Below are 57,081 nucleotides of genomic sequence, written 5' to 3' on the forward strand. Positions count from 1 at the left end.
ACACAGAACTTGGCAAAGCATTTTTAAATGGCCGCGGACAAAGCTTTCATGTGGCTGGCAATGTCAACATCAATTACTGGCGCGGTATGAAGCAAGTGCAAATCCGCGTGATGGATGCGGTGCGGGTGAGTTAGGTGTAGTTCAACGGTTTGAGCTAATTGTTTCAAAACAACCCCAAAAATGTCACATGGCTATATTACACACTAGATATGGGTTGGTTTTGGCTCTATATCCTCTCAATCTATCGTAATTGCCTGTCATGAAGGACAAAAGCCATGCATTTCGCAAATATCAATGACGTTAATCTGCATTATCAAGTGATTGGTGCGCCTGAAGGCAAGCCGACGATTGTGTTTGCAAACTCTCTGGGCACAGATTTTCGTATTTGGCGTGATGTGATTGTTCGCTTAGTTGGTGATTATTCAATCGTGACTTATGACAAGCGCGGCCATGGTTTGTCTGATCTGGGCGAAAGCCAAACTATGACGGATCATGTGGAAGATCTCGCTGGCCTTATGGATCACCTTGGCATTCAAAGCGCGATCATTTGCGGTGTGTCTGTTGGTGGATTAATCGCCCAAGGGCTTTATGCAACGCGTCCTGATCTCGTGGGTGCATTGATCTTGTGTAATACAGGCATGAAGATCGGCACAGACGAGCTTTGGAATATGCGTATTGAAATGGTCGAGACAAAAGGTATTTCTGAAATTGCTGATGGTGTGCTCGCGCGTTGGTTCACCAAAGGCTATCGTGAAGATAATCCTGCAGATGTTGCAGGTTATGCCAATATGCTCACGCGCACTCCGGCCAAGGGCTATACGGGAACATCAGCTGCCATTCGCGATACAGATTTTACCGAGCAAGCTGCTGAGATCAAAGTGCCAACAATTTGCATCGCAGGTGATCAAGATGGTGCCACACCGCCTGAACTTGTCAAAGCCATGGCCAAAACAATTCCCAATGCGTTTTACGAAGAGATAAAGGATTGCGGGCATATTCCATCCATTGAATGTGGCCAATATCTCACAGACGTTATGACAGCCTTTATGGCAAAATTAACCCGAGAATAGTCGGGTTTATTGCCTGTTCCGCATTCACAACAGGCAAAAAATATGCATAATAGCAAATCATGGGTCAAAAAGTCTCATTTATTGATATAAATACCCGTTTTGACCAATTTGCGGACCATAGCGAAGTATCGCCCTTAGGCTAGCCTTGATTGATCAGCTTGCAGCAATTGTTATTTGCTGCGATTGACATTCGAATTAATCGGCATATGAGAAGGGCGACACGTCACTATAATATGAAATTGAGATTGGATACGTAGATGGCTAAGTCGCTCCACGGCAAAGAAATGGGGGCGGTTATGAAAGAAATACGTTTGCTTTTTGGCACACCAGATTGGGTGTCGAAAGTGACGTGGTCTACGTTGCGCGACGACCTGTTTGCCGCTTTTACCGGCGCCACTATTGTTTTGCCTCAAGGCATCGCTTTTGCCGCGATTGCTGGTTTGCCACCTGAATATGGTTTTTATACCGCAATGATCACGCCGATTATCGCGGCGCTTTTTGGCTCTTCATGGCATACTGTATCGGGTCCGACAACTGCGATTTCAGCTTTGGTGTTTGCAGCTCTAGCAGGTGGGCACACACCTGGCAGTCCGGAATTTATACAAGCGGTGATTTTGCTGACCTTCTTAGTGGGTATGTTCCAGCTTATACTCGGTATTGCGCATTTGGGTGCATTGGTCGACTTTGTGTCTCATTCGGTTATGACAGGTTTCATCACCGGTGCTGCCTTGTTAATTGGTTTAAGTCAGGTGCGCCATGCACTCGGGCTGGATTTGCCTCGCCCCGAAGATTTAGTCGAATTTTCCACCAAACTTTGGGAAATATGGCCCCATGCTGATGCAGATAGTTTTATCATCGCCTTTACTTCATTGGCGGTGGGCGTTTTATCGAAAAAGTTCTTTCCGAAATTGCCGAACTACCTCATCGCACTAGGCGCAGGAACTCTGGTTTATTATTTCTTGGGATGGACGGAACTTGAAGTTAAAACGGTTGGTGTGATCCCATCGGTTGTTCCAAGTTTTGCAATGCCTGCATTTGATCTAAGCGATATGCGTGATCTAGCTTCTCCTGCATTTGCGGTTGCTGTGGTTGGTTTGCTGGAAGCAATGTCAATTTCGCGCGCTATTGGTTTGCGATCGGGTCAGGATATCGATGCGAACCGCGAATTTACCGGCCAAGGCCTGTCCAATGTCGCTGGAAGCTTCTTTAACTGCTATCCAGGTTCAGCTTCACTCACTCGTTCTGGCATTAATTATGAAGCGGGTGCGAAAACACCATTGTCTGCTGTATTCGCAGCGATCTTCCTGCTCGGTATTTTGCTATTCGTGGCTCAGTTCTTTGCGTTTGTGCCTATTCCGGCAATGGCGGGCGTGATCATTTTGGTCGCTTGGAAGCTGGTAGACGTGCGTGAAATCAAGCATTTGATCACCACAAGTAAAACCGAAACCTGGATTGCCGCCGTTACATTCTTCTCATCGCTGATCTTTGATCTTGAATTTGCGATTTATGCAGGCGTGCTTTTGTCACTTGCTTTGTTCTTAAACAAATCATCGCGTCCGCGCATTTCAGTAGGTGCACCGGATACCTCAACACCAAACCGCCGCTTTAGTAGTGTCGAGCGCCTCGACCTGCCAGAATGCCCGCAACTGGTTATGGCGCGAATTGATGGGCCTTTATATTTTGGTTCTGTGGAGTTTGTTCGCCGCAAATTACGCACGATTGAATATGATCAGCCTGAACAGCGCCATATGATGTTGATCGTGAAGGGGATTGGTGAGATTGATCTGCCGGGCGCGGAATTGCTGATTGAAGAAGCAACACGCCGTCATAAGCGCGGTGGATCCTTCCATTTGCAGACAACCACACCGCGGACAATTAACAAGCTTGGTCGCTTCCATGTGATGAAAGCACTCACGAAGCACCACATCCACTTAAGTAAGGGTGAGGCGATTGCTGAGATCGTGCCTATGCTGGATGAAGATATCTGCGCAAATTGTACAACGCGTATCTTCCACGAATGTTCAGGGCGTCCTAATAATGCGCTGAAAAAGGCAGTTGATGATGCATTAAACGAAGATCCTGCATCGGTGATTGATATTGCAGCAAACAGCGATGCAGATGCGCCTGAAACCCCGCAGGGCATGGACAAACCTAAATCATAGTCTCCACCACGCTGTAGTTCTCTTTCCTGCGCCTTGGCGCGCATGAAGACATAGTCTCCTAAAGCTGTTATATCGCCTCAGAATTCGATCTGGGTCTCATAAATCGTGATATCAGCTACCATGGTATTGTTTGGCATAAACAAGCCCTGATTAGCGCTTACGTGGCTATCAAGTATCTTTTAAGTCTGGGAGAAGTCTTTTGTGGTATGAAGCAAAAAGGGTTGCCGAAGTGATCGCACCCACATAGCTCTACGTTAGCTCAAACATATCTCATGCAACACTTGAGCTTTTCGCTCTAGTGTCTTCAAATCATGAGAATATTTGAGAAATATGAATGGTACGCCCAACGGGAATCGAACCCGTGTTTCCGCCGTGAAAGGGCGGCGTCCTAGACCGCTAGACGATGGGCGCACAAGACATGGGCGCGTTATAGTCAGAGGATGCAAATCCCGCAAGCAGTATTTTGCGTTTTTTCAAAAAAAAATGACAATTTTGCAAAACTTTGGATTTCATGCAGGTTTAACAAGGTTTTAGCCCGATCTGAACATTGCAAATATTTACAAAAATAAGCCTCGGCTAACTATGGTGCCAGCAATATAAGCTAAATTTGGAATGTAAGTGGGGTGATTTGAGGAATCGCTCAGATCAACGCTTGCGCTTACGGCAGCGCCAGTTCCAATCACGGACGGATCCGATATCAATATGGACAGATTGTGTATGGCAATAAGTGCCAACGCCACCGCGATCTGGCATGGAACGGACAAATTTTGCCAATTCCCACTTTGTAACGCCCTTGATTTGAACATCTGCTGCTTCGCACGTTGTGTGTCGTGATCCGTTGGCTCCACCGATTCGCTTGTTATGCTTAGGTGATCGATAGCCACTGGTAACAACAACAGACTTGCCGTAGTGTTTTTCAACTTTCTTTAAAAGACGAACCAATTCAGGCTTAAAGCAAGCCACATCCACACGTTCAGTTTGGCGTTGCAATGTAAGTGGTGAAAGCCGTGCTAAACCGGCTGCAGAAGCAACCTCAATGCGGTTTTTATCTCTGCTTTTGTTTTTGTCTTTAGATCCAAAGATCGAAGCGAAAATACCGCGTTTCTTTTCTTTGCCTGCAGAAGCGCGTTCAGATGCGACAGGTGTGGCAGATGCCAATGTCACTTTCTTGGCGCTGGTGATTTGAGGCTTTTTAACTTCTGCTTCTGTAGTTGGAGCGACCGCTGCGACTTGCTGAACACTTGGTTGTTGGGCAGGTGCGGTTGCCACTGTTCGCGCAGGTGTTGGTTTGGCTTGTCGTTTAAACAATGACGAGAAGAACGCATTTCCGTTCTTATTAGGACGCGCCAGGCTGGTTGATGCTGGAGTAGCCGTTGCTAACGAGGCGACTTGCGTATTCGCTGTTGCGGTATTTGGTGTTTGTGCAACATAAATCTGACCGTTTTTATCAAGAGCATTGATAGAAGGAGACGCTGTTGTTGCAGATTGAACCGCAGCAGTTGCAACATTTTGTTCAGGTACACTGTTATAAGAGCTTGCGAGCGCGGTTGAGTTATCTGGAACGGGAATAGACCCGTTGTAACCTAAGCTGGCTGTATCTTGCGGGGCGAGGGTGTCATCTAGCGGCTCTAGGCCAACTGTTGTTGGCGCCAATTGCGTGGTTAAAGATGCATCTGTGCTGACACAACCGCTAACGCCAATCCCGATAAAAATCGGAACAATCGCAATACGACTCAAATGAGTTGTGCGGTGTATATAGCCCCTAAACTGACGCAACTAATTCCCCTATTCATGCCGTCGCGACCGACGATTACTTGAGTGTTTACTCCAAAATGCCCGAATTTAAAAGCCCAAGCAAAAAGGCAAACCGCTCCGATGATGCCCAATACTGCCATAAATGAGGCGATATCGTGACGAAACTCCACCAAAATGCCAAAATTGAACTATTTGTAACAAGGTCAGTTGGAACTTTCACAAGCGATTCTATTCAACTAAGCTTACTCGTAGGTGGAGTAGCTGAATTTTTCGTAAATAGAATGCATTTTGCACCTCGATTGTTAAGCTTGCGGCGATGCGAGTTAACTTATTGAATTCAATGATTTTTCTAGTATTTATTAAACTTGATCGATGATTATTTGGTCTTGAAATCTGGGGATTGCCACGTGAATTTTACTAATCGGGTCTTGCCTAATGACACGATATAAATGTTAGTTTACAAATTAGAATCAATTTTAGTGATTTAATGTGTAGTGAGTGGGGTCACCAAGGATGGTGGATAAAACATCTACAGGAGGCGATGTCGAACAGGATGCTGTAACAGGCGATCCAGTTGATCTTATTGAGATTACCGGCGTCGTGAAATGGTTTGATGTTGCCAAGGGATTTGGCTTTATCATTCCCGATAACGGAATGGAAGACATCTTGCTGCATGTAAGCTGCTTGCGACGCGATGGTTATCAAACCATCATGGAAGGCACGCGCATTGTGTGTGAGATACAAAAACGTGACCGCGGATATCAAGCATTCCGAATTGTTTCTATGGACACATCTACCTCTGTTCATCCATCACAGCTTCCACCTGTTAAAACGCATGTGCAAGTTACCCCAACAAGCGGCTTGGAACGTGCACTAGTTAAATGGTTTAACCGTACAAAAGGTTTTGGCTTTTTAACGCGCGGTGAGGGGACTGAAGACATTTTCATTCATATGGAAACATTAAGGCGTTACGGCTTAACTGAATTACGTCCTGGTCAGGTTGTATTAGTACGCTATGGTGAAGGTGACAAAGGGCTTATGGTCGCCGAGATCCACCCAGATATCGGAGCCCCATTTAATCAATCTCATTAATAGAGAGATGAATCGCATAACAGAGCGTCCAATTCGGGCGCTTTTTTTATGCGTGGAAATCATGAAATAGATTTATTATGCAAAAGCCTAGGCTTTGACAGGCGCGAAATAGCGCTTAATATTGGTGCCAACTGAAAATAATTTAAAAAAATGAAAATAAGAGCAAACAAACGTCGATTTAATGTTGCACACTCGTTATGACTTGTGTACATGAGCGGTCGTTGCAGTCGTCGGAGCGTAGCGCAGCCTGGTAGCGCATCTGGTTTGGGACCAGAGGGTCGGAGGTTCGAATCCTCTCGCTCCGACCAGCAACATAGAATGATGTTGCTGGTCAGCTCCTATCAAGAAAGGTCTTTCAATATGCCATCTGATACTCAAAGCTCAGCACGGACAGCGAAAATCTACCAACCGACAAAAAATGCGATGCAGTCTGGTAAAGCCAAGACGCGCAAATGGTTGCTTGAATTTGATCGCACGTCAGCCAGAACAATCGACCCAATTATGGGCTATACAACCAGTTCTGATACCCAGACCCAAGTTGTCTTAAATTTCGACAGCAAGGAAGATGCAATTGCCTATGCAGAGCGCGAAGGCATTAAATATCGTGTGTTGACTGTCAACAAACCAAAACGTCGTCAAATGTCATATACTGATAATTTCAAATTTGACCGTCCGCAGCCTTGGACACACTAAGGCCAATGCTTAAAGTTTGGTCCCGTAGCTCAACTGGATAGAGCACCTGCCTTCTAAGCAGGTTGTTGCAGGTTCGAGTCCTGCCGGGATCGCCATTCCTTAAAACCCAAACGTCGTTGTGATGAGATCAAGCCTCATTGTAATCAGATTTTAGTTTCATTCCGTTTTGAATTGTACTAACTTTCTTACAGCGAGGCGTATCCATGAAGCACCAAAAGCCAGACTGTTTAGTCGATTTAGAACGAGCAATAAACAAGTTGGATTTCTATCGATTATTCAAGTGCTTATGCGTGAAATATGAGCTCGATTTACTCTCTGTTTTTGATTTGAATAACTGGCCAGAAGAGGCGTCAATCGAATCACTGATGGTTGTGGTAAATAATGATGATGCAAATTTTGTAGATCTGGACGTCATATCTATCGCTGACACCAATATCGTTTTCCAAAACATGCGTAACGAAATGCTGCATAATATATGGGATGACGAGAGTGTTCACACACATGTTGAATTTTGTGGTGAATTATCCAAGTCAACGGGGATATCTGTGCCATTGCACACGCCAAATGGTCGCCATTTTGGCTTGTGGTTGGTGTTACCTAAAACGGTGGCAGATAAGCTGGATATCGATCAGTTGGTTTACTCTTGTAAGCTTGTTTTTCAAAATTTCTTTAATGAAATTATCCTTCCCGACTCCATGCCAGTGATCTCTCCAAGGGAGCTTGAGGTCATAAGATGGAGCTCAGAGGGAAAAACCTCAGTAGAAATCGCCATAATTTTGGGATTATCTGAGCATACCATAAACTCATATACAACGAAGATATTGCAAAAGCTTCAGGTTGTTAATCGTGCCCAAATGGTCGCAAAAGCCATCAGAATGGGTCTGATAAAATAAGAACAAAATAATTTTGCGGGAGAAAAATTATGAACAGCACTTTGGAGGAACTTGAGACAGTCACCATTCTTTTCGTTGATGATAACCCAGATGAATTTGTCTTGATGGAATGGCTTGTTAAAGGTGGTGCTGACCAGAATACCGAACTTGTATGTGTGACCGACATCGAAAGTGCGTGCAAAGTTTTAGATGAGCAGAAGATTTCAATGATTCTTCTCGATAATAAACTGCATTTAAATGACGATTTTAGAACATCTGTTCCAGTGTTGCGTTCTAAAGCCTTTACAGGTCCAATAGGTATTGTCTCATCCAGTATTGAACCTGAATATTTTCAAGAGTTTGAGGAATATGGAGCCGATTTCCGCATCGGAAAAAATGAACTTGATCGCAATGCTATAAGTTTCATCATTGATGAATTCGCTAAGAAAAATACCCAGTTTTCTGATGATTAATTGCACGAAGTAGACGTGGCGTGCGCGATGGATAAGATACTTGATGAAACCAGTTTGTCTTTCTTCAATTCTGCACCCAATCCGGGGTTTTTAGTTGATAAAGACAATCACATATCACTTTTAAATCATTCCGCAGTTTCTGATTTAGGTTTTAAATCTAATGATGTGATTGGTAAGATTTTTTACGATCTGTTTCCGCTTTTAAGACACAAAAATACACATGACATTGAGGCCAAGTCTGCAATCATTCTTGAAAAGGATTTACCATCGGACGAAGAGCTCATTGAGGTAAGCCTGCCAAATGGTGGCAATTTCCAAACCAATGTCACAATAAGCAATCCCATCACGTGTGTAGATGGTATTGAGCGATCTATCATATATTTAAAGGATAATGGCCAGGTTCAAAAACTTAAGGATGGCTATGAAAATTCGCTCGATCTTCTCAATGCCGCTTTGTCAGCAATCCCTGAAGGATTTGCAATCTATGACAAGGAAGATCGACTACGTGTATTTAACCAGGGTTACTTGGATGTTTATCCTGATTCTGTGGATGCCATGAAAATCGGTACACGGTTTGAAGATATCTTAAAATATGGCTTAGAGCAGGGCCAGTATGAAGAAGCCGGTTTTACCGAAGAAAGTAGAGCTGCATGGCTGAAAGAGCGATTAAGGAATCACTTCAATCCGTCGGCGCCAATAATCCAGCACCTTAAAGACGGACGCTATATTCGAGTTGATGAACGTTTGCTGGACGATGGCCACATCGTCGGAATTCGAAGCAACATCACCGAATTGATGGAAACCAAAACGCTCGCAGAATCACTTGGTGATGCACTCGACAATATTGCAGCGCCCGTAGCATTTATTGACATCCAAACTCAGCGAATTTTATACGGCAACACCGCTTTTTTGAGCAATCTGCAATATACCGCAGATGAAATCACCCAACTGACTTTGATGGATATAAACCACAATGCTGATCCGAAAAACATTGATAGTTTCATTAAAAATATCATTGAAAACAGCGGTGTGGTGCAACAATCAAGATCACAACATGTGCGAAAAGATGGAACGGTTTATCCTTGTGTGGTCAATAGCATTTGCGAAAAAGGGGATGATCCAAAAAGAATTATAGCCTTTGTTGAAGACGAAAGTGTAGAGCGTGAAATTCGCGAGGAACTAGACTATCGTCGCGTACAGCAAGAAACGTTTATCGAAAATTTACCTGTTTTTATTACCAGATCAGATCTTGATACCACGATACACTACGCTAATGAGCTATATTGTGATTTTTTCGGCAGAAACCTATCCGAAGTCATTGGACTGAAGTTTTTACAGTTCATTCATAAAGACGAAATTATCAAGGAACTACAAGCTTGTTTGGCAAGTTTATCAAAAGACACACCCGTTCGAACTTATGAGCAGGAAATGTTGTCAAAAGACGGTGTCTATAGAACCGTTTTATGGACAAACCGACTGGTATTTAAAGATGATCAACCATATGAGGTTATATCTGTCGGCCGCGATATAACGGAATCAAAACTAGCCAAAGCGCAAATTGAAGAACAGGCGCATGCTCTGACACTGAGAAATCAGGCGCTCGAGCAATTTGCCGGTATCGTTTCTCATGATTTACGCTCACCACTGAGGCATATTCGTTTGTTTGGTGAGATGCTTATGGAAGAGTACGAAGGTGGTAATACTGATAATTTAGGGGATTACATCAATCGAATACGGTCAAGCATCTTTCGCATGGAGCGTTTAATCTCAAGTTTGCTTGAATTCTCACAAGTCGCATACAAACAAGTCAATCGCTCCTATTTTCTGCTTAGTACCGCAGTGGAAGAGGCAAAAGAAAACCTCTCACAAAACATCGAACAATCTGGCGCGCAAATTAAGCTTTTAAAAGATGTCGATCTTAATCTTGATTATGTTTTGTTTGTACGTTTGATGCAAAATCTCATCGATAACGCGGTTAAATATCATAAAGACGATACCACACCTCATATCGAAATTGACGTTGTAAAAACCACCAAAAGCGAGGTCAGTGTCAGCGTTGCTGATAACGGAATTGGGATCGCTAAAGAACAATCAAACCGAATTTTTAATGTGTTTCAGCGCCTTCACGCCGATGAAAAAAAGTATAAGGGAACTGGAATTGGTCTGGCATTGGCCAAAAGAATCGCTGAGGGACATAACGGAACCCTAGAATTGGACCCTTATTACAAGAATGGCTCGAAATTTATTCTAAAATTCCCTGTATAAACCCTTAAATAGCTGTCTCAGTTGGTGGTGAGTGCGACAAAAATCTTATAAAAACGTTTTTGCGGGTGAAAAATGCTAATAGGGGCGTATGGCTATGCAGGGTAAAAGCAATGCCAACAGATTAATTGTTATCGATGATGATAAAATTGACGTCGCGTTTTTGCAGCGTGCGATCAAGAAATTCGATGAAAATATTGAACTCGTGCATATTTCCGAAACCGATGACATAGAAAAAAAGCTCGAGCTTGAAAATGCTTCTTGTATCTTGCTGGATTTAAAAATGCCAAAAGAGGATGGATTTTCGGTGCTCCAACGCATTCGAAAAAATGCCCTTTTAAAACTCTGCCCTGTGGTTATATTTTCATCATCATCTAATCCAGATGACATTCGCAAATGTTATGAAACGGGTGCAAACGCATATACGGTCAAACCTTCAAGTATTGCCGATTATGAGAAATTTGCGCGAAAATTCTCTTGTTTTTGGCTAAATATAGCACGTTTGCCAATTTAGCGATTTGGTGCGGAGATAGATATTTTGCGCGCAAATTTCGCCAAACCAAATTGACCGAAAAATAGTCACCCTAGTATATTTATTAGCCATGTTCTGAGAGGGAAAAAACGACCCATTGAGGAAATATCATTTAGTATGAAAACTAGCTAAAATTTTATCGAAACGCCACAAAATCTCATAAAAAATACAAGCTTTTGGATATTTCGTAGAAGAAACGATCTTTTTCAAAAAAATACTTGACCATTTCAACAAATCGCGTTGGTATATGTCGCACATATATTGCGGCCCGTTGAGGGAGAATACTTCGGATCGCAGACAGTATGTGTGAGTACTCTCATCCTTGTGATGAGCTAACAAATTGCACATTGTAAGTGCAACAGGGCAAAGAAAGAAAAAATATGAAAAAGACACTATTAACTACGGTTATGGGAGCAGTAGCGGCGCTGGGCGTTTCTGCAGGCGCATCAAGCGCGGCAACATTGGATGACGTGAAAGCTAAAGGCTTCATCCAGTGTGGCGTTAGCCAGGGTCTACCAGGTTTCTCAAATCAGGATTCTGATGGTAACTGGAGTGGCTTGGATGTGGACCTATGTAAAGGTGTTGCAGCGGCTGTTTTCGGTGACGCGTCTGCGGTGAAATTTACGCCACTTTCAGCGAAAGAGCGTTTCACAGCGTTGCAGTCTGGCGAAATCGACATTCTATCACGTAACACTACATGGACAGCAAGCCGTGACACACAGCTTGGTTTGAACTTCGCTGGTGTAAACTACTATGATGGTCAAGGCTTCATGGTTCGTTCTGAATTGGGTGTAAACTCAGCTCTAGAGCTAAGCGGTGCTTCAATCTGTACAAACACTGGTACAACAACAGAGCTTAACGTTGCTGACTATTTCACTGCAAACAACATGCAGTATGAGCTAGTTGCGTTTGAAAAAGCTGACGAAGTGGTTGCAGCTTACGATGCAGGTCGTTGCGATGTTTACACAACAGATGCATCTGGCTTGTATGCTCAGCGTCTTAAGTTGACTGATCCTGCTGCACACACAGTGCTACCAGAAATCATCTCTAAAGAGCCTCTAGGTCCAGTTGTTCGTCAGGGTGATGATCAGTGGTTCAACATTGTTCGTTGGACACACATTGCGACTTTGAACGCTGAAGAGTTCGGCATCACATCAGCTAATGTTGGTGAAATGATGGGTAGTGAAAACCCAGGTATCAAGCGTTTGCTTGGTGGTGAGTTTGGTGAAGCAATGGGCATTCCAAACGATTGGGCAGCTCAAATCATCAAATCAGTTGGTAACTACGCTGAAATGTTCGACCGCAATGTTGGTCCAGACACTCCATTGGGCATCGCACGTGGCGTAAACGCTCTATGGACAGATGGTGGCCTACAATACGGTCCTCCAGTACGCTAATACTTAGCTAATACTTCGACACCCGGTCTTAATGGCCGGGTGTTTTATAAAACAAACAGGGCACGTTTTCACGATGGGACATATCCGCAATATTGTGGGTTAGCGTGTAAAACGTAAAAAAATAAATCAAAAATTACAATTCGCGCTTTGAGGCTATCAACTCTACAAGTGTAAGAATTGTTGGGGAATTCGCCATGGCGTCTGATGTTGCTGCTACACAGCAAACCAGTGAAGAGCCGCAGGTCGCGTTGTTAAACCGGCCCGAAGTTCGCAGCATGCTTTTTCAAGGCTTGCTCACTCTCGCAATCATTTATCTCATCTATAGTGGCATAACCAATATGTTTGACGCGCTTGATCGCGCCGGCATTGCTTCAGGTTTTGCATTCTTAAATTCAAGCGCTGGCTTTGCAATCAGCCAATCACTTATTGAATACAGCCAATCATCATCGACCTATTTTGATGTTTATGTTGTGGGTGTACTTAACACGCTCATCGTCGCAGCAATCGGTATTGTCCTTGCGACCATCCTTGGTTTTATGGTCGGTGTTGCAAGATTGTCTGACAACTGGATCATCGGAAAACTATCCAAGATCTATGTAGAAATTTTCCGAAATATTCCGCTGTTATTGCATATTTTCATTTGGTATTTCGGCGTTTTAAGATTGTTGCCGCAACCGCGCGACAGCGCTGATTTTGGCTTTATGGGCCTTTTGAATAACCGCGGGTATTTTGCACCAAAGCCAATCTGGGGCGAAGGGTCATACATGATCTTTATTGCGTTCTTGATAGGTATTGTAGCTGCTTTTGTAATCGGAAGCTGGGCAAAGAAACGCCAAATGGCAACAGGTCAACAATTCCCAACATTCTGGGCAGGTCTCGGCGTCATCATCGGTCTTCCGTTTATTGTCTTCCTGGCATTGGGTGCGCCGTTAACTTGGGATATCCCGGTTGCGGGTGGCTTTAGACCATCAGGTGGTATGACAATGATCCCTGAGTTCATTGCGCTACTTCTGGCTCTAACAACATATACAGCAGCCTTTATTGCTGAAATTGTTCGAGCGGGTATTTTGGCGGTGAACAAAGGTCAAACTGAAGCAGCACACGCTTTGGGTCTTCGTCAGAATAAAACGCTGAACCTTGTCATCATCCCGCAAGCTATGCGGATCATCATTCCACCTTTGACATCTCAATACTTGAACTTGACGAAAAACTCGTCACTTGCGGTTGCGATTGCTTATCCAGATCTCACATCAGTGTTTGCTGGAACAGCGTTGAACCAGCAGGGTCAGGCTGTTGAGTTTATTTCAATCACCATGCTGACGTATCTGACGATCTCGTTGATCACGTCAATGTTCATGAACTGGTACAATGCCCGCATGGCATTGGTCGAGCGATAGGAAAGGGGAACATCATGTCTGATAACAATATTTCCTACGTCCGCACAGAAATGCTGGAAGAGCAGCCAGCGCCACTATCTGAAAAAGGACCTGTGGCCTGGGTGAAGAACAATCTGTTCTCATCAGTACCAAACACAATCATGACTCTGATTGGTATCTGGATCCTGTACAAAATCATCCCGCCATTCCTCTCGTTTGTTTTCATCGATAGTGTTTGGTCAGGTGCTGATCGTTCAGTCTGTGCAACTGAAGCGCAGGGCGGTGTTCAAGGTAATGAATGGTTCGGTGGTTGCTGGGCTTATGTCGGCGCATATATGAAGCAATTCATCTATGGTCGTTATCCAGATGCTGAACTATGGCGGGTTAACCTTACAGGGATCCTATTCTTCGGATCATTGATCCCGTTGTTGATCCCAAGTGCACCATATAAGTCTGCAAACATCATCTTCACTGTGGTTATTTTCCCTGTGATTGCGATTGTTTTGCTAACAGGTGGCCATCTAGAGTTTAATGGCTTCCTGCTACCAGACAGCCTAATGGCGCCATCAACAGCAAAGTTTGCGGTCGATTTTATCATCATCTCGCTGGTCATTGCAGGTATTGCAGCCTTGATTGCGCGTGGGTCGGACAAAAATCCGATGCCGTCAATCATTGGTGTTTTATTGTTCATGGCAGCTGTGGCGGTGATCTTTATCATACTGGGTGTAAACTTCGGGCTTGAGCACGTTGAAACTCCAATTTGGGGTGGTCTTCTTGTCACATTGGTTATCGCCGTAACAGGTATCGCAGCTGCGTTACCATTGGGGATTTTGCTGGCACTTGGACGTCGTTCCAACATGGTCTTTGTTCGCTTGTTCTCAGTGATTTTCATTGAGTTCTGGCGCGGGGTTCCGTTGATTACGGTGTTGTTCATGTCATCGGTTATGCTTCCGCTCTTCCTTCCGGAAGGTGTGGAGTTTGATAAACTGTTGCGTGCGTTGATCGGTGTGGCACTCTTCTCAGCAGCTTATATGGCTGAGGTTGTTCGTGGTGGCCTTCAAGCACTACCAAAAGGTCAGTTTGAAGGGGCAATGGCACTTGGATTGAACTGGGGACAAATGATGCGTCTCATCATCCTGCCACAAGCGCTTAAGCTGGTTATCCCTGGTATCGTGAACACATTTATTGGTCTGTTTAAGGATACAACACTTGTGTTGATTATCGGTCTGTTTGATTTCCTAGGTACTATTCAGTTGTCATATTCTGATCCTACCTGGAGTTCTCCAGTTCAGAACATCACAGGCTATGCCTTTGCAGCCTTTATCTACTTCTTATTCTGCTACTTCATGTCGAGATATTCGACCTTCATGGAAGATAAGCTGAATACAGGGCATCGATAATATTGAAATATTCAGAGCCCTTTGGGAGAGGGGCTCTATAAACAAATTAACGCTTGTAAGCGAAGAATAAGAGAGAGAACAAAATGGCTGAAACCGCTAAAATGACAGTATCTGATACCGATGTCGCTATTGAGATCGTTGGTATGAATAAGTGGTATGGTGATTTTCACGTGCTGAAAGATATCAACCTTAAAGTTATGCAGGGCGAGCGTATCGTGATTGCAGGACCTTCAGGTTCGGGTAAATCTACAATGATCCGCTGCATCAACCGTTTGGAAGAGCACCAAAAAGGTCAAATCATAGTGGATGGCAATGAGCTAACCAATGATTTGAAAAAGATTGATGAAGTGCGCCGCGAAGTCGGTATGGTGTTCCAGCACTTCAATCTTTTCCCGCATCTATCGATTTTGGACAATTGTACACTTGCTCCAATTTGGGTTCGTAAAATGCCAAAGAAAGAAGCTGAAGAGATTGCGATGCACTATCTTGAGCGTGTTAAAATTCCGGAGCAGGCGCTTAAATATCCAGGCCAGTTGTCCGGTGGTCAGCAGCAACGTGTGGCGATCGCGCGTTCACTATGTATGAACCCACGCATTATGTTGTTTGATGAGCCGACATCAGCGCTTGATCCAGAGATGATTAAAGAGGTGCTTGATACAATGGTTGGTTTGGCCGAAGAAGGCATGACCATGTTGTGTGTGACCCACGAAATGGGCTTTGCGCGTCAGGTTGCAAACCGTGTGATCTTCATGGATGCAGGGCAGATCGTTGAACAGAACGAGCCAGGCGAATTCTTTGATAATCCGCAGCATGAGCGTACAAAAGAATTCCTAAGCCAGATCCTGCACTAGGTTTTGGATACTTAATTTTGAATCAATTAGGCGGCTTAACCAGCCGCCTTTTTTGTATCTATAATCGACAGTGCTACATCGCGTGCTTTTGAAAAATACTGGCGTCTTATTAAAACAAGCAGGATGAGGGTTGTGGTGATGATTAAAGTCTCCGCATTCACAAAACAACCCAAATAACCAACCGCAAAAAATATGCCGCGTTGACCTGCGTTAAAATGACGACCGGCAAGCACATTCATTTCACCGGCTTGTCGTGCATAAGCATCGATATGAGAATCTTTCTCATCGCGTAACGGCATTGCACCCAACAAAATTCCACAATAGTTGAAGAGACGGTAACTCCAACCAAACTTGAAGAATGTATATCCCAAAACAACGATTAAACCGGCCAATTTGGCTTCAATGATTAATATATCAGGTGTTTCTGTTATAGGGATCTCCGCAAAGACCATAGTGACTTTATCCGCTGCCCCTAGTGCTGCTAAACAACCACCTATTGCGATGATGGTGGAAGAGGCAAAGAAACCAACACCATTTTGCAGCCCTGAAACCACCCCGGTGTCTACCATCCGCAATTCACGCCGACTGGCTGTGAAAAACCAACCCCTGCGATGTTCATCCATCGCATCAGATAAGCTTCGTTTCTTGAAAAAACCACCAAGTTTTAAAACAATGGAGAAACCAAACCAGCAGAACAGAAAATATATAAATGCAATATAATCTAACTCGGTCATGATAAGCGGTCCCTCTGCCTTATTTGCTGCATCGCAACAATCATTCAGCTATGCTTTTATGTCATAGCACGTAGTCGATTTATGCACGAAAAAGAAAACTGGGGCAAATGACCTACAGGTATTTATCGTTAAGTATATGATATTTATGTATTAATTATGTTTTCCACAATTGTTAACAATTATTACCAAACATAAATATTTGTGTTTAAATTGTGGCGGTTTTGCGTTGCAAAAACATAAAGCTTTCGTTAAAAGTCACCCACCAAGCAATGGTCGACTTGGAAATTACAAATTGGAGTGAATATGGAAAATACTGCACATAAATCCTGCTGGGGTATTACTACTAAAGCGGTTTTGATTTTTTCAGCAGTTCTATTTATGGGATACCTTCTCGGAGGTTTCTAAGTCGGATTTGAAATTTTTTGTAGGCAGCGTCAAATCAAGTCGGTTTGGCGCTGTTTTCTTTTTTATACTGGATCTATAGTTGGCCAATGAAAGCACTAAAAGTGCTCACTTGTTTCCAGTGTAAAAGGTTATTAATCCATGTTCTTGTCGGTGTCAGATATATTTAAAGTAGGCATTGGACCATCGAGCTCCCACACAATGGGGCCAATGACGGCAGCTAACAGATTTTTAGATGAGATCTTAAACGGGGATTGGGTTCGTCCTCATGATGTTAATGTCGCACAAATTAAAGTTAGCCTGCACGGATCCTTAGCCTATACAGGAGTTGGGCATGGAACGGATCGCGCCGTATTTTTGGGACTTATGGGGCACGAGCCCAATACGATCGACCCCGATGTGATTGATGGTTTGCTAGATGATTTATCTAGAACGAAACAAGTCCAACCAGATGGACACCCCGTTTATCAATTTGATCCCAAAACGGACCTTGAATTTGATCGAAAAACGCCACTTCTTGGCCATGCCAACGGCATGATTATTTCAGGTTTTGATGCCAATGAGCGCTTGTTGATTAAACGCATTTATTATTCTATCGGCGGTGGCTTTGTGGTCACAGATACCGAGCTTGAAGCTCTTAAGGCTAATAAAGAACCCGAAGTTCAAAAAGATGTGCCATATCCGTTTGCAAATGCTGATCAAATGCTTGAAATGGCAGCGCAATCTGGTTTGTCCATTGCTCAAATGAAGCGTGCAAACGAAGAGAAAATTTCAGGCGCTGATGCGCTTAATCGCGAGCTTGCGCAAATCTGGGATGCAATGAATTCCTGCATAGAGCGTGGTTTGAAGCGTAAAGGCATTATGCCAGGTGGTTTAAAAGTCGAGCGGCGTGCTGCAAAGATATACAACCAGCTTGAGGATGAGTGGAAAAAAAACAAAGTCAATCCGATGCTCGCCAATGATTGGCTGTCTGTTTACGCAATGGCAGTGAATGAGGAAAATGCTTCAGGTGGCCGCGTGGTGACAGCGCCAACCAATGGTGCCGCAGGCGTGATCCCGGCTGTCATTGCCTATATGAAAGCCTTTCTCGAAGATATCGATGACAACGCCATCCATGAGTTTTTGCTCACAGCCGCAGCGATTGGTGGGTTGATTAAATCAAATGCATCCATTTCAGGCGCAGAAGTTGGATGCCAGGGTGAAGTAGGCTCAGCCTCTTCTATGGCAGCTGCTGGACTAGCCGCCGTTATGGGCGGCACACCCACACAGATTGAAAACGCGGCTGAAATTGCATTAGAGCACCATCTTGGCATGACATGTGATCCAATTGCTGGGCTTGTTCAGGTGCCGTGCATTGAACGTAATGGCGTGGGTGCAGTGAAAGCTGCAATGGCCGCATCTTTAGCGCTTAAAGGCGACGGCAAGCATTTCGTATCTTTAGATAACTGCATTGAAACTATGCGCCAAACAGGTCTTGATATGAATGCTAAATATAAAGAAACGTCCACAGGTGGCTTAGCCGTTAATGTCGTTGAGTGTTAGTTCGGTATTTATTGCAAAAATGATAAGTTGATTGCTGTGAACTGATGCCAACTTGCACTTGACCTTACAGGCAAACATAACCAATTTGCTGTGATGAGCCTAAATCTGATCAAATTATGTGTAGGTATTGAAAGTGCCGAAGAGCTGCAAAGCCATATCGAACGGCGACAAAAGCTCCACGATGCAGCTGGTGAACAATATGAGCCTATCCATACGACGCGCATGATCCCCAAACGCAAAGATGAATTGCTTGATGGTGGTTCTTTATACTGGGTGATTAAAGGACAAGTACGTGCGCGCCAACAGCTCGTTGACATCAGACCTTTTACCGATGGTGAGGGTATTTCTCGCTGTCACCTAGTAATGGACAAGAAACTTGTTTTCACGCAATGGCAGCCAAGACGCGCATTTCAAGGATGGCGTTATTTAAAGCCGGAAGATGCTCCGGCTGATTTAAATGAGGGCGAGGGTGCTGAAGATATGCCTTTGGAATTCAAGCAGGAGCTTGCAGATTTAGGCCTGCTCTAATACGCCTTAAACTTTAATACGGACGGCATTGTAGCCGGCTGAATTAATGCTTTTGATACTCACATTGCCACGTGGTTGGGACATGCGCCATGCACGCGCCCCGTGGCTTAGCAATGTAGTTACAAGATCCTTAGTGCTGTTTGATTTTGAAAATCTTTTTTCAGCTAACCATGATGCCGCATTTAAAAGCGGGTTATTAGAGACAGAACTTTGGTTCTTATAAGCGCCCCGAAATGGGGCATTTTTAATCGTTGGCATAAATAAAACCTCAATACGCAATACAAAAGAGAGGGTAACGGAGTGCCAAAAATACTATATTGGCACAATTTCTAATTCATAGTTATTGGGATGCAGCCCAGCACCCAACACCTTTTTTCTTCAAATATTTACATGCAGCTACTGCTTGGTTTTGACCACTAAAGCCACCAAATCGAGCGCGATAAAACTTCTGACCATCCTTTACAAAGGCCATTGTGAACGGTTGAGCACGTTGAATAGATGCACCGCCTACTTTTTTAGCTTTGTCTAACAGTGATAATGCTTCATTCTGGTTTGGGGATGCACCTACTTGCACAACCCAACCTGTTGGTAGCTTCGTTGAAGCTGTGTTCACCGGATCAACACCATCTGCAGGTGCTGGTAATTTTGATACAGCCTGTGCTGCAGGGGCCGGCACTTTCACAGGTGCATAGGCTGAAGCAACAACCGCATTGGAACCACTTGGACGAACGGCAGGTACCGGAACGTTTTTAGGTAAAGTCCCTTTGACCGACGGCACAAGACCGTTGATCCGAGTTTTTGCCATAAAGTTACCTTTACCGCGCTTTGAAGCTTTGCGCAGATATTGGCTGATGAGTTTCTGCATTTGTGCATTTCGGCTTGCACCTGAGCGGCCACCCATCACAACAGCAACGATGGAACGGCCATCTGCTTTAACTGAACTAACCAGATTAAAACCAGATGCACGTGTATAGCCTGTTTTAATGCCATCTACACCACGAACGCGGCCTAACAGGCGGTTGTGGTTGCCGTAAGTTGCTTTTCCATACTTAAATGAGCGTGTTTGGAAGTATTTGTAATATTGTGGGAAATGCTCTCGCAAGGCTAAACCAAGACGTGCCATATCACGAGCTGTTGTGACCTGACGTGAATTAGGAAGACCATGTGCATTTTTAAACGTTGTGCTCTTCATACGTAGCGAACGCGCTTTTTCCGTCATCAAACGCGCAAAATTGGCTTCACTACCACCCAAAAATTCACCCGTTGCCGTTGCAACATCATTGGCTGACTTTGTAACCAGCGCCAAGATAGCTTGTTCTACTGTGATCGTCTGTCCAGCACGAACACCAATTTTTGATGGCACCTCAGCAGCAGCGTTTTTAGAAACACGAATACGAGTGGATTTTTTAATCTTACCGCGTTCAAGTGCTTCGAACACCAAATACAATGTCATCATCTTAGTAAGTGATGCAGGGTAACGTTTGGAATCTGCATTATACTTATAAAGTGTGCGGCCCGTTTTCGCGTCAATCACAATGCCGGCATATTTCGAATTGGCTTGCGCTGTAACAGGTACACTCATCATCATAATGGCAGCAAGTACCAAAATAACAAATCGTTGTATGTTGAGTTTTAGAAAATGTGAGGCGTTGCAAACAAGGTTAGAACTGACGCTATTAATATCCACGATATTTACTCTTTACGCTAAAAATGATCCAAATCCACGCCACCCCCGTGGGTTACTTGATCGCGATAATAGCCTGTTAGGGTTACCAAGAAGTTTACCGCTTGCATAAAAAACACTTGTTTTTGCTGCAATGCAAAAACGTTTATGCTGCGTTGCACAAAAATACTTGACATTATTGTGCGGTGCACATATATCTGGTTTCAACACACTCACACATGAAGGTCAATTTACATGTTTAATTTCGATCAAGTTACAAAAATGAACCAAGACGTAATCAACGCTGTGACAGCTTCTTCAACAGTTGCTCAAAAAGGTCTTCAGCAGATTGCTTCTGAAACATCAGAATTCACAAAGAAAAACTACGAAGATTCAGCTGCTGTTGCTGAAAAACTAGTTGCTGCAAAATCTGTTGAGACAGCTTTTGAAATCCAGAGCGATTTCGCAAAATCTTCTTATGAAGCTCTTGTTGCTCAATCAACAAAACTAGGTGAACTATACACAAGCCTTGCAAAAGAAGCTTACGCTCCTTTTGAAGCTGTTGCTAAAGCTAAGTAATATCCTTAACTGCTTCCTCCTAGCAGCAGACATATAGTTCTTACGTTTAAACCCGGTTGGCCTCCCACAACTGGGTTTTTTCGTGTGCGCAGCAAAATCAACTAAATTACATGTTAGTTTCACAAAAGTTTTTCGCACTATTATGCTGTTTTTTCTGGTCTTGTTCAGACTAGGGGTTAAAATATGTTTAGCGAATACATAAGTTAAGGATCGACAAAGACCCATGTCTCAGTTTGGAGATAATTTGAAAGTGAATACAATGTCGGATGAGTTAAAAATTCTGACAATGCAGGATAATGATAAAGATCCTGACGGCAGCGGGCCGGATGATGATTTGTATGCGGTAACGGCAACTCGGCCAAAACCGAAAAAACCAAGTCTTTACCGAGTTTTGCTGTTAAATGACGATTACACGCCAATGGAATTTGTGATCCATGTATTGGAACACTTCTTCCAAAAAGACCGTGAAGCGGCAACGCGTATCATGTTGCATGTTCACAATCATGGCGCAGGTGAGTGCGGGGTCTTTACTTATGAGGTTGCAGAATCCAAAGTAACACAGGTCATGGACCTTGCTCAGGAGAATCAGCACCCTTTGCAATGTGTGATGGAAAAGAAATAAGGAACAAAAATTGCCTACATTTTCCAATTCTTTAGAACAATCGCTTCACAGAGCGCTCACGTTTGCGAACGAACGCAGACATGAATACGCGACTTTGGAGCATCTATTGCTTGCTTTAATCGAGGATGATGATGCAGCCGCAGTCATGCGCGCGTGCAATGTCGATCTTGATCAGCTTAAGCGAATTGTCACAGACTATGTTGATAAGGATCTCAACAATCTGGTGTCAGATTTTGGTGAAGATTCAAAACCAACGACAGGCTTTCAGCGTGTTATTCAGCGTGCGGTAATCCATGTTCAATCATCTGGTCGCGATGAAGTCACTGGCGCTAACGTGCTTGTAGCAATTTTTGCAGAGCGCGAAAGCCATGCAGCATATTTCCTTCAAGAACAGGAAATGACCCGTTTTGACGCCGTTAATTTCATCTCCCATGGCATTGGCAAACGTCCAGGGTCTGGTGAAGCGTCTTCGCGCGGATCAGATATGCCAGATAGTGGTGCTTCCAGCTCGCCTGAAGGCGATCAAGGTGATGAAGCAGGTGGTGCAAAGAAGAATCAGGATGCCCTAACTGCTTATTGTGTTGATCTAAATGCAAAGGCTGAAAAAGGTAAGATTGATCCGCTCATCGGTCGTAGCGATGAAGTTGACCGCACAATCCAAATCCTGTGTCGTCGGTCAAAAAACAATCCGCTTTACGTCGGTGACCCTGGTGTGGGTAAAACCGCGATTGCCGAAGGTTTGGCAAAACGCATCATTGAAAAAGATGTGCCTGAAGTCTTAGAAGGTTCAATCATCTATGCACTTGATATGGGTGCGCTTCTTGCTGGCACTCGTTATCGCGGCGACTTTGAAGAGCGCCTTAAACAGGTGATGAAAGAGCTTGAAGATAAACCAGAAGCGATATTGTTTATCGATGAGATCCACACCATCATTGGTGCAGGCGCGACATCAGGTGGTGCAATGGATGCGTCCAATTTGCTTAAGCCTGCTCTTGCTTCGGGTAATATTCGTTGTATCGGTTCAACGACCTATAAAGAATATCGTCAGTTCTTTGAAAAAGACCGCGCTTTGGTGCGTCGTTTCCAGAAGATTGATGTGAATGAGCCGACGATTGACGAGACAATCGATATCTTGAAAGGTCTTAAAACGCGTTTTGAAGACTACCATAATATCAAATATACCGAAGATGCGATTAAAGCAGCGGTGGAATTGTCTGCTCGTTACATTACTGATCGTAAATTGCCGGATAAAGCGATTGATGTGATTGATGAATCCGGTGCGGCACAAATGCTGCTTCCTGCTGATAAACGTGCCAAACGTTTAACAGAGAATCAGATCGAAGCCACGGTTGCCACCATGGCCCGCATTCCGCCTAAAACCGTATCTAAAGACGATACACAAGTGCTTGCATCGCTTGATAAAGAGTTGCGCAGCGTTGTGTACGGCCAGGATAATGCAATTGAGCAACTAACGGCTGCCATTCGCTTAGCCCGTGCTGGATTGCGCGAGCCAGATAAACCAATTGGTTCCTATCTGTTCTCAGGTCCTACAGGTGTTGGTAAAACAGAAGTTGCAAAACAACTTGCATCATCGCTCGGTGTTGAACTTCTTCGTTTTGATATGTCTGAATATATGGAGCGTCATACGGTTTCGCGCCTTTTGGGTGCGCCTCCCGGATATGTCGGCTTTGACCAAGGTGGTTTGCTCACCGATGGTGTAGATCAACACCCTCATTGTGTGTTGCTTCTTGATGAGATCGAGAAGGGGCATCCCGATATCTACAATATCTTGTTGCAGGTTATGGATCACGGTTCATTGACCGATCATAATGGTAAGAAGATTGATTTCCGCAATGTTGTTCTAATCATGACCACCAATGCTGGTGCAGCTGATGCTGCAAAACAAGCCATTGGATTTGGTTCGTCAAAACGCACTGGTGATGATGAAGAAGCAATCAATCGCTTGTTCACACCTGAATTCCGCAACCGTTTGGATGCGATCATTCCGTTTGGTTCATTGCCAACGAAGGTCATCCACAAAGTGGTTCAGAAGTTTGTTATGCAGCTTGAAGTTCAGCTTGCTGAGCGCAATGTGACCTTTGATCTAACAGATGAAGCCATCGAATGGTTGGCCAATAAAGGGTATGATGAACGCATGGGTGCGCGACCGCTAGGACGCGTTATTCAAGAACACATCAAGAAGCCTCTGGCCAATGAGTTGCTTTTCGGCAAATTGACCAAGGGTGGCACTGTGAAGGTGAAAATCGGCACGGATGATGCGGGTAAGACTGAGATTGAGCTTGAATCAATTCCGGCAACAGCACGCGCTAAACCTAAAAAAGAAGCCACGCCGAAAAAAACACCAGCTAAGAAAACAGCGTCTAAGCCTGCAGCTCGAAAACGCGCTGCGCCAAAAGGTAAGTCAGGTGGTTCATCAGGGTCTGATCCAAAAGCACCTGATGGTGATCCGGCATCTGCCAAAGCAAAAGCAGCACCAAAGCGAACCGCAAAGGCTAAAACTGAGTCTGAAGCGGAAGCAAAGCCGGCACCTAAGCCGCGCAGAACTTCACCAACGGTTCCAAAAGTGCCGCGCAAGAAGTAACAAAGATAACAAAGCCCCATTCGAAAGTTTGGGGCTTTTTTGTTTTAAGTTCTTTCTTGCAAATCCAGATTTTTTCTAAAGTTTAGATCGATGCTTTCAAATGCATCCACTGATACTTGCCAGAACCCGTCAAAGGGTCGGTCAAGATCAATTAGCATAACTAGAAGAAACGAGTATGTGTAACTAATTAACGGGATAATGATTTCATTAAATTTAAAGCCATTCGGATTGATGACAAAGAACATTGCAACAATGGATGCCGACATGACAGCGATAATAAAAAAGAGAAGCGGGGACATATTATTGTGTAAGCAGCTTATTCGCTTCGACCTGATCATAATCAAATCTGAAAACCCTTGCACAATGCCTTCCAGTGCAATGCGATCATTATCGTGTTCGATCTCAAAACACTCAATGTGATCAATGCAGTCACTCAAGATTTTTGAGTTCTTGGTATAAACATCAGACTGCGCATTATCTATCATATTTGACACATAAGAGTTGAGTTTCACCCGAATTTCGCCCAGTTTTTCCTGCGTCTTGCCCAGATGAACATTATCAAAAAATCTCAATAGCGATGAGATTGAGAGTATTTGATTAGCTTCGTCGCGCAATGTGTTTTTAAGATCATCAAAATCTTGCATTGCTTTCCATAGACAGAAAGCAAATGTAATGGCGTGGAGCGTTGAAAGGATCGATAACGCGGTATCGATTGTGTCGCGGTCATTATAGAGGTTTTTGCTAAATGCGGACAAATAGCAGGAATTTTCGACATATCGAAATGCTGCCCACGCGAAAATCGAGATAATGAACGGTATGCCACATCGGATTGCCAATATCCCGATTAATCCGCTAAATCTCTCTATCATGACAGGAATCAGCAAGATCGTCCAAAACGGGTAAAACCATACAGCCCATTCCAGTTCTGTTGCGTAAAGCGCCGTGATGGCAAGGCACCCGGTGATTAATACAATAATGCCGACGGACTTCTTGTAGTTATAGCTTTTTGTCAGATATCTTACAGGTCTTACCATGAGTAGAATGCTAGTTATAATTTTCTTTTAAGTTGTTTTTTGATAGCATTCGATAATTGGTTTTGTAAAGAACATTGCGCTTAGATTAAAAATAACTGTTGCTTTGAGCCGTTTTGGCATATTCAGAAATCATGAATTCTCAAATGACTAAGACTCAAGCTTTCTGGCAAGGCGCACGCGTTTTGTTCACATTGCCATCTTTATTTTTGGCCAGCGCGATTCTAGGTTTTGCCGGACTTGCAGTTGAGGTGGGTATTCCCATGCTGGAAGTTGCATTCATGAATGCAGCAATTTGGGCTTTACCATCAAAGTTGATACTTATCTCATCAATCGTTAGCGGTACGTCTTTATTGGCAACTTCTATCGCAGTTGCGCTCGCATCAGTGCGCTTTGTGCTGATGGTTGCAAGTCTGTTTCCGGAAATCAGGCAGAAGTCGACACCAACCTGGCAATTGCTACTATTATCTCATTTTGTCGCGATTACAGCATGGGTCTATTCGTTTGAGAAAATCAAAGATATTCCGCGAGAGATGCGGGTGGTCTTTTTTGCAGGCGCTGGATCATCGCTTGTTACCTTTAATACACTCATGATCTTAGCGACTTATCGCATCATTGAAACATTTCCACCCGAAGTACTAGGTGCTTTGTTTTTCCTAACGCCAATCTATTTTCTTTATTCGTTATGGCGAAATGCGCGCGATTATTCCGTTTATATTGCCATGGTGCTGGGTCTTGTGTTGTCACCAGTTGCTACGATTTTATTTCCGCAAGTGGATATTTTGGTAGCTGGGATTATTGGCGGAAGTTTAGCGACCGGGATATATGTTTTATTTGAGCGCAGAAAGCAGGTCCAATGACCTACCACATGCTGGATAACTGGTGGTGGCCGTATTTATTCATTGCGGTTGCTGGTTGGCTTGCAACCGATATTTGGCGTTGGATCGGCGTATTGGTGGGAAACCGCTTGGAAGAGGGTAGTCTTGGGCTGTTATGGGTGAGGGCGATCGCAACATCAATCATTGCAGCGATCATCGCAAAACTGATTATTTATCCCACAGGTTCACTGCTTGATTTTGATATCGTCGTGCGCATAGGTGCTGTGATTTTTGGCTTCATTGTTTTTATTCTTGCAAAGAAGCGCATTATAGCCGGCATCGTCACGTCGCTTTCATGCTTATTTATTGGCAATTGGCTGTTGTTTTAAAGCGCAGCTTTGATTTTCTCAGCATTTGCGATCAATATATCCATCTCTTCCATTTTGCCAGCCGGTGGCTTAAGCGCAATCCCATCATAGCGGGGAATAACGTGAAAATGCAGGTGAAAGACTTCTTGCCCACCGGCAGGGTCATTATGTTGACGAATAGTAATGCCATCAGCGTTAAAAGCTGTTTTACAAGCTTTCGCGAGCTTTTGCGTAATCAATATTGTGGCCGTTAGCGCATCAGTTGAGATATCATAAATTCCAACAGCTGGCTCCTTTGGAATGATAAGGCAATGACCATCAGATTGCGGCATCACATCCATAAATGCCAAGACATTATTATCTTCATAAAGCGTCACATTGGGAATTTCCCCACGTAGAATTTTTGCAAATATGTTCTGATCATCGTAGCTCATGTAATCGGCTCCTTATCTTCTAGCCATTCTTAGCTTTAAACGGCGCCCGCGTCTCTAATATCTCTAAAATTTCCCCAACCTCTTGGCGCTCGTGATGAAGATAGTCTGAAATCGCATTTCGAAAACCTTCATGAGGAATGTAATGAGCGGAATATGTCATTTTTGGTAAATACCCACGTGCCAGTTTATGCTGGCCTTGAGCGCCAGCTTCAACACGTTTCAACCCATTCGCAATCGCATAATCTATAGCTTGATGATAGCATACTTCGAAATGCAAATAGGGGTGATCTTCAACACAACCCCAATGGCGTCCATAAAGGCAATCAGAGCCGATAAAATTGATCGCACCGGCAATATAACGGCCATCACGTTTTGCCATAATAAGCAAAATATCGTCGGCCATGCGTTCACCGATCAACGAGAAAAAGGATCTGGTCAGATAGGGACGACCCCATTTCCGCATGCCGGTATCCATATAAAACTGATAAAATTGATCCCAGATGCCCTCAGTCAATTCCTCGCCTGTAAGCCAATCTATGGAAATATCATTTTCAAGCGCAATGCGACGTTCTTTCTTGATCGCTTTGCGCTTGCGAGATGCAAGTGTGTCCAAAAAATCCACGTAGGATTGATAATCTGCGTTTTCAAAATGAAATTGCTGATCATTGCGAACCAAGAAACCCTGTTTTTGTAATAGCTCAGCTTCGTCTTCTGGCATAAAGGTGACATGTGCGGAAGATAATTGCAATTGATCGGTCACCTGACATAATGCGGATGCCAATCCCAAACGAACGGCTGTGGTATTTGCATTTTTGTTGGCCAGAAGACGAGGTCCGGTCGCGGGGGTAAATGGGACCGAACATTGCAGTTTTGGGTAATATCGACCGCCCGCGCGTTCCCAGGCGTCAGCCCATGCATGATCAAACACATATTCGCCCTGACTATGGGATTTTACATAGGAAGGCAGCGCACCCAATATATCGCCTTCTGAATTGGATAAAACCAAATGCTGCGGCAACCAGCCCGTTTCGCGCGATACCGAACCAGATTGTTCAAGCGATGACAAAAAATCATGGGAAACAAATGGGTTATACGAAGAGGTGGAATCATTTTTAGAAGCGCCAATAAACTGATCCCAATCAGATTTTGACACCTCGTTAATTTGCGAGATGGATTGAACAGTTAGAGAATTGTCTGCGTCAGTCATCGGGGTGTAAACAACTTTAAGTATTTGTTTGAGAAAAAAGTGCTTGATACTAAATTAATGGTTGTATATTTGTGGTGTACTTAAAAAAATACCACTGTGAGGCGCAATGAATCAAAATATTTCTCAACAAATTATCGCTGATAAAGCTGAAATTGAATTGATTGCCGAAGCGCATGATGAATCAACAAGTCTAAGTTGGTTATGGGCATTTTTGTTCGGTCCAATTTACTATTGGGTCCATGGATTTGTGGGACGTGGGTTTATAGTATTTTTTCTAAATTTCATTTTTATTGGCATTATCATTTCACCGTTTCTAGCGAAACCTGCCTGGCGGGAACGAGCTTTATCAAAAGCAGAGAAACTGCACGCTGTAAATGCAGCAAGTCGACGGGCTTAAGTTGCCCAAAATTACGCAGGATCAAAACCCTCAAATGTAATTTGATCAGCATGTTGATCTGACAGTTTTTGTTGCTCAAGATTTCGAACCGTCCATGTGATGATTTTCCTACCTTGTTTACGCTGCGCCTCAATGAATGGATTAGGCACATCATCAATATCGTAAGAGAAAAAGGAAACGCCAAATGCAAGAGCTTCTTCGTGTTTAAAAAACACTTCAGGATCTTGTCCTTCGGCGGTTAATCCAATCGGACATTGGCAACCAAGATCATGAAAATCCCTGAGCAAATGCTGGCCAAACGACATCACAGCAATTGGCCCTTTATAATTTTCAATATCGTCCAGAACAGCGCCGGCAAAGCCATCATCATTGGCTTCACGCCCCTTGAGTTCAAGAATGAGCGGTACTTTGCCGTCAACCATGTCTAATAAAGTTTTTAGCGTCGGTATTTTATCCCGGCTGCCACCCACCGATAATTGCGTGAGTTCAGATGCCATTTTATCACGCACATCACCACCGATCCCGCATAGACGTTTTAAGTCAAAGTCATGAAAAACCATTGGGACACCATCTGCAGAAAATTGCAGATCGCATTCAATCGCATAGCCACCATCAATCGCAGCCTCAAAAGCACTCATCGTGTTTTCAAGTATGCCTTCGTCTTTATCGTGTAACCCGCGATGTGCAATGGGAAGCTTAAACAGCCCTGCGAGTGCGTTAGCGTCCGGTACCATATTCTTCAAATTCAATGATCGCATCAATTTCAACAGCAGCATTTAACGGTAATGATGCCATACCAACAGCAGCACGCGCATGAATTCCGCAATCGCCTAAAATCTCAGCCAGAAAATCAGATGCGCCGTTAATCACGAGATGTTGTTCATGAAAGTCAGGTGTCGATGACACAAAGCCATTGATTTTCACCACTTGCTTGATACGGCCCAATTCACCCAAAGCCGACTTAGCCTGTGCCAGAATATTAATCGCACAGAGCTGCGCAGCATGAGCGCCTTGTTCTACGGTAACTGAATGGCCAAGCTGTCCTTTTACCGCAATCTGCCCGTCCTGCATTGGCAATTGCCCAGAGATGAACAGATGATTGTTCGACATTGTATAAGGCATGTAATTGGCTGCAGGTGGTGCAGCTTTTGGCAATACTATGCCACGAGATGACAATCGCGCTTCAGCCATACGGGCATCAAGTGAAAGTGACATATTGGGTAGTTCCTTGTTACGAGCTCTTAAAGCAGACATTAAGCCTTTTACGATGATTCGTCCCAGTTGGATAAGAAAAGTCTACACATCGCCGCATTGTCTGACTATATTCTGTTACAAACCACAAACAGAGAGCACTGCGCAATATTTTATGACCAAAACATCCACAATTTTGAAGACACTGTGTTCGGCTGCAATCTTTGCATCGAGCTTTGCAACATCACTTTCCGCGTCACAATTGCTTCCCCATCGAGCGGTTTATGATCTGAAGCTCAAAGACGCATCGCAGCGCTCAGGTATTTCAGGCCTTGCCGGACGTATTGTCTATGAATTTAGGGGTTCAGAATGTGATGGTTATACGGTAAATTTTCGCTTTGTGAGTGAAATTTTCACTGGTGAAACAGTACGCGTGACAGATCAGCAAACATCAACCTATGAAGATGTGGGTTCAGACACTTTTCAGTTTGTTACGCGTTCCTTTATCAATCAAGAGCTAGATCGCGAAACACGCGGTTCTGCGGAAAACAATGCCAAAGAATTAGTGGTTGGTCTTAAAACACCGGCAGAGAATGAAATTAAGTTGCCAAATGCTGCGTTTCCTACAGCGCATTTAATTGAGCTTATTGAAAAAGCCAAATCTGGCGAGACAATTTATGAAAGCCGTATTTTTGACGGTTCTGATGGTGCTGATAAATCATTGATCACGACAAGCATTATTGGACAGATGTCCGATGGGCCAAATGAAACCGATCCGGAGGTTAAAATTATCGGTGAGGGGGCAAAAGCCTCATATTGGCCAGTATCGTTGTCGTATTTTGAGGAAACAGAAACAGGCGACACAATGCCGATCTACCGAATTGCATTTAAACTTTACGAGGATGGTGTAAGCCGAAGTCTTACTATGGATTATGGCGAGTTTGTCATCGAAGGCAAAGTTTCAGGTTTTGAAATTTTAGAAAAAGAAGCGGCCTGTGACTGATCAAAGTATCACTGACCAAGTGGAAAATGTTATTATCCGCCGCATGCAAACGGGGGATCATTCAGATTGGCTTGCGCTTTGGGCAGGATACAACACCTTTTATGAACGCAGCGTCACAGACACCGCCACCAATCGCACCTGGAATTCTTTGTTAGCGGGCAATGGCGAACCGTTTGGTTTTGTTGCCGAGTTTGATGGCAATGCCGTTGGTTTCGCGCATTATTTCTTGACGATTTCTACATCAGATGATGGTCCGCGTTGCTATTTGCAGGATCTGTTTGCAGATCCTAGCGTTCGCGGTAGGGGCATTGGGCGCGCGTTGATTCAAACGGTATATGAAGATGCTGATCAGCACAATGCATCCCAAACCTATTGGCTAACAGCAGAAGATAATCATACCGCGCGAAAGCTCTATGACGCGGTCGCCAATAAAACACCATTTATCAAATATGCGCGTTAGGCTCAGCCCAACATTTCAATAAATCGATCCACCTTCGTTTCATCTGTTGCCCAAGAGGTCACAAGGCGTAGCTGGGTGTGCTTATTATCGATGACTTTCCAACGATAAAAATCAAACTCGGTTTCAAGATGTGTGATGACTTCATTTGGCAGGATCGCCATGAGCATATTAGCTTCGCATTCTGCGGCCATTTCATATCCCGCAGCTTTAATCCCAGCGGCCATTTTCGCAGCCATTTGATTGCCGCGTTTGGCAAGTTCGAAGTAAAGACTTTCTGTGAAGAGCTCTTTAAACTGATGCCCAAGCGCGCGACCTTTGGCTAAGAGCGCACCGCGTTGCTTGAGATGAATTTGGAAATCTTCCGCTAAACTTTTGTTGGGAATAACAATCGCTTCGCCAAATAATGCGCCAGCTTTCGTCCCCCCAATCCAAAAGATATCGGCAAAAGATGCCACATCTTTGAGCGTTAAATCAGAATGGTCAGATGCAATGGCAGCGCCCATACGCGCGCCATCAATCATAAAGAGTAGCTTATTGTCTTTACAAATCTTTGAAAGTGCTGCCACTTCATCACGTTTATAAACGGTGCCGATCTCAGTCGCATTGGAAATATATACAAGGCGAGGGCGTGTGACATGCGGGAAATGATTATGCGTATCAATGACCTTTTGCAGGTTTTCCGCAGTCAGTTTGCCATTTTCAACATCCGCTGTAATCACCTTATGACCTGTCGCTTCGATCGCGCCAGCCTCATTTGTTTGAATATGCCCAGATAATGGTGCAATCACAGCTTCATGGGATTTCAGCGCACAAGCATGGATTATCAAGTTCGCCAATGTGCCGCCAGATACAAAGAATATATCTGTGTCTGTTGTTCCCATCTCATTGCGGATAAGATCACGCGCAGAAACAGAATAGATATCTGTTCCATAGGGTGTGGTTTGCACCATATTGGTCTCTGTCAATGCTTTTAAAATGTTGGGATGACAGCCTTCGCTATAATCGTCGCGGAAGATATATTTAGACACGATTGAACCTCAATTTATAATAACGCCTACCTAAATGAATCTGCCGGGCTAAGTCAAAACCATTCTTATTGGCCAAAAGCGCAGAAAACACTTGCATTTCAGCTCATATAGGCATATGTGAGCCGCATTCCACATGCAGATTTGGGATTGTTCGGGGAGAAATCCGATCCATTCCGCCCGGTGGCATTCATTTGCTTCTATCTGCAGAGGTATAACCGGTAAAGGAGAAAAGACATGGCAATGCCTAGTTTTTCAATGCGCCAATTGCTAGAGGCAGGCGTACACTTTGGGCACCAGACACACCGCTGGAACCCTAAAATGAAAAAGTTCATCTTTGGTGAGCGCAATAACATTCACATCATTGACCTTGGTCAAACATACCCAATGCTTTCAAATGCATTGCAGCTTGTGTCTGACACAGTTGCAAAAGGCGGTCGCGTACTATTCGTTGGTACAAAACGTCAAGCATCTGAAATCGTTGCAAAAGCAGCTGAAGAATCAGCTCAATACTACGTGAACGCACGTTGGTTGGGTGGTATGTTGACGAACTGGAAAACAATTTCCAATTCAATTGCACGTCTTCGCAAGCTTGATGAATTGCTTTCAGGTGACGCTTCTGGCTTTACTAAGAAAGAACGTTTGAACCTTGAGCGTGAGCGCGAAAAGCTTAACCGTGCTTTGGGCGGTATCCGCGATATGGGTGGTACACCTGATTTGATTTTTGTGATCGACACAAACAAAGAAGGCATCGCAATTCAAGAAGCTAAGCGTCTTGGCATCCCAGTTGTTGCAATCGTTGATTCTAACTGTGATCCAGATATCGTTGATTACCCAATTCCTGGTAACGATGATGCGGCTCGCTCAATTTCGCTTTATTGTGATCTTGTCTCTCGTGCATGTATCGATGGTATTGCGCGTCAGCAAGGCGCTTCTGGCGTTGATTTGGGTGCACAAGTTGAAGCACCAGCTGAAGCAGCTCTTGCAGAAGAGCCAGCAGCTGAAGAAGCACCAGCCGCTTCTTAAGGCACACTTAATTGATAACGATTTTGGCGGCGCGCGATCCAAGCAGCCGCCAATGTCGTAAATTTGAGACAGTACGCATGTACTGAGATTTGAAACGGTACGATAAGTATCTATATGATGTGTTGAAACATTTCTCGACATTTCAATATTCTGGCAAAAAGAGGCTATTATGAGCATCACAGCAGCAATGGTTAAAGAACTGCGCGAAAAATCTGGCGCAGGTATGATGGATTGTAAAAAAGCGCTAACGGAAGCTGGCGGCGACATGGAAGCAGCAGTCGATTGGTTGCGCGCAAAAGGTATCGCAAAAGCTGACAAAAAATCTGGTCGTACAGCGGCTGAAGGTCTTGTTGGTATTGCAAGCGACGGCAATTCAGCGGTTGTTATCGAACTTAACTCTGAAACAGACTTTGTTGCGAAAAACGACGAATTCCAAAGCCTTGTAAATGGAATTGCTGACGCAGCTCTTTCAACAGATGGTACAGTTGACGCGGTTCTAGCGACAGCACACCCATCAGGTAAATCTGTTGATGAAACAGTTAAAGCGGCAATCGGCACAATTGGTGAGAACATGACACTTCGTCGTTCTGCAAAATTGTCTGTGGGTTCTGGTGTTGTTGCATCATACATCCACAATGCAGTGACAGACCGTCTTGGTAAACTTGGTGTTCTTGTTGCTCTTGAATCTGAAGGTGATGCAGAAAAACTAGCCGCTGTTGGTCGTCAGGTTGCAATGCACATTGCAGCGACAAGCCCATTGGCTGTGACTTCTGAAGAAGTTGACAAAGACGTTGCGGAGCGCGAGCGTCAAGTATTCCTTGAGCAAGCTAAAGAATCTGGCAAGCCAGACAATATTGCAGAAAAAATGGTTGAAGGTCGTATGCGTAAGTTCTTCCAGGAAGTTGCACTTATGTCTCAGCAATTCGTTATGAACCCTGACCAAACTGTTGCAGAAGCTGTTAAAGCGGCTGAAGCTGACGTTGGTGCGCCAATTGCCGTAACCGGCATGGCTCGCTTGCTACTTGGTGAAGGCGTTGAAAAAGAAGAAGAAGATTTCGCAGCTGAAGTTGCAGCGACAGCTAAAGGCTAATTTCGTTTAATTACGAAAACTTCTTATGTTTTATTAAGGGCATCGCGTGACAACGCGGTGCCCTTGGTGTATCGGGGGTGTCGAATATATAAATGAGATACCGAATCTCTCCTTAAACGGATAATGACAGACGATAAAGGGTGCCAAATGTCAGAAGAACCAATCTACAAACGTGTATTATTCAAAGCTTCCGGTGAAGCGCTAATGGGTGATCAAGGATTTGGGATTGATGTGAATGTAGCGGATCGGATTGCGGGCGATGTTGCAGAAGTTCACAATATGGGCGTGGAGGTTAGTATCGTTGTTGGTGGTGGTAACATTTTTCGTGGCGTAGCTGTCGCATCAAAAGGTGGTGACCGGGTGACGGGCGATCATATGGGCATGCTGGCAACGGTTATTAATGCGCTGGCATTGGCTACGTCTTTGCGTAAGCGCGGTGTTGAAACCGAAGTCTTGTCTGCGATTGCGATGCCAGAGCTTTGTCAGAGTTTCTCACAACGCGCAGCTCAACATCATCTCAACAAAGGTCGTGTTGTCATTTTTGCTGGCGGAACAGGAAATCCGTTCTTAACAACAGACACAGCCGCAGCTTTGCGCGCTGCTGAAATGGGCGCTGATGCCATCTTTAAAGGCACGCAAGTTGATGGGATCTATTCAGCAGATCCAAAAACCTCGCCAGATGCGACGCGCTATGAAGAGCTCACACATGATGTTGTGCTTGAAAAGGGTCTTGCTGTTATGGACACAGCAGCTGTTGCGCTCGCTCAAGAAAATAACTTGCCAATTGTTGTCTTCTCAATCCACGAAAAGGGTGGTTTTGCCCAAATCGTAAAAGGTGGTGGACGTTCAACGATTGTGCGTGATAAATAAACCTGCAATTTTGGAATTGCTCAAGTTTTAGGGAATGTTGGAGGCAAAAATGGCCGGTGTAAATTTAGATGATTTGAAACGACGTATGGATGGTGCGGTCAACGCATTTAAATCCGATATTGCCGCTTTGCGCACAGGTCGCGCATCTGCAAATCTTTTGGACCCAGTCATGGTTGATGCCTATGGTTCAAAAGTGCCGCTCAACACAGTGTCGAATATCTCAGTTCCAGAGCCTCGCATGCTTTCTGTTACCGTATGGGACAAGAGCATGGTTGCTGCGGTTGAAAAAGGTATCCGTGAAGCAAATCTTGGGTTTAATCCAATCACCGATGGTCAAAACTTGCGTCTTCCTTTGCCGGATTTGAATGAAGAGCGCCGTAAGGAGCTGGTGAAAATCGCTAATGGTTATGCTGAAAATGCTAAGGTAGCCATTCGTCACGTTCGTCGTGATGGCATGGACAGCCTTAAAAAAGCCGAAAAAGATGGTGACATTGGTAAAGATGAAGCTCATGGTGAATCTGACAATGTGCAAAAGATGACGGATGACACAATCAAAGTCGTTGACGCAATGTTGTCTGAAAAAGAAACTGAGATCATGACAGTATAGTTTTCCAGCTGGGGCCGGGTGCGAATATATGCAATCTGCGAACACAATCAATGCGCCACGGCATGTTGCCATCATCATGGATGGCAACGGCAGATGGGCTCAATCACGCGGATTATCGAGAAGCGCAGGTCACCAAAAAGGCGTTGAAACATTACGCCAAGTTGTGCGCACAGCCGGCGAAGCTGGCGTTCAATATTTAACTTTATTTGCATTTTCATCTGAAAACTGGAGCCGACCACAAGAAGAAGTTGGCTTTTTGATGGGGCTTTTGAAAAAGTTCATAAAGCGAGATCTTGAAGAACTTCGTTCTGAAAATGTGCGTGTAAAAATCATCGGTGGCCGGGAAAACCTGAAATCTGATATCCTTGATTTACTAATTGAGGCGGAAGAGAACACCAAGCAAAATGATGGTTTGAACCTTGTTATAGCCTTTAATTATGGCGCACGTGATGAAATAGCGCGTGCGACAAAGCGCATGGCTGCTGATATTAAATCAGGTGTCTTGTTGCCCGAAGAAGTTTGCGAGGCCAAAATCTCCAGCTATTTGGACACAAGCGATATACCAGATCCCGATCTAATCATTCGTTCTAGCGGGGAACAAAGACTTTCAAACTTCCTATTATGGCAGGCTGCATATGCAGAATTTGTATTTGTTGATGAATTGTGGCCCGATTTCACCAAAGATGTTTTTCATCGTGCGTTAGGTGCGTATCAAAAGCGAGAACGCCGCTATGGTGGCGTTGAAAGTGCAAAACTCATAGCAACTTCTTGAGGATGAAGCGCTTTAAGTTGTTTTCAACCGATATTTTAGCGTGTAACTTAGCGTTCCAGAGGGAACGCAAATGTCATTACATAATCAACAATTACTCCTGACTTTATTTCAAGGTTTAACCCGATAAATGTCACGTGAGTTAAAACTACGCATCATTTCCGCGGTTGTTTTAGGTGCGATCACGCTCGTTGATACTTGGATTGGCGGTGTTTTTTTTGCAGGCCTTGTTATCATTGTTGGTTTCTTACTGTTCTATGAATGGAGCAAAATTACGCGCACCACTAAACGTCAACCTTTGGTAAATTTTATTGGCTGGTTTACGCTCGCGGTCGTAAGTATAAACATCCTGTTTTCCATGCTCGAACTGGCGCTGATCAGCTTAGCTATCGGCGCACTGCTAGCAGCGGCTATGGGGTGGGGGAAGGCAAAAAATCTTTGGGTATTTGGGGGAACCATTTATGCGGGATTACCCATCATCGCTTTCACTCAACTGCGCGGCAATGAAACGTCAGGTTTTTATGACCAGATGGGTCTGTTCGCGATTGTTTTTGTGTTTGTCATTGTTTGGGCAACAGATATCTTTGCATATTTCTGCGGTAAAGCTTTAGGTGGACCAAAACTTGCGCCATCTATTTCACCCGGGAAAACCTGGTCAGGCGCAGTTTTTGGATTATTTGCCGGCGTTGGTGCAGGAATCGGAATTGTGCTGCTCATCAGCAGCGGCGGCGGGTATTTTGTCCCAATTTTAGCCGTAGTGCTTTCGATATCCAGTCAAATTGGTGATCTTTTCGAATCTTGGATTAAACGTCGATTTGGCGTGAAAGACTCAAGTAATCTTATACCAGGGCACGGTGGATTTATGGATCGATTGGACGGGATGATCTTTGCTGCGGTTGCGGCATTTTTGATCGCGCTTCTCGATCAGTTTTATGCTGGTACAGACGCCTCTCATGTGTTAGCAATTCATCTGCTTGGTTTGTGATTAACTCAATTCATATTCGCCCAATTGGCGGAAAGATTTCATGGATATTCTAAATTCAATTTTTTCGATTTTTACCGGAAATATTCTCGTATTCATCCTAATTTTATCAGTTGTCGTCTTCATCCATGAGATGGGGCATTATCTTGTCGGCCGCTGGTGCGGTATCTATGCGACAACATTTTCTATCGGATTCGGTAAGGAAATTTGGGGTTTTGATGGAAAAGACGGTACCCGTTGGCGCGTCGCGATGATTCCACTGGGTGGGTATGTAAAGTTTTTCGGAGATGAAAATGCCGCCTCAATGCCGGATGGTGACGAGCTGCAAGAAATGTCAGACGCAGACAAAGCGCGATCGTTTCATCATGCTTCGGTGCTACGAAGATCTTTAACCGTTCTTGCCGGCCCAATGGCAAATTTCATACTTACCATTGTTATTTTTACAGCATTTTTTGCCGTTTACGGCAAGCAAACCACGGATCCAATTATCAGCCAAGTTGTCGAACAATCACCAGCGGAAGCTGCTGGTTTGCAGCCCGGTGATTTATTTGTGTCGGTAGATGGGATCGAAATAAACGTCTTTAATGATGTTAAGCGCTACATATCTTCGCGGCCTGAAACTGAAGTTGATATCACCATTAATCGTAATGGCAAAGAACAGGTTATTTCGCTCATTCCAGACCGCAAAGTAACCGAAGATCGCTTTTGTAATAAAATTGAAGAAGGCATAATGGGCGTTGTTGTGGTGCCAGATGAAACCAATTCACGTCGGTTAGAATACGGTCTTGTCGGCGCTGTAGGGCAGGCTTTTTCCGAAAGCTGGTTCATTGTCACACGCACGTTTGATTATATTGGCAATATTATTGTCGGGCGTGAAAGCGCGAAACAATTAAGTGGGCCAATTGGTATTTCTAAAATGTCGGGGCAGGTCGCAACGCTCGGGGTTGTTGCTGTTATTCAATTGATTGCGATTATCTCACTTTCAATTGGCCTACTGAATTTGATGCCTGTTCCAATTTTAGACGGCGGGCACTTGGTTTTTTACGCAATTGAGGCGATTCTTGGACGACCCGTGAGCCCCAGAGCACAGGAATATGCCTTCCGAGTCGGTATTATGCTGATTTTGTGCCTAATGCTGTTCACAACATTTAACGATGTGACATCTTTGTTCAACCACGGATGTGAAGTCCCTCAAGCGCAATAGTTGCGTCAAAACAACAGTTTTACGCTTCTTTGCATGTTTGTTCGTTAATAGACTGTTTACTTTAATCAATTCTTCTTCCGGGCATTGATTAAAAATGATACATTAAGTAAACGGAATTTAACTCTTTTCCTTGCTTGTAGAGTAAAAGAGTTTTAAACACGTATTTAGTTTCGAGTCAGAAATCCGTTTCTGGCGCGTGTACTGCTTGGTTAAAAAGAAGGTAGTTTGGTCGATGAAGTCTCGTTCACGTTTATTGAGTGCTGTTTCAGCAGTTGCATTATCGACGGGTATTGCGATATCCGGTTTGGGAACAGCAACAATCGCAATGACGACAATTGCAGAGGCTGCGTCGGTAAGTCGTATTGTTGTCCGCGGAAATACTCGTGTTGATGATGCAACGATTATCAACAATATCACAATCTCACCGCGCCAGCGTTTTAATAACGATGATATCGATGATTCAGTGAAGCGCCTATTTGGAACCGGATTTTTCTCCGATGTTCGAATTAGTATTTCAGGCGGCAGCTTGGTTGTGACTGTTGAAGAAAACCAAATTGTTAATCAGGTTATCTTTAACGGAAATAAAAAGATTAAAGACCGCAGTCTTGCAGCTGCTGTTCAGACAAGGCCGCTTGGGCCATACAATGAATTGTTGTTGAATGCCGATATTGCAGCAATCCAGGATGCTTATGCTGGCATTGGTCGTGAAGACGCAACGGTAACAACACAAGTCGTACAATTGGGCGACGGACGCGTTAACATCGCTTTCCAAGTGAATGAAGGTGACCGTACCAAGATTTCAACGATCAACTTCGTTGGTAATAATGCATTCTCAAATGGTCGTCTTGCAGACGTTGTGTCTACAAAGCGTTCAAACTTCCTAAGCTTTTTGATCCGCAAAGACATTTATGACGAAGACAAGCTTCGTGCTGATGAAGAACTTTTGCGTAGCTTTTACTATGACCGTGGTTACGCTGATTTCCGCGTAATCTCATCTTTTGCAGAGCTTGATGAAACATCAAACAAATACAACATCACATTCACGGTTGATGAAGGTGAGAAGTATGACTTTGGTGCTGTCACAGTCGATAGTACAATTCCAAATATTGATGCATCATCTTTGCAAGGTGTTATCAAAAGCCGCACCGGCAACACATATAGCGCCAGCAAAGTTGAAGACACAATCGCTGCGATCGCAGATGAGGTTGCCAACCAGGGTTATCCTTTTGCTCAAATCACACCACGTGGTGACCGCGATTTCTCAGGCCGCACAATCTCAGTTGATTATTTGGTTGATGAAGGTCCGCGCGCATATGTAGAGCGTATTGAAATTATTGGTAACACACGTACGCGTGATTATGTTATCCGCCGCGAATTTGACATCAGTGAAGGCGATCCATTCAATCAGGTGCTGTTGCGTCAAGCGACTAAGCGTTTGAATGCATTAGGTTATTTTTCAAATGTTGATATTTCAACACGTCAGGGTTCAGAAGCTGACCGTGTGATATTGGTTGTCAACGTAACTGACGAGCCAACAGGTGAGTTTGGTATCGGTGGTGGTTATTCAAATACGACAGGCGCATCGGCTGATATCTCAATTACTGAACGCAACTTCTTAGGACGTGGCCAATTCATTAAATTGTCTGCTGGTCGCGGTGAAGATTCTCAAGAGTATCAACTGTCATTCACAGAGCCTTATTTCTTGGGTTACCGTTTAGCAGCTGGTTTTGATATCTTCAGAAAAGAAGACACTTCAAACTCTGGTTATACTGGCCTAAACACAGGTACAACACTTCGTATTGCTGCACCTTTGACCGAGAATCTTACATTCTCTGCCAATTATAACTACAACTTGCAGGAATTTAATGCTGGCGGTACGTCAACATCAAATCCTGAGCAAGCTATTATCGATCAAGGCGAGCGTACAAAATCTTCCCTGGGCTACACAATTACCTATAAAGACTTTGATAGCGAAACATTCACGCGTGAAGGCTATGCATTGCGTGTGTCTCAGGAATTTGCAGGTCTTGGTGGTGATGAGAAGTTTATCCGCACGACTGCAAAAGCCTCATATTTTGACGTTGTTTCAGAAGCAGCTGATCTTGTGGCTAATCTCACGGTCGGTGCAGGTCATGTTGCCGCAACAAGTGGTAATTTGAGCGTGTTCGAGCATTTCTACCTTGGTGGCGAGACAGTTCGTGGCTTTGATACAAAAGGTATTGGTCCAACGATCAACAACGCATCAAACTCAGCTGTTGGTGGTACAACATACTTCAACGCAAGTGCAGAAGTTAGCGCACCGTTGCCAGCTGTTTCACGCGATTTCGGTTTAAGATTTAATATCTTTGCTGATGCAGCGACATTGTACGGAAATGACATCTCAGCTGCTGATATTGGCGCTCAAACAGTTTCTGGTACGAGCATGGAATGGCGTGCATCTGTTGGTGCGGGTATCACATGGGCATCACCATTTGGTCCATTGCGCGTGTTCTATGCTGAACCAATCGCAAAAGAAGCTAACGATAAAATCAAGAAATTTGGCTTTGGTGCAACATCGAGATTCTAAGTTCCTTAGTTAATCGATATCAATAGATTTAGTTGGCTGTGGGTGGCAACTTGATATGGAAAATAAATTCTTTTCTCCTACAAGTGCGCTTACAGTCAGCCAGATAATCAAGCTAACAAATTCCACGCCATCATCAGACGAGTTTAACGACATCAACATCGTTGATGTGGCGCCAATTGCGCGTGCGAAAGCCAATCAGATAAGCTTTATCAATTCGCGTAAATCTCTGAGTTTATTGGATGATTCTGAGGTGAAGGTTCTATTTTGCAACAAGGCTTTAGCATCAAGAATTAGTGATGATATTTTGGCGCTCATCGTGCCAAACCCGCAGAAAGCCTTTGCAACAATTCTAAATGTTTTCTACCCAGATGCCGCTGGTGCTGCCTCAACCGGAACAACCAGTGGTGTTTCACCAAACGCCTATATTGATAGTTCTGCAACAATTGAAGCCAACGTTATAATTGAACCAGGCGCTGTAATAGGTGCGGGTGCGAATATCGGGCAGGGAACATTAATTGCAGCAAATGCCGTCGTGGGAAAAGGCGTTCAGATCGGAAGAGACTGCTCAATTGGATCGCATGTGAGCATTTCAAACGCGCTTATTGGCAATCAGGTGACAATTCATTCAGGTGTCCGCATTGGTCAGGAAGGTTTTGGCTATGTGTCGGATCAAGATGGACACCACAAAATTCACCAGATCGGTCGTGTCATCATTCAAGATAGTGTTGATATTGGTGCAAATACGTCAATTGATCGTGGTGCAATGGATGATACGGTGATTGGCGAAGGAACGAAGATCGACAATCTGGTACAGATCGCGCACAATGTTCGCATTGGTCGTCATTGTATAATCGTCTCGCAAGTTGGTATTGCCGGCAGTGCTGAACTGGGCGATTTTGTTTTGGTCGGTGGAGCTGCGGGAATTGTCGGGCACGTTAAAATTGGTGATCGTGCACAAATTGCAGCCACGAGTGCTGTGGCAACAGATGTGCCAGAGGGTGCAAGATGGGGTGGTATTCCAGCTCGCCCAATGACAGCGTTCCTACGTGATGTTGCGGACATAAACGCACGTGCATTCGGGCGCGGTAAGTATAAAAAAGAAGGACAAAAAGATGAGTGATGGTGACGTAAAAACGCTTGGTTCGGCTGATATTCAGAAAATATTGGAATTACTCCCACATCGATATCCTTTTTTGCTTGTTGACAAGATCATTGAAATTGATGGCGATAATTCTGCGATCGGCATTAAAAATGTCACTATGAACGAGCCACATTTTACCGGCCATTTTCCTGGTCAGCCAGTTATGCCGGGCGTTTTGATTATTGAAGGCATGGCACAAGCTGCTGGTGCGATTTGCATGATGGCAGCGGAAATTGAAGCTGATGTTGTCTATTTCATGACCATTGACAATGCGCGTTTTAGAAAACCAGTTGTGCCTGGTGATGTGCTTGAACTTCATGTTCAAAAAACCAAGAAACGCGGCAATATATGGAAATTCCACTGCGATGCTATTGTTGATGGCAATAAAGTAGCGGAAGCGGACATTGGTGCCATGCTCGTGGCCAATGAAAGTGCTGAGTAATGATTGCAGCCACGGCAGAAATTCATCCAACAAGTATTGTTGAAGATGGGGCACAAATTGGCGAGGGCTGTAAAATTGGCCCTTTTTGCACCATTGGACCAAAGGTTAAGCTTGGAGCAAATATAACTATTCGCAGCCATGTTGTAATTGACGGCAATACAACGATGGGGGCAGGCTGTAAGATCTTTTCGCATGCGGTTTTAGGCACAGAGCCACAAAACATACATTATAAGGGCGAAGATACAGAGCTTATCATCGGGGAAAATTGCGAAATCCGCGAAAACGTGACTATGAATACCGGCATGCCAGATGCTGGTAATAAAACCGTTGTGGGTAATAATTGTCTATTCTTGGTCAATTCACATGTTGGTCATGATTGCCGTCTTGGAGACAATATCATTTTGTCCAACAATGTTATGCTTGGCGGTCATGTCGAAGTCGGTAACAATGTTATTATGGGTGGTGGCGCTGGCGTACACCAGTTCGTTCGCATTGGTCACCACGCCTTTGTTGGCGGTATCTGCATTGCGAAAAACGACGTTATTCCTTTTGGTATGGCAGATGGTGTGCCGGGCGAGCTTGTTGGCCTAAATGTTATTGGTTTGCGCCGCGCGGGATATGCAAAACAGCAGATCTTGGATATTCGTCGTTTCGTAAAAAGGGTTTTTGAAGGTTCAGGTACTTTCAAGCAACGCCTGGCAGATATTGATCCTTCGCAATTGGGCGAGGCTGAAAAAGATATTTATGATTACATCAGCGTTGATAGCAAACGGGGCTTGATAACGCCAAGACTGTCCCACAAGTCGCAGGATTAAGCATGAACAGCCTCTCGTCGCATAAGAACCAAAGCGACGCACGGCTGGCTATTATCGCCGGTTATGGCAGGTTACCTATTGATGTAGCATTAGCTGCACGTGAGATGGGTATAGATCCGTTTATCATTGCATTGGATGGTGAGGCTGATCAGGATTGGGGTGATTTTGATCATAAGCAACTGCCCATTGCCAATTTTTCCCTATTGGCGAAAACGCTAAAGCAGCAAAATATTGACCGAATTATTTTAGCAGGTGGGGTGCGAAATCGCCCTAAAATCGCGGACATCCGTCCAACATTTAAGCTTTTGTTTTCTTTGCCAAAATTACTTAAAATACTGCTGTCTGGTGGTGATGATGCGCTGTTAAGCCTAGGCATTAATTTGTTTGAAATGCATGGCGTTAAAGTTTTAGGCGCTCAGGAAATTGTCCCCAACCTGTTAGCCCCAAAAGGTGTTTTAGGAAGAGTAAGTATCGGTGATCAAAATCAGATTGATATCAAAGCCGCTTCATTAGCGGCGGCTCAATTGGGTTTGGATGATAAAGGCCAAGCTGCCGTTGCAATTAATGGCGAAGTTGTCGCAACCGAAAGTTCCGATGGAACCGATGCGATGCTGATCAGATTAACTTCGCACCAAGATGAAAATCAATCATCTGTTAGCCAGGGTGTTTTAGTCAAACTTTGCAAACCACAGCAAGAGAGAAGGGCAGACTTACCCACCATTGGACCAATGAGCGTTATTAACGCGCATAAAGCTGGTCTTGCAGGCATTGCTGTTGAAGCGGGACGCTCCTTTATCTTAGATAGAGAGAATGTGATAAAAGAAGCCGATAAATGTGGAATGTTTATCGCTGGAATTACCCGAGAGGGATCTCCATGAAACCCTTAAAAGTTGCCATCATCGCTGGCGAAGTCTCAGGAGACCAATTAGCCGCGGATTTAATTGAAGCGCTTAAATCTAAATTGCTGCAACGAGGTCAAGAGGTTGAACTCATTGGAGTAGGTGGTCCGGAATTAGCCTCTCAAGGGCTAAAACCGCTATTTGACTATTCAGAGCTTTCCATTATGGGGGTTTCTGCAGTGATTGCGAAATTGCCGAAACTATTGTGGCGCATTCGCCAAACTGCAAACGCTGTTATAGCTTGTGAACCAGATGTCTTCATTATTGTTGATAGTCCTGATTTCACCCATCGTGTCGCTAAAATCGTTCACGCCAAAAAAGCTGAAATTCCCATCATAAACTATGTTTGCCCGACAGTATGGGCTTGGAAACCCGAACGCGCGTTGAAAATGCGGCAATACATTGATCACATATTGAGTGTTTTACCGTTCGAACCTGAAATAGTTGAACAGCTGTCTGGTCCACCAATTAGTTATATTGGCCATCGACTTATGGAAAACGAAGCGGTTGCCAACAGTCGAAACACGCAGCTCAATCATCAACTGCAATCCAAAAAGACGATTTTGCTGCTTCCAGGTTCGAGAAACAGCGAACTTAATCGCAATCTTGAAACGATCCAGAAGTCGGCGATAGAATATTTAAAATTTGAGCCGGACACACAATTTATATTACCCACAATCGCACGCTTTGAGGATCGGTTAAAAATTGAACTCAAGTCCTGGCCCTTTGATGTCGAGCTGGTGGTTGGCGAGGGCGATAAATGGCATGCATTTGGTCGAGCCGATGCAGCTCTTGCAGTCTCGGGAACTATTTTGTTAGAGCTGGCGATTGCGCGCGTACCCTGCATTTCTATTTATAAGATCGATTTTGTATTCAAACAATTGATTAAAAAACTAGAATTATGGAGCGCTGCATTGCCAAACTGGATTGTGAACTATCCGGCAGTGCCAGAGTACTTTGACCATTATGCCAAGCCAGGAATGTTGGCCCGGCAATTATATCTTTTATCAAACGATACTAAGCAGCGTAGCGCAATGCTGGAAGCATTTGATCTCGTATATGATAAAATGAGCGTAGAGCGTTCACCAAGCGAATATGGCGCAGAAATAATCCTCAAGCACCTTAAATAAAAAACTCCGCAATCTTGAAAAAGATGCGGAGTTTTTATTGTCTCACTATGAGATTTGATTATCTTTTGATAACCGGAACATAGTCGCGGCTTGCTTGACCTGTGTAAAGCTGACGAGGACGGCCAATGCGCTGGCTTGGATCTTCGATCATTTCTTTCCACTGGGCAATCCAGCCAACAGTTCTTGCCAATGCAAAGAGCACTGTGAACATTGTTGTTGGGAAGCCAAGAGCTTTCAATGTAATACCAGAATAGAAATCAATATTCGGATATAGTTTCTTCTCGATGAAGTATTCATCAGTCAGTGCGATACGCTCAAGTTCCATCGCAACTTCAAGCAATGGGTCATCTTTAATACCCAATTCGTTGAGAACTTCATGCGTAGTTTTCTGCATGATTTTCGCACGTGGATCATAGTTCTTATAAACGCGGTGACCAAAGCCCATGAGGCGGAATGGATCATCTTTGTCTTTTGCGCGTGCAACATATTCAGGAATGCGATCAACACTGCCAATTTCAGCAAGCATGTTCAGCGCAGCTTCGTTTGCACCACCATGTGCAGGACCCCAAAGACATGCAATACCGGCGGCAATACAAGCAAATGGGTTTGCACCAGATGAACCAGCAAGACGCACAGTTGATGTTGAAGCGTTTTGCTCGTGGTCAGCGTGTAGGATGAAGATACGATCCATAGCACGTGCAAGAACTGGGTTTACTTTATAATCTTCACAAGGAACGGCAAAACACATGCGCAAGAAGTTTGATGCATAGTCCAGATCATTCTTTGGATAGATGAATGGCTGACCAACATGGTATTTGTAAGCCATTGCAGCCAGTGTCGGCAATTTCGCGATCATACGCATAGAAGCAACCATGCGCTGATGCGGATCTGTGATATCCGTTGAATCGTGATAGAAAGATGACATGGCACCCACACAACCACACAAAACAGCCATTGGGTGAGCATCGCGGCGGAAACCTGTAAAGAAGCGAGACATTTGCTCATGCACCATTGTGTGGCGCGTTACACGGTAGTCAAAGTCTTCTTTTTGAGCTGCAGTTGGCAATTCGCCATAAAGCAAGAGATAGCAAACTTCCAAGAAGTCACCTTGTTCAGCCAATTGCTCAATTGGATAACCACGGTGAAGTAGAACACCATTATCACCATCGATAAATGTGATATCTGAATCACATGAACCAGTTGAGGTAAAACCCGGGTCAAATGTGAACGCACCTGTTTGCTTGTATAGTGAGCTGATGTCGATGACGTCGGGACCCAAAGTTCCGGAGCGGACAGGAAAGTCGAACTCTTTGCCTTCGAAGTTTAATGTGGCTTTTTTATCGGTCATATTAGATCCCCTTTATATGTTTTTATGCAGCGCGAAATTGAACTATGTTGCGGTGCATTCATAAAAGCTTGGGCTTTAGCTATACGATTTCTGATGCATTGCCAAGATTGATGAGCAATATTTATAAACAGCCTTGTAAAACTATTGTTACGTTCAGTTTACCACTTGACAAAACTTATGGTAGTATTTTGCCATTGATCTCTCAAATTGCTTGAATGACTGGATTTATGCCCTGTGTTTGAAGTGGAGCAAAAACAGCAAGAATTAGCTAATAAAACGCGTTTTAGCCATTCTAAATCGTTTATATTGCGCAATTTGAGATTTACACGCCATGAAACATTTTCGCGTAATAAGACAAATAATGCTAACCTTTTAGGTTATTTTTCCAGATCATTAGCGACTGAAACTGCATTTGGTCACACTTTTTTGTGTATTCCAGTATTTTTAATTTTCGGTGCTTATTTCAATTTTTCAAGAAAACTCGACATTTCAGATGAATTTTTGGTGATTCCAATCATAGTTTTGAGCGCAATTGCCGCACTTAATAGGCAAATAAATGTCGGCGCAAAGTTCATTTTACTACTTTTATCCGCGTTTTTCATCGGTGCATTTGCCGCAAATTTTGAGATGAAAAAGTCCACGGTTTTGCTCGATAGTGATGTCACCACAAATCTAAAAGGCATTGTTTTATCCAAAAGCCTTGGGACAAATGGCACGCCGCGCTACAAGATATTGATCAATTCAACATCTAAACCCACCATTAAGCGACCACCGCAAAAGGTTCAATTGGTCGCGCGCGGGGGAGATGGCCAACTCAATGTCGGTGAGATCATTCAAACAAGAGCAAGATTAACGCGACCATCGGGACCTGTGTATCCACGCGGATATGATTTTGCATTCGGTGCTTATATCAATGATATCGGTGCATATGGGTTTATGCTTGGATCACCCATTTCACTTGGGAATATCAAAGCCAACGAATTGCCATTAAAAAGCAGATTTGAGTTATTTGTTGGTGCCATTCAATCAAAGATTTCAAACCGCATAAACAATCATTTAAGTGGTGATGCCGCAGCGATATCATCTGCCTTAATTATTGCCGATAAAAAGGCAATTAGCGAGCAAACTGTCGAAGCGCTCCGCAATGCCGGTCTTGCCCATATATTAGCGATTTCTGGTCTTCATATGGTTTTAGCGTCTGGCACTTTGTTTTTAACAATTCGGGCTTTGCTCAGCGTCTTTCCATCGCTTGTTCAGGCCATACCGGTTAAAAAGCTTGCGGCAGTGGCCGCATTGTCAGCTGCAAGCGCTTATCTCGTTATATCCGGCGCGCCAATTTCCGCCCAACGCGCTTGGCTTATGTTGGTGATTATGCTGGGGGCAACCATATTCGATAAACCAGCCATAACCCTTCGAAATGTAGCAATAGCCGCCATCATCATTATTTTAATAAAACCCTCAAGCGTAACGACACCTGGGTTCCAGATGTCCTTTGCCGCGGCAACAGCACTCGTATCAGTTTATTCCGCCTGGGCGCGGATAAAACTAAACCACTACGAGCGATCGACGGTGTATTTTAAAGAAACTTTTTTGTACAGAACGGTTCAGTTTGTGTTTGGGCTAGGAATGACAGCTTTGATTGCAGGGCTCGCAACAGGCATTTTCTCAAGTTTTCATTTTCATCAACTCGCAGGCTATGGTCTGTTGGGAAATGTCTTGGCGATGCCTGTGGTTACATTTCTCGTGATGCCGCTTGCATTACTCTCCATGTTACTCATGCCTTATGGGCTTGAATGGTTGCCCTTAACGGGATTGGGCCAATCAATAGATGTTGTGATTTACCTTGCAAACTGGGTTTCTGGATTGGGTGGAGAGCTCAAGACAGGTAAACCAATTCCCATAGTTATAGCATTTTTGGTTGCAGGCTTTATCGTTTTTGTACTGTTTCGAAGTTCCATCAAACATATAGGGCTGTTATCAATCGTGGTGGGATTGGCTTTGTCTTTTGTCTTACCGATTAACATCCCGGATGTTTTCATTAGCGAAGACGGAAAGCTTATTGGTGTCCGCCAGGATAAAACGTTGTTCGTTAATCGATCCCGTCCATCAAGCTTTATCGTAGATCAGTGGCTAAGTGCGCATTTGCTTGAGCTTGAAAAACCGCAATTAATAAATACGGCTGACATTGGCTTTGACTCACAAAATGCCCGCCGGGAAGATCTACAAATATTGATTAAAGGTGATGCTGCGTTTCGTTGTTTTAACACCCATTTTTGTGTGAACGAATATAACGGTAAGATCATAACCACGCTTGGAAAGACGGAACATATGCGCGCTGCTTGCCAGTTTGCGGATATTATCGTGACAACGTTTGGGGTAAACCGCGCTTTAAGGAACGAATGCGCTACTGAAATGATTATCAGCCGCTATGACTTAAAGCAGAGTGGCTCAATGGCATTATATTCAGCTCGTAATGGGAATGCGTATAGAGTTGAAACAGCTGTTGGAGACGCTGTGCGTCCCTGGACTATTCAAAGATACTTTAATTGGCGCGCAGATGAGTATTGGTTGCCAGATGGTCAAACATTAAAACGGACCAACAATTAAGCGGTCCGTCAAAATATGCATTAGTTGTAGCGTCGGATCAAGCCAACCAATTTGCCCTGAACTTTCACGCGGTCAGGCCCAAAGATACGCGTCTCATATGCAGGGTTTGCAGCTTCAAGGGCAATGGACGCACCTTTGCGGCGGAACCTTTTAAGCGTTGCTTCTTCATCATCAACAAGTGCAACGACAATGTCGCCAGGGTTTGCATTATTTGCGTCTTTGATCACAACTGTATCGCCATCAAAAATGCCAGCATCGATCATGGAATCGCCCTTAACTTCAAGCGCGTAGTGATCGCCACCACCAAGCATGTCTGTCGGAACGGTAATGTTGTGCGTCGTATGTTGAATAGCTGAGATCGGCACACCCGCTGCAATGCGTCCCATAACAGGCACGCTTAATGACCCATTGTCTTCCATTTGCTCTTGCGGTTTTGAACGGATTGGCTCGACTTTATCTTTGCTTCCCTCAATAACACTTGGATTAAATCCGCGAGGAGGGGGCGTTGTCGATTGATAGCTCTCTGGAAGCTTTATCACTTCAAGTGCACGCGCTCTGTTAGGAAGGCGTTTGATAAACCCACGCTCTTCAAGAGCTGTGATGAGACGATGAATGCCGGATTTTGATGCCAGATCCAACGCGTCTTTCATTTCATCAAATGAGGGCGGAATCCCTGTTTCCTTCATGCGCTCATGAATAAAAAACAGCAGTTCCTGTTGTTTGCGTGTCAACATATCAAAACCTCATCACGTTAGAAACAAACCATGAACAATGCATATATGTTCTATTTGTGTTCTGCAATAGTAAATAATTAATTAACAAAACTTGGTCGATCGACAAGATGAGATTTAGTATTTCTTGAACAAAGGTAGAATTATACCAGAACATAAGCGGAATTAAGTGAGCTTTGTTCTAGGTTGAGAACAATTACAGGTTGTTTTTTAAGTATAAGTGTCTGTTATTGTTATATAAATAAGTATCCGTTTAAAAACTCTATTCAACGAGAAAAGATCACCTACTAACAAGGGGTGTGAATTTTTAGGTATCTCATTGATGTTTGCATCTTAGTCGAAAAAAATTCTAAAAAACTTAGTTTTCAAACAGGATCACATCACAAATATCGCCTTTTGAGGCAGCTTTTGCGTTTGGCGGACGAATCAAAAGCCCATTGGCATCAGCAAAAACACGTACCAGCGACGAATCTTGCCGCTTAAACGGGGTTACAATGCGCTCACCAAGCTCATCCGTTTGAATTTGCGCCCGCATATATTCCTGCCGATGATCATTTTCAGGCAGTTCAACAGTCAATTTCGCTGTTGTTATGGGCGTGGTTATTGTCCGGCCTGCAAGTTTGCGCACAAGCGGCGCTAAAAAGAGTGAACCGGTCACCAAACTTGAGGCAGGGTTGCCGGGCAGGCCGATAAAGCGCATTTTACCCAATGTGCCATACATGAGCGGTTTTCCTGGGCGCATGGCAATTTTCCAGAAATTGAGCTGCATACCCATTTCAGTCAGCGCTTGCTGAACAAGGTCATGATCGCCAACAGATGCACCACCAATTGTCACTAAAATATCGGTATTGTTATCCAGAGCTTTTTGCACCGATGCTTTAATCACATCTAATTTGTCTTGCGCGATACCCAGATCCATCACATCAGCACCAGCGCTTTCGCACATAGCCATGACACCAAAAGCATTTGACGCGATGATTTGATCTATGCCCGGTTCTTCACCTGGAGATACAAGTTCATCGCCGGTCGCTAATACTGATATCAATGGCTTTTGAAAAACTTCAACTGCAGCATAATTCATGCTGGCAGCAAGTGTGATCGCAGAATAGTCCAACTCACGATATTTCTTTAAAAGCACATCGTCTTTGGAAAAGTCGACACCTGCAAGCCGAATGTGCCGATCAGGTTGCGCAGGTGCAGTGACCTTGATCAATCCATCTTCGAGCTTTTCAGTGTTTTCCTGAATGAGAATTGTATCGGCAGAAGCGGGAACGGGTGCGCCTGTGAAAATGCGGACACTCTCGCCATCTTCAAATGTACCGTGAAATCCGTGACCTGCCGCAGATTCGCCGATAACTTTAATCGTTGCGCCAATTTCACTCGCGTCTTTGAACTTAACAGCATAACCATCCATCGCGGATGCATTAAAAGGTGGATGCGTGCGTTTGGAAATAAGGTCTGTGGCTAAAATCCGACCGCGCAATTGCGAGATTGGCATCATTTCAGTGCTTTTTGGCTCAGCACCATCCAGCAGTTTTTCAAGTGCTTGATCAACAGGCAAGAGAGCCATAGCGCTATTCGACCTCGCTATTTGCGGTCCATTCGCCAGACTTACCACCGGTCTTTTTCATCAGCTTTATGCCGCCGATTTCCATGCCTTTATCCGCAGCTTTCGCCATGTCATAGATCGTCAAACACGCAACCGAGCATGCTGTTAATGCTTCCATCTCAACACCGGTTTTGCCCGATAAGCGAACTGTTGATTGAACGCGAAGACCAGGAAGCGACGTATCTTCTTCAATGTCTACGGCAATTTTGGTCAACATAAGTGGGTGACAAAGAGGAATGAGATTTGATGTCTGCTTTGCCGCCATGATCCCTGCAATGCGCGCAACACCAATCACATCACCTTTTTTCATGTTGCCTTTAAGGATGAGATCCAGCGTTTCCCGTTTCATGGTGATCGTACCTTGAGCAATGGCTTCGCGCACGGTGTCTGCTTTATCGCCGACATCAACCATGGAAGCCGATCCATCTTCGGCTAAATGGGTGAGCTTGACCTCGCTCATACAGTTGCATCCCCGAAAAGCAGTGATTTCGTTGCGGACGTCACATCTTCTTTTCGCATCAAGCTCTCACCAACAAGGAATGTTGAGATGTCAGACGTCTCCAGCCGCTGACAGTCTTCATGAGTGAAAATTCCACTCTCACCAACAAGCAGATAATCATCTGGAACCATGGTTGCTAAGCGTTCAGATGTTGAAAGCGAAACTTCAAACGTACGAAGATTGCGATTATTCACACCCAATAACCGGCTATCGAGTTTTAGAGCACGCTCTGTTTCTTCTTCATCGTGAACTTCGATAAGTGCATTCATACCAAGCTCATGCGCACAATCTTCAAGACGTTTTGCTTCATCATCTGAAAGGCTGGCCATAATGATCAGGATCGCATCCGCACCCCAAGCTCGCGCTTCATAAACTTGGTAAGGCTCAAACATAAAGTCCTTACGAAGGGCAGGGAGCAAACATGCACCGCGCGCAGCGGTTAAAAATTCAGGAGCACCTTGGAAAGATGGCGTATCGGTTAAAACAGACAAACATGCAGCACCACCAGCTTCATAAGCTTTTGCCAATTCTGGAGGATTAAAGTCCTCACGGATCAAACCTTTTGACGGGCTGGCTTTCTTGATCTCTGCAATAAGGCCATATTGACCGTTTTGCTTTTTATTCAAAAGCGCTTGCATGAAACCGCGCGGCGCTTCAACATCGTTGATTTGAGCCTTTAGCTCAACCAGAGACACTGTAGATTTTGCCTGTTCAATCTCAACACGCTTATAAGCTTCAATTTTTTGTAGAATGTCTGACATATTTACTTCTTAAGCCACCAGTCTATTTGATGTGGAAATGAGTTGTTCAAGCTTACCAAGCGCTGCGCCGCTATCGATAGATTTTGCGGCAATCTCTACGCCTTCACGAATATCATCTGCTTTTTCAGCAACGATCAAAGATGCCGCTGAGTTTAACAATACAATTTCACGATACGCATTTTTCGCGCCCTTAAGCACATCTGTAAGCGCTTTAGCGTTGTAAGCCCCATCGCCACCGATAAGTTCAGATACATCAACCTTTTTAAGGCCAGCATCTTCAGGCGTAAGTGTGAAGCTTTTAATCTCACCGTTTTTAAGTGCTGAAATCTGGCTTGGGCCAGTAGTCGTTAACTCATCCAACCCATCTCCATGGACAACCCACACAGATGTTGAACCGCGATCTTTGAGCACTTCAGCTAATGGTTCAACCCATTGAGGCGCAAACACACCAAGCAATTGACGGCTGACATTCGCCGGATTGGAAAGCGGTCCGAGCAAGTTGAAGATTGTTCTTGTGCCAAGTTCAACGCGTGTTGGGCCGACATGGCGCATGGCGGAATGGTGGTTTGGTGCAAACATAAAGCCGATCCCAGCTTCTTCAATGCAGGTTTCAACACCTTTTACATCAAGATCCAAACTCAATCCCAGCGCGTTAAAACAATCCGCGGTGCCAGACTTTGAAGAAAGCGCTTTATTGCCGTGTTTGGCAATGGTCACACCGCACCCGGCAACGACAAAAGCGGTACATGTCGAGATATTATATTTGCCAGAACCGGTGCCACCGGTGCCAACAATATCGATCGCATCAGAGGGGGCTTTCACAGGCAGCATTTTTTCACGCATAACAGCAACAGCACCAGAGATCTCGTCAACCGTTTCACCGCGCATGCGCAAGGCCATTAAAAAGCCGCCAATCTGCGAAGGTGTTGCATCCGCTGACATGATGACATTAAACGCTTCACGCGCTTCATCAACACTCAGTAGGCCACCCTCAGCCACTTTACCAATAAATGGCTTTAATTCTGCCATGCCATTCCCCTCAAACCGTAAGTATTGTGAAAAGTTGCTTAGTTATGCGCCAGTGCTTGCTGCGCAAGCCCACGGTTGACAACAACTCCATACTGGTTTTGAATTTTTGCAATCATTTGGCTCATGATCTCATCCGCATTAGATGCAGAAACAGATTGTGCAACCTGCAGCGCGACATCTTCCTCAAGATTAGCTTCAGGCGTTGTCACAGCAACAACTTTCATCAGCACTTCGTTCTCACCAGTTGCATCTTTTGCAATAGCTGTGAGACCTTCAGGACCACCAAATGCTGATGAGATTGTGGCCGCGCTAAAGACAGCATCTGCGCCTGTGCGAGTAAGCTCAATCTTTTTGTCTACAGTAAGTCCAAGTTCATCAGCCAATGCTTGCAATGTTTCGCCGCCATCAAGACGTGATTTTAACTCTGTTGCTTTATCAACCAACGCAGTTGCAGTTTGTCTTTCTGTCCAATCCGCGATGACCTTCGTGCGAACTTCTTCCAAAGTGCGATCGCGGGCAGGGAAGATGTCCTGCACCTCAAACCATACAAAACCATTATTGCCAATGTTAATTGGAAGTGTCTCAAGGCCGATATCAGATTCAAACGCTTGTGCGATTAACTGACCAGACTGAGGAATACCTTCAATAGCGTTACCATCATTATCAAGGCCCTGCGCATCAATCATATCAATTGTTGTGACCGAAAGCCCTTGCTTATCCGCAGCTTCTTTAAGTGTCATGCCGCTGGCTCTGTCATCTTCGTAAGCATCATGCACGTCTAACAATGTGTCAGCAGCTGCAATTAACGCTAGGTTTTGGCGAATTTCATCTTGAACATCTGCCAATGTGCGTGTGGATGCAGGAACAATGTCTTTCGCGCGCAGAATAAAATTACCAAATGTGCCTTCGACAATACCGCTTGTGCCGCCATCTTCTGAAATTGCAAATGCTGCTTCTGCAAGACTAGGGTCAGGCATTGTGTCTTTTGTAAATGTACCGATTGCGATATCGCTTGCAGTTTTACCTTCTTCTGTTGCCAGATCGTCAAAGCTTAGACCACCTTCAAGTTTTCCAAGCGCAGCTTCTGCGGCAGCCTTATCGGCAAATCTCAGTTGGTCAATCGTGCGTTGTTCAGGTGTGCTGTATGTTGAAGCACGCGCTTCATATTCTTGCGCGATAGATTCTTCGCTTACCGCATCTAGATCAATAATGTCTTCGGCCTGTAAACGCACATAAGAAACTTTGCGGAACTCTGGTGCTGCATAATTTGCTTTGTTCTCTTCAAAATACGCCGACAATACAGTTTCAGATGGTGCTTCAATTGCATCCAACAAATCACGTTTTACCACGATATAATCAACATCGCGCTTTTCTGTGCGATACTCAGCTAAAGCTTTCAACAAAGTTTGTGGAGCTTGAACACCATCAGACACAGCATCAGCAATTTGTTGGCGGATAGCTGTTTTTGCATTGTTTTCCAAATATTGGCTTTCAGTCATACCAACTTGGCGTAACACGAGACGGAACGTTGCTTCATCAAACTGACCTGTTACACGATCATGGAAGATTTGTTCTTCAGCAATAATGTCCGCCTGGCGTTTTTCTGAAAGACCAAGATTGAGATCCACAGCTTGTTGGCTAAGAGCAGCGCTTGTTGCGAGATTGGAGAATACCTGCTCTTCAAGACCAAATGCACGTGCTTCTTCAGTTGTTAAACGACGTCCAATACGTTGTGAAACACTTCCGATTGTTTGGTTATATGCGAGTAAGAATTCATTTGGGCCGATTGTTTCATCACCAACGCTCACAACAGTGCTAGACTGTGTTGCAAACAAGCTGCCTGAAATACCCCAAACACCAAAAGACGCGACCAATAGAATTAGCAAAAGTTTTGCCACCCAGGTTTTTGCCGCTCGTCTTAAAAAATCCATTATGTATTCTCCATCAAGATCATAATCTTATTGATCTTTATTATATGTGATATGATCAAATTATTTCCAGCATATCCTTTAGACCAAACACATTATGAATTGAAGGGTTATTGCGCTGCAAATCAAATATTTGTAAGTGAATGCTCGAAAACTTTGTTCGCAAAGCCATATCACTTTAATTCATGAGGAAATTATGACCCCTAATATTCGTCCGCTTGTGGCTGGAAACTGGAAAATGAATGGCCTGCGCGATGCGCTTGGGACAATCAATGAGATTGCTCAAAGCTCTGAAGATAGCGCATTGTCCAAAATTGATATGTTGCTTTGCCCTCCGGCAACCCTTTTATATGTGGCCACAACACTCTGCGAAGATGTGCCATTGCAAATTGGCGGGCAGGATTGTCATGCGAATAAATCAGGCGCCCATACCGGTGATATTTCTGCGGATATGATCGCGGATTGTTTGGGAACACAAATCATTGTC

55 protein-coding genes and 3 tRNA genes (2 of these 58 running past the window's edge) are annotated in these 57,081 nt (G+C 44.3%); 40 read left to right on the top strand and 18 right to left on the bottom strand.

Going from position 1 to position 57,081, the window contains the following annotated elements; genetic code table 11:
* The 3 genes from recJ to ACZ1GZ_RS11580 form a co-directional block, all read left to right on the top strand.
* Nucleotides 1-134 carry the 3' portion of a single-stranded-DNA-specific exonuclease RecJ gene (gene recJ / locus ACZ1GZ_RS11570; protein ID WP_472668286.1) on the top strand. Its footprint begins 1,633 nt before the window's first position, so the window shows 134 of its 1,767 coding nt (coding positions 1,634-1,767); its start codon lies off the left edge, out of view; the stop codon is at nucleotides 132-134.
* Between the two features lie 141 nt (nucleotides 135-275).
* A complete protein-coding gene (gene pcaD / locus ACZ1GZ_RS11575) occupies nucleotides 276-1,070 on the top strand; it encodes a 3-oxoadipate enol-lactonase (RefSeq protein ID WP_472665033.1) in 795 nt (264 codons plus the stop codon).
* 257 nt (nucleotides 1,071-1,327) lie between these two features.
* Entirely contained in the window at nucleotides 1,328-3,232 is a 1,905-nt protein-coding gene (locus ACZ1GZ_RS11580; RefSeq protein WP_472665034.1) for a SulP family inorganic anion transporter, read from the top strand.
* Nucleotides 3,233-3,567: 335 nt separating this feature from the next.
* Here ACZ1GZ_RS11580 and ACZ1GZ_RS11585 read toward each other — a convergent pair.
* Both ACZ1GZ_RS11585 and ACZ1GZ_RS11590 read right to left on the bottom strand, forming a co-directional pair.
* Nucleotides 3,568-3,643 (bottom strand) — tRNA-Glu (locus ACZ1GZ_RS11585).
* Between the two features lie 234 nt (nucleotides 3,644-3,877).
* Nucleotides 3,878-5,008, bottom strand: a complete 1,131-nt coding sequence (locus tag ACZ1GZ_RS11590; RefSeq protein ID WP_472665035.1) for a D-Ala-D-Ala carboxypeptidase family metallohydrolase — start codon at nucleotides 5,006-5,008, stop codon at nucleotides 3,878-3,880.
* Nucleotides 5,009-5,500: 492 nt separating this feature from the next.
* Between ACZ1GZ_RS11590 and ACZ1GZ_RS11595 the strand changes: the two genes are divergently transcribed.
* The 12 genes from ACZ1GZ_RS11595 to ACZ1GZ_RS11650 all read left to right on the top strand — a co-directional run bounded on the left by ACZ1GZ_RS11595 (nucleotide 5,501) and on the right by ACZ1GZ_RS11650 (nucleotide 15,935).
* Nucleotides 5,501-6,079 carry a cold-shock protein gene (locus ACZ1GZ_RS11595; RefSeq protein WP_472665036.1) on the top strand — a complete coding sequence of 193 codons (579 nt, stop codon included), beginning with the start codon at nucleotides 5,501-5,503 and terminating at the stop codon, nucleotides 6,077-6,079.
* A gap of 231 nt (nucleotides 6,080-6,310) precedes the next feature.
* Nucleotides 6,311-6,387: transfer RNA gene (locus ACZ1GZ_RS11600), tRNA-Pro, on the top strand.
* Nucleotides 6,388-6,439: 52 nt separating this feature from the next.
* Nucleotides 6,440-6,772, top strand: coding sequence for an ETC complex I subunit (locus ACZ1GZ_RS11605; RefSeq protein WP_472665037.1), 333 nt, complete (start codon nucleotides 6,440-6,442; stop codon nucleotides 6,770-6,772).
* Nucleotides 6,773-6,790: 18 nt separating this feature from the next.
* A tRNA-Arg gene (locus ACZ1GZ_RS11610) sits at nucleotides 6,791-6,867 on the top strand.
* Between the two features lie 108 nt (nucleotides 6,868-6,975).
* Complete coding sequence (locus ACZ1GZ_RS11615; RefSeq protein ID WP_472665038.1) at nucleotides 6,976-7,665, top strand: response regulator transcription factor; 690 nt, start codon at nucleotides 6,976-6,978, stop codon at nucleotides 7,663-7,665.
* Between the two features lie 29 nt (nucleotides 7,666-7,694).
* The gene (locus tag ACZ1GZ_RS11620) at nucleotides 7,695-8,117 is read left to right on the top strand and encodes a response regulator (RefSeq protein ID WP_472665039.1); all 423 of its coding nucleotides are present in this window, start codon (nucleotides 7,695-7,697) and stop codon (nucleotides 8,115-8,117) included.
* Nucleotides 8,118-8,144: 27 nt separating this feature from the next.
* Nucleotides 8,145-10,382, top strand: a complete 2,238-nt coding sequence (locus tag ACZ1GZ_RS11625; RefSeq protein WP_472665040.1) for a PAS domain S-box protein — start codon at nucleotides 8,145-8,147, stop codon at nucleotides 10,380-10,382.
* A gap of 94 nt (nucleotides 10,383-10,476) precedes the next feature.
* The gene (locus ACZ1GZ_RS11630; protein WP_472665041.1) at nucleotides 10,477-10,893 is read left to right on the top strand and encodes a response regulator; all 417 of its coding nucleotides are present in this window, start codon (nucleotides 10,477-10,479) and stop codon (nucleotides 10,891-10,893) included.
* A 398-nt stretch (nucleotides 10,894-11,291) separates the two neighbouring features.
* Nucleotides 11,292-12,308, top strand: coding sequence for an amino acid ABC transporter substrate-binding protein (locus ACZ1GZ_RS11635; RefSeq protein WP_472665042.1), 1,017 nt, complete (start codon nucleotides 11,292-11,294; stop codon nucleotides 12,306-12,308).
* A gap of 194 nt (nucleotides 12,309-12,502) precedes the next feature.
* Nucleotides 12,503-13,705: an amino acid ABC transporter permease gene (locus ACZ1GZ_RS11640; protein WP_472665043.1), complete on the top strand. Its 1,203-nt coding sequence runs from the start codon at nucleotides 12,503-12,505 to the stop codon at nucleotides 13,703-13,705.
* A 14-nt stretch (nucleotides 13,706-13,719) separates the two neighbouring features.
* On the top strand, nucleotides 13,720-15,084 hold the full coding sequence (locus ACZ1GZ_RS11645; protein ID WP_472665044.1) for an amino acid ABC transporter permease: 1,365 nt from the start codon (nucleotides 13,720-13,722) through the stop codon (nucleotides 15,082-15,084).
* Nucleotides 15,085-15,167: 83 nt separating this feature from the next.
* Nucleotides 15,168-15,935 carry an amino acid ABC transporter ATP-binding protein gene (locus ACZ1GZ_RS11650; RefSeq protein WP_472665045.1) on the top strand — a complete coding sequence of 256 codons (768 nt, stop codon included), beginning with the start codon at nucleotides 15,168-15,170 and terminating at the stop codon, nucleotides 15,933-15,935.
* 35 nt (nucleotides 15,936-15,970) lie between these two features.
* On the opposite strand, the gene ACZ1GZ_RS11655 is transcribed toward ACZ1GZ_RS11650, so the two are convergent.
* A complete protein-coding gene (locus tag ACZ1GZ_RS11655) occupies nucleotides 15,971-16,669 on the bottom strand; it encodes a DUF599 domain-containing protein (RefSeq protein ID WP_472665046.1) in 699 nt (232 codons plus the stop codon).
* 543 nt (nucleotides 16,670-17,212) lie between these two features.
* Here ACZ1GZ_RS11655 and ACZ1GZ_RS11660 point away from each other — a divergent pair.
* Both ACZ1GZ_RS11660 and ACZ1GZ_RS11665 read left to right on the top strand, forming a co-directional pair.
* A complete protein-coding gene (locus tag ACZ1GZ_RS11660) occupies nucleotides 17,213-18,613 on the top strand; it encodes an L-serine ammonia-lyase (RefSeq protein ID WP_472665047.1) in 1,401 nt (466 codons plus the stop codon).
* A gap of 93 nt (nucleotides 18,614-18,706) precedes the next feature.
* Complete coding sequence (locus ACZ1GZ_RS11665) at nucleotides 18,707-19,141, top strand: DUF1489 family protein (protein ID WP_472665048.1); 435 nt, start codon at nucleotides 18,707-18,709, stop codon at nucleotides 19,139-19,141.
* Nucleotides 19,142-19,147: 6 nt separating this feature from the next.
* On the opposite strand, the gene ACZ1GZ_RS11670 is transcribed toward ACZ1GZ_RS11665, so the two are convergent.
* Nucleotides 19,148-19,399, bottom strand: a complete 252-nt coding sequence (locus ACZ1GZ_RS11670; RefSeq protein ID WP_472665049.1) for a hypothetical protein — start codon at nucleotides 19,397-19,399, stop codon at nucleotides 19,148-19,150.
* An 82-nt stretch (nucleotides 19,400-19,481) separates the two neighbouring features.
* Entirely contained in the window at nucleotides 19,482-20,729 is a 1,248-nt protein-coding gene (locus ACZ1GZ_RS11675) for an SPOR domain-containing protein (RefSeq protein ID WP_472668287.1), read from the bottom strand.
* A gap of 357 nt (nucleotides 20,730-21,086) precedes the next feature.
* On the opposite strand from ACZ1GZ_RS11675, the gene ACZ1GZ_RS11680 reads away from it, so the two are divergent.
* The 3 genes from ACZ1GZ_RS11680 (at nucleotide 21,087) to clpA (ending at nucleotide 24,607) form a co-directional block, all read left to right on the top strand.
* Nucleotides 21,087-21,383 carry a phasin family protein gene (locus tag ACZ1GZ_RS11680; protein ID WP_472665050.1) on the top strand — a complete coding sequence of 99 codons (297 nt, stop codon included), beginning with the start codon at nucleotides 21,087-21,089 and terminating at the stop codon, nucleotides 21,381-21,383.
* Nucleotides 21,384-21,669: 286 nt separating this feature from the next.
* Nucleotides 21,670-22,005 (top strand): ATP-dependent Clp protease adapter ClpS, encoded by a 336-nt coding sequence (gene clpS / locus ACZ1GZ_RS11685; RefSeq protein WP_472668288.1) that lies wholly within the window; start codon nucleotides 21,670-21,672, stop codon nucleotides 22,003-22,005.
* Nucleotides 22,006-22,015: 10 nt separating this feature from the next.
* Nucleotides 22,016-24,607 carry an ATP-dependent Clp protease ATP-binding subunit ClpA gene (gene clpA / locus ACZ1GZ_RS11690; RefSeq protein ID WP_472665051.1) on the top strand — a complete coding sequence of 864 codons (2,592 nt, stop codon included), beginning with the start codon at nucleotides 22,016-22,018 and terminating at the stop codon, nucleotides 24,605-24,607.
* A 44-nt stretch (nucleotides 24,608-24,651) separates the two neighbouring features.
* Here the strand turns inward: clpA and ACZ1GZ_RS11695 are convergent, their stop codons facing one another.
* The gene (locus ACZ1GZ_RS11695) at nucleotides 24,652-25,641 is read right to left on the bottom strand and encodes a bestrophin-like domain (protein ID WP_472665052.1); all 990 of its coding nucleotides are present in this window, start codon (nucleotides 25,639-25,641) and stop codon (nucleotides 24,652-24,654) included.
* A gap of 143 nt (nucleotides 25,642-25,784) precedes the next feature.
* On the opposite strand from ACZ1GZ_RS11695, the gene ACZ1GZ_RS11700 reads away from it, so the two are divergent.
* Both ACZ1GZ_RS11700 and ACZ1GZ_RS11705 read left to right on the top strand, forming a co-directional pair.
* Complete coding sequence (locus ACZ1GZ_RS11700) at nucleotides 25,785-26,498, top strand: AzlC family ABC transporter permease (protein ID WP_472665053.1); 714 nt, start codon at nucleotides 25,785-25,787, stop codon at nucleotides 26,496-26,498.
* A complete protein-coding gene (locus ACZ1GZ_RS11705; protein ID WP_472665054.1) occupies nucleotides 26,495-26,845 on the top strand; it encodes an AzlD domain-containing protein in 351 nt (116 codons plus the stop codon). Before ACZ1GZ_RS11700 ends, ACZ1GZ_RS11705 begins: the two co-directional genes overlap by 4 nt.
* Here the strand turns inward: ACZ1GZ_RS11705 and ACZ1GZ_RS11710 are convergent.
* Nucleotides 26,842-27,258 (bottom strand): HIT family protein, encoded by a 417-nt coding sequence (locus ACZ1GZ_RS11710; RefSeq protein WP_472665055.1) that lies wholly within the window; start codon nucleotides 27,256-27,258, stop codon nucleotides 26,842-26,844. The genes ACZ1GZ_RS11705 and ACZ1GZ_RS11710 overlap by 4 nt on opposite strands.
* Before the next feature lie 19 nt (nucleotides 27,259-27,277).
* Nucleotides 27,278-28,465 carry a GNAT family N-acetyltransferase gene (locus tag ACZ1GZ_RS11715; RefSeq protein ID WP_472665056.1) on the bottom strand — a complete coding sequence of 396 codons (1,188 nt, stop codon included), beginning with the start codon at nucleotides 28,463-28,465 and terminating at the stop codon, nucleotides 27,278-27,280.
* 106 nt (nucleotides 28,466-28,571) lie between these two features.
* Here ACZ1GZ_RS11715 and ACZ1GZ_RS11720 point away from each other — a divergent pair, with 106 nt between their 5' ends.
* Nucleotides 28,572-28,862 (top strand): hypothetical protein, encoded by a 291-nt coding sequence (locus tag ACZ1GZ_RS11720; RefSeq protein ID WP_472665057.1) that lies wholly within the window; start codon nucleotides 28,572-28,574, stop codon nucleotides 28,860-28,862.
* Nucleotides 28,863-28,873: 11 nt separating this feature from the next.
* On the opposite strand, the gene ACZ1GZ_RS11725 is transcribed toward ACZ1GZ_RS11720, so the two are convergent.
* Both ACZ1GZ_RS11725 and ACZ1GZ_RS11730 read right to left on the bottom strand, forming a co-directional pair.
* Nucleotides 28,874-29,596, bottom strand: coding sequence for a glycerophosphodiester phosphodiesterase family protein (locus ACZ1GZ_RS11725; RefSeq protein ID WP_472668289.1), 723 nt, complete (start codon nucleotides 29,594-29,596; stop codon nucleotides 28,874-28,876).
* Entirely contained in the window at nucleotides 29,580-30,077 is a 498-nt protein-coding gene (locus tag ACZ1GZ_RS11730) for a RidA family protein (protein WP_472665058.1), read from the bottom strand. Before ACZ1GZ_RS11730 ends, ACZ1GZ_RS11725 begins: the two co-directional genes overlap by 17 nt.
* Before the next feature lie 151 nt (nucleotides 30,078-30,228).
* Here ACZ1GZ_RS11730 and ACZ1GZ_RS11735 point away from each other — a divergent pair, with 151 nt between their 5' ends.
* Together ACZ1GZ_RS11735 and ACZ1GZ_RS11740 are read left to right on the top strand one after the other, a co-directional pair.
* Entirely contained in the window at nucleotides 30,229-31,056 is an 828-nt protein-coding gene (locus ACZ1GZ_RS11735) for a cell envelope integrity EipB family protein (RefSeq protein WP_472665059.1), read from the top strand.
* Entirely contained in the window at nucleotides 31,049-31,516 is a 468-nt protein-coding gene (locus tag ACZ1GZ_RS11740; protein ID WP_472665060.1) for a GNAT family N-acetyltransferase, read from the top strand. Before ACZ1GZ_RS11735 ends, ACZ1GZ_RS11740 begins: the two co-directional genes overlap by 8 nt.
* A 2-nt stretch (nucleotides 31,517-31,518) precedes the next feature.
* Here the strand turns inward: ACZ1GZ_RS11740 and ACZ1GZ_RS11745 are convergent, their stop codons facing one another.
* A complete protein-coding gene (locus tag ACZ1GZ_RS11745) occupies nucleotides 31,519-32,544 on the bottom strand; it encodes a threonine aldolase family protein (protein WP_472665061.1) in 1,026 nt (341 codons plus the stop codon).
* 234 nt (nucleotides 32,545-32,778) lie between these two features.
* Here ACZ1GZ_RS11745 and rpsB point away from each other — a divergent pair, with 234 nt between their 5' ends.
* The 13 genes from rpsB (at nucleotide 32,779) to lpxB (ending at nucleotide 46,082) form a co-directional block, all read left to right on the top strand.
* A complete protein-coding gene (gene rpsB, locus ACZ1GZ_RS11750; RefSeq protein WP_472665062.1) occupies nucleotides 32,779-33,567 on the top strand; it encodes a 30S ribosomal protein S2 in 789 nt (262 codons plus the stop codon).
* 169 nt (nucleotides 33,568-33,736) lie between these two features.
* Nucleotides 33,737-34,657, top strand: coding sequence for a translation elongation factor Ts (gene tsf / locus ACZ1GZ_RS11755; protein WP_472665063.1), 921 nt, complete (start codon nucleotides 33,737-33,739; stop codon nucleotides 34,655-34,657).
* 147 nt (nucleotides 34,658-34,804) lie between these two features.
* Nucleotides 34,805-35,527 (top strand): UMP kinase, encoded by a 723-nt coding sequence (gene pyrH / locus ACZ1GZ_RS11760; RefSeq protein ID WP_472665064.1) that lies wholly within the window; start codon nucleotides 34,805-34,807, stop codon nucleotides 35,525-35,527.
* Nucleotides 35,528-35,576: 49 nt separating this feature from the next.
* Nucleotides 35,577-36,134 carry a ribosome recycling factor gene (gene frr / locus ACZ1GZ_RS11765; RefSeq protein ID WP_472665065.1) on the top strand — a complete coding sequence of 186 codons (558 nt, stop codon included), beginning with the start codon at nucleotides 35,577-35,579 and terminating at the stop codon, nucleotides 36,132-36,134.
* Between the two features lie 28 nt (nucleotides 36,135-36,162).
* Nucleotides 36,163-36,906, top strand: coding sequence for an isoprenyl transferase (locus ACZ1GZ_RS11770; RefSeq protein ID WP_472665066.1), 744 nt, complete (start codon nucleotides 36,163-36,165; stop codon nucleotides 36,904-36,906).
* 127 nt (nucleotides 36,907-37,033) lie between these two features.
* Nucleotides 37,034-37,888: a phosphatidate cytidylyltransferase gene (locus ACZ1GZ_RS11775; RefSeq protein WP_472665067.1), complete on the top strand. Its 855-nt coding sequence runs from the start codon at nucleotides 37,034-37,036 to the stop codon at nucleotides 37,886-37,888.
* A gap of 40 nt (nucleotides 37,889-37,928) precedes the next feature.
* On the top strand, nucleotides 37,929-39,089 hold the full coding sequence (rseP, locus tag ACZ1GZ_RS11780; protein WP_472665068.1) for an RIP metalloprotease RseP: 1,161 nt from the start codon (nucleotides 37,929-37,931) through the stop codon (nucleotides 39,087-39,089).
* 232 nt (nucleotides 39,090-39,321) lie between these two features.
* Nucleotides 39,322-41,655 carry an outer membrane protein assembly factor BamA gene (bamA, locus tag ACZ1GZ_RS11785; protein WP_472665069.1) on the top strand — a complete coding sequence of 778 codons (2,334 nt, stop codon included), beginning with the start codon at nucleotides 39,322-39,324 and terminating at the stop codon, nucleotides 41,653-41,655.
* Between the two features lie 55 nt (nucleotides 41,656-41,710).
* A complete protein-coding gene (gene lpxD, locus ACZ1GZ_RS11790) occupies nucleotides 41,711-42,775 on the top strand; it encodes a UDP-3-O-(3-hydroxymyristoyl)glucosamine N-acyltransferase (RefSeq protein ID WP_472665070.1) in 1,065 nt (354 codons plus the stop codon).
* On the top strand, nucleotides 42,768-43,238 hold the full coding sequence (gene fabZ / locus ACZ1GZ_RS11795) for a 3-hydroxyacyl-ACP dehydratase FabZ (RefSeq protein ID WP_472665071.1): 471 nt from the start codon (nucleotides 42,768-42,770) through the stop codon (nucleotides 43,236-43,238). The genes lpxD and fabZ overlap by 8 nt, the downstream gene beginning before the upstream one ends.
* Nucleotides 43,238-44,053, top strand: coding sequence for an acyl-ACP--UDP-N-acetylglucosamine O-acyltransferase (gene lpxA / locus ACZ1GZ_RS11800; protein ID WP_472665072.1), 816 nt, complete (start codon nucleotides 43,238-43,240; stop codon nucleotides 44,051-44,053). Before fabZ ends, lpxA begins: the two co-directional genes overlap by 1 nt.
* Before the next feature lie 2 nt (nucleotides 44,054-44,055).
* Nucleotides 44,056-44,931 carry an LpxI family protein gene (locus tag ACZ1GZ_RS11805; RefSeq protein WP_472665073.1) on the top strand — a complete coding sequence of 292 codons (876 nt, stop codon included), beginning with the start codon at nucleotides 44,056-44,058 and terminating at the stop codon, nucleotides 44,929-44,931.
* The gene (gene lpxB, locus ACZ1GZ_RS11810; RefSeq protein WP_472668290.1) at nucleotides 44,922-46,082 is read left to right on the top strand and encodes a lipid-A-disaccharide synthase; all 1,161 of its coding nucleotides are present in this window, start codon (nucleotides 44,922-44,924) and stop codon (nucleotides 46,080-46,082) included. Before ACZ1GZ_RS11805 ends, lpxB begins: the two co-directional genes overlap by 10 nt.
* 58 nt (nucleotides 46,083-46,140) lie before the next feature.
* On the opposite strand, the gene gltA is transcribed toward lpxB, so the two are convergent.
* Entirely contained in the window at nucleotides 46,141-47,430 is a 1,290-nt protein-coding gene (gene gltA / locus ACZ1GZ_RS11815) for a citrate synthase (RefSeq protein WP_472665074.1), read from the bottom strand.
* Nucleotides 47,431-47,934: 504 nt separating this feature from the next.
* On the opposite strand from gltA, the gene ACZ1GZ_RS11820 reads away from it, so the two are divergent.
* Nucleotides 47,935-50,037, top strand: a complete 2,103-nt coding sequence (locus ACZ1GZ_RS11820) for a ComEC/Rec2 family competence protein (protein ID WP_472665075.1) — start codon at nucleotides 47,935-47,937, stop codon at nucleotides 50,035-50,037.
* 20 nt (nucleotides 50,038-50,057) lie between these two features.
* Here ACZ1GZ_RS11820 and lexA read toward each other — a convergent pair whose 3' ends face one another.
* From lexA to ACZ1GZ_RS11850, 6 genes are all read right to left on the bottom strand, one after another.
* The gene (gene lexA, locus ACZ1GZ_RS11825) at nucleotides 50,058-50,771 is read right to left on the bottom strand and encodes a transcriptional repressor LexA (protein WP_472665076.1); all 714 of its coding nucleotides are present in this window, start codon (nucleotides 50,769-50,771) and stop codon (nucleotides 50,058-50,060) included.
* A gap of 355 nt (nucleotides 50,772-51,126) precedes the next feature.
* Nucleotides 51,127-52,338 carry a molybdopterin molybdotransferase MoeA gene (locus ACZ1GZ_RS11830; RefSeq protein WP_472665077.1) on the bottom strand — a complete coding sequence of 404 codons (1,212 nt, stop codon included), beginning with the start codon at nucleotides 52,336-52,338 and terminating at the stop codon, nucleotides 51,127-51,129.
* Between the two features lie 4 nt (nucleotides 52,339-52,342).
* Nucleotides 52,343-52,837, bottom strand: coding sequence for a cyclic pyranopterin monophosphate synthase MoaC (gene moaC, locus ACZ1GZ_RS11835; protein WP_472665078.1), 495 nt, complete (start codon nucleotides 52,835-52,837; stop codon nucleotides 52,343-52,345).
* Entirely contained in the window at nucleotides 52,834-53,637 is an 804-nt protein-coding gene (gene trpC, locus ACZ1GZ_RS11840; RefSeq protein ID WP_472665079.1) for an indole-3-glycerol phosphate synthase TrpC, read from the bottom strand. The genes moaC and trpC overlap by 4 nt, the downstream gene beginning before the upstream one ends.
* 9 nt (nucleotides 53,638-53,646) lie before the next feature.
* Nucleotides 53,647-54,666 (bottom strand): anthranilate phosphoribosyltransferase, encoded by a 1,020-nt coding sequence (gene trpD, locus ACZ1GZ_RS11845; protein ID WP_472665080.1) that lies wholly within the window; start codon nucleotides 54,664-54,666, stop codon nucleotides 53,647-53,649.
* A 38-nt stretch (nucleotides 54,667-54,704) separates the two neighbouring features.
* The gene (locus ACZ1GZ_RS11850; protein WP_472665081.1) at nucleotides 54,705-56,597 is read right to left on the bottom strand and encodes a SurA N-terminal domain-containing protein; all 1,893 of its coding nucleotides are present in this window, start codon (nucleotides 56,595-56,597) and stop codon (nucleotides 54,705-54,707) included.
* Between the two features lie 193 nt (nucleotides 56,598-56,790).
* Here ACZ1GZ_RS11850 and tpiA point away from each other — a divergent pair, with 193 nt between their 5' ends.
* Nucleotides 56,791-57,081, top strand: the 5' portion of a protein-coding gene (gene tpiA / locus ACZ1GZ_RS11855; RefSeq protein WP_472665082.1) for a triose-phosphate isomerase. It continues 480 nt past the right edge of the window; 291 of the gene's 771 nt are visible here — the first part of the coding sequence; the start codon lies at nucleotides 56,791-56,793; its stop codon lies beyond the right edge, outside the window.

The organism is Lentilitoribacter sp. JB5-8 (assembly GCF_055693385.1).

What these genes read in the sequence shown, in the direction of transcription:
- ACZ1GZ_RS11850 (WP_472665081.1), bottom strand. Translation starts at nt 56,597, where the DNA reads ATGGATTTTTTAAGACGAGCGGCAAAAACCTGGGTGGCAAAACTTTTG.
- ACZ1GZ_RS11595 (WP_472665036.1), top strand. Translation starts at nt 5,501, where the DNA reads ATGGTGGATAAAACATCTACAGGAGGCGATGTCGAACAGGATGCTGTA.
- ACZ1GZ_RS11580 (WP_472665034.1), top strand. Translation starts at nt 1,328, where the DNA reads ATGGCTAAGTCGCTCCACGGCAAAGAAATGGGGGCGGTTATGAAAGAA.
- ACZ1GZ_RS11695 (WP_472665052.1), bottom strand. Translation starts at nt 25,641, where the DNA reads ATGGTAAGACCTGTAAGATATCTGACAAAAAGCTATAACTACAAGAAG.
- ACZ1GZ_RS11620 (WP_472665039.1), top strand. Translation starts at nt 7,695, where the DNA reads ATGAACAGCACTTTGGAGGAACTTGAGACAGTCACCATTCTTTTCGTT.
- ACZ1GZ_RS11735 (WP_472665059.1), top strand. Translation starts at nt 30,229, where the DNA reads ATGACCAAAACATCCACAATTTTGAAGACACTGTGTTCGGCTGCAATC.
- ACZ1GZ_RS11670 (WP_472665049.1), bottom strand. Translation starts at nt 19,399, where the DNA reads ATGCCAACGATTAAAAATGCCCCATTTCGGGGCGCTTATAAGAACCAA.
- trpC (WP_472665079.1), bottom strand. Translation starts at nt 53,637, where the DNA reads ATGTCAGACATTCTACAAAAAATTGAAGCTTATAAGCGTGTTGAGATT.
- frr (WP_472665065.1), top strand. Translation starts at nt 35,577, where the DNA reads ATGGCCGGTGTAAATTTAGATGATTTGAAACGACGTATGGATGGTGCG.
- ACZ1GZ_RS11830 (WP_472665077.1), bottom strand. Translation starts at nt 52,338, where the DNA reads ATGGCTCTCTTGCCTGTTGATCAAGCACTTGAAAAACTGCTGGATGGT.
- tsf (WP_472665063.1), top strand. Translation starts at nt 33,737, where the DNA reads ATGAGCATCACAGCAGCAATGGTTAAAGAACTGCGCGAAAAATCTGGC.
- ACZ1GZ_RS11680 (WP_472665050.1), top strand. Translation starts at nt 21,087, where the DNA reads ATGAACCAAGACGTAATCAACGCTGTGACAGCTTCTTCAACAGTTGCT.
- ACZ1GZ_RS11775 (WP_472665067.1), top strand. Translation starts at nt 37,034, where the DNA reads ATGTCACGTGAGTTAAAACTACGCATCATTTCCGCGGTTGTTTTAGGT.
- fabZ (WP_472665071.1), top strand. Translation starts at nt 42,768, where the DNA reads ATGAGTGATGGTGACGTAAAAACGCTTGGTTCGGCTGATATTCAGAAA.
- bamA (WP_472665069.1), top strand. Translation starts at nt 39,322, where the DNA reads ATGAAGTCTCGTTCACGTTTATTGAGTGCTGTTTCAGCAGTTGCATTA.
- moaC (WP_472665078.1), bottom strand. Translation starts at nt 52,837, where the DNA reads ATGAGCGAGGTCAAGCTCACCCATTTAGCCGAAGATGGATCGGCTTCC.
- ACZ1GZ_RS11625 (WP_472665040.1), top strand. Translation starts at nt 8,145, where the DNA reads ATGGATAAGATACTTGATGAAACCAGTTTGTCTTTCTTCAATTCTGCA.
- rpsB (WP_472665062.1), top strand. Translation starts at nt 32,779, where the DNA reads ATGGCAATGCCTAGTTTTTCAATGCGCCAATTGCTAGAGGCAGGCGTA.
- ACZ1GZ_RS11655 (WP_472665046.1), bottom strand. Translation starts at nt 16,669, where the DNA reads ATGACCGAGTTAGATTATATTGCATTTATATATTTTCTGTTCTGCTGG.
- ACZ1GZ_RS11700 (WP_472665053.1), top strand. Translation starts at nt 25,785, where the DNA reads ATGACTAAGACTCAAGCTTTCTGGCAAGGCGCACGCGTTTTGTTCACA.
- ACZ1GZ_RS11725 (WP_472668289.1), bottom strand. Translation starts at nt 29,596, where the DNA reads ATGGTACCGGACGCTAACGCACTCGCAGGGCTGTTTAAGCTTCCCATT.
- ACZ1GZ_RS11805 (WP_472665073.1), top strand. Translation starts at nt 44,056, where the DNA reads ATGAACAGCCTCTCGTCGCATAAGAACCAAAGCGACGCACGGCTGGCT.
- lpxD (WP_472665070.1), top strand. Translation starts at nt 41,711, where the DNA reads ATGGAAAATAAATTCTTTTCTCCTACAAGTGCGCTTACAGTCAGCCAG.
- rseP (WP_472665068.1), top strand. Translation starts at nt 37,929, where the DNA reads ATGGATATTCTAAATTCAATTTTTTCGATTTTTACCGGAAATATTCTC.
- clpS (WP_472668288.1), top strand. Translation starts at nt 21,670, where the DNA reads ATGCAGGATAATGATAAAGATCCTGACGGCAGCGGGCCGGATGATGAT.
- gltA (WP_472665074.1), bottom strand. Translation starts at nt 47,430, where the DNA reads ATGACCGATAAAAAAGCCACATTAAACTTCGAAGGCAAAGAGTTCGAC.
- ACZ1GZ_RS11640 (WP_472665043.1), top strand. Translation starts at nt 12,503, where the DNA reads ATGGCGTCTGATGTTGCTGCTACACAGCAAACCAGTGAAGAGCCGCAG.
- ACZ1GZ_RS11705 (WP_472665054.1), top strand. Translation starts at nt 26,495, where the DNA reads ATGACCTACCACATGCTGGATAACTGGTGGTGGCCGTATTTATTCATT.
- ACZ1GZ_RS11615 (WP_472665038.1), top strand. Translation starts at nt 6,976, where the DNA reads ATGAAGCACCAAAAGCCAGACTGTTTAGTCGATTTAGAACGAGCAATA.
- ACZ1GZ_RS11645 (WP_472665044.1), top strand. Translation starts at nt 13,720, where the DNA reads ATGTCTGATAACAATATTTCCTACGTCCGCACAGAAATGCTGGAAGAG.
- ACZ1GZ_RS11650 (WP_472665045.1), top strand. Translation starts at nt 15,168, where the DNA reads ATGGCTGAAACCGCTAAAATGACAGTATCTGATACCGATGTCGCTATT.
- ACZ1GZ_RS11665 (WP_472665048.1), top strand. Translation starts at nt 18,707, where the DNA reads ATGAGCCTAAATCTGATCAAATTATGTGTAGGTATTGAAAGTGCCGAA.
- trpD (WP_472665080.1), bottom strand. Translation starts at nt 54,666, where the DNA reads ATGGCAGAATTAAAGCCATTTATTGGTAAAGTGGCTGAGGGTGGCCTA.
- ACZ1GZ_RS11770 (WP_472665066.1), top strand. Translation starts at nt 36,163, where the DNA reads ATGCAATCTGCGAACACAATCAATGCGCCACGGCATGTTGCCATCATC.
- ACZ1GZ_RS11720 (WP_472665057.1), top strand. Translation starts at nt 28,572, where the DNA reads ATGAATCAAAATATTTCTCAACAAATTATCGCTGATAAAGCTGAAATT.
- pcaD (WP_472665033.1), top strand. Translation starts at nt 276, where the DNA reads ATGCATTTCGCAAATATCAATGACGTTAATCTGCATTATCAAGTGATT.
- ACZ1GZ_RS11660 (WP_472665047.1), top strand. Translation starts at nt 17,213, where the DNA reads ATGTTCTTGTCGGTGTCAGATATATTTAAAGTAGGCATTGGACCATCG.
- ACZ1GZ_RS11630 (WP_472665041.1), top strand. Translation starts at nt 10,477, where the DNA reads ATGCAGGGTAAAAGCAATGCCAACAGATTAATTGTTATCGATGATGAT.
- ACZ1GZ_RS11605 (WP_472665037.1), top strand. Translation starts at nt 6,440, where the DNA reads ATGCCATCTGATACTCAAAGCTCAGCACGGACAGCGAAAATCTACCAA.
- pyrH (WP_472665064.1), top strand. Translation starts at nt 34,805, where the DNA reads ATGTCAGAAGAACCAATCTACAAACGTGTATTATTCAAAGCTTCCGGT.
- ACZ1GZ_RS11675 (WP_472668287.1), bottom strand. Translation starts at nt 20,729, where the DNA reads ATGATGATGAGTGTACCTGTTACAGCGCAAGCCAATTCGAAATATGCC.
- ACZ1GZ_RS11730 (WP_472665058.1), bottom strand. Translation starts at nt 30,077, where the DNA reads ATGTCACTTTCACTTGATGCCCGTATGGCTGAAGCGCGATTGTCATCT.
- lexA (WP_472665076.1), bottom strand. Translation starts at nt 50,771, where the DNA reads ATGTTGACACGCAAACAACAGGAACTGCTGTTTTTTATTCATGAGCGC.
- ACZ1GZ_RS11710 (WP_472665055.1), bottom strand. Translation starts at nt 27,258, where the DNA reads ATGAGCTACGATGATCAGAACATATTTGCAAAAATTCTACGTGGGGAA.
- ACZ1GZ_RS11715 (WP_472665056.1), bottom strand. Translation starts at nt 28,465, where the DNA reads ATGACTGACGCAGACAATTCTCTAACTGTTCAATCCATCTCGCAAATT.
- lpxA (WP_472665072.1), top strand. Translation starts at nt 43,238, where the DNA reads ATGATTGCAGCCACGGCAGAAATTCATCCAACAAGTATTGTTGAAGAT.
- ACZ1GZ_RS11635 (WP_472665042.1), top strand. Translation starts at nt 11,292, where the DNA reads ATGAAAAAGACACTATTAACTACGGTTATGGGAGCAGTAGCGGCGCTG.